General features: G+C 71.7%; 49 protein-coding genes (1 of these 49 cut by a window edge). 33 read left to right on the top strand and 16 right to left on the bottom strand.

The genetic code is table 11. The features are described from left to right. On the bottom strand, nucleotides 1-723 hold the 5' portion of the coding sequence (locus IPJ17_21265; protein ID QQR73962.1) for a PAS domain-containing protein. 1,092 nt of this gene lie to the left of the window's left edge; the window shows 723 of its 1,815 coding nt (coding positions 1-723); its start codon is at nucleotides 721-723; its stop codon lies beyond the left edge, outside the window. Between the two features lie 171 nt (nucleotides 724-894). Beyond that, nucleotides 895-2,565, bottom strand: coding sequence for a Ppx/GppA family phosphatase (locus IPJ17_21260; GenBank protein QQR73961.1), 1,671 nt, complete (start codon nucleotides 2,563-2,565; stop codon nucleotides 895-897). Between the two features lie 126 nt (nucleotides 2,566-2,691). Here IPJ17_21260 and IPJ17_21255 point away from each other — a divergent pair, with 126 nt between their 5' ends. The 4 genes from IPJ17_21255 to ppk1 all read left to right on the top strand — a co-directional run bounded on the left by IPJ17_21255 (nucleotide 2,692) and on the right by ppk1 (nucleotide 7,386). Continuing rightward, nucleotides 2,692-3,252 carry an RNA polymerase sigma factor gene (locus IPJ17_21255; protein ID QQR73960.1) on the top strand — a complete coding sequence of 187 codons (561 nt, stop codon included), beginning with the start codon at nucleotides 2,692-2,694 and terminating at the stop codon, nucleotides 3,250-3,252. After that, nucleotides 3,249-3,899 (top strand): zf-HC2 domain-containing protein, encoded by a 651-nt coding sequence (locus IPJ17_21250; GenBank protein ID QQR73959.1) that lies wholly within the window; start codon nucleotides 3,249-3,251, stop codon nucleotides 3,897-3,899. Before IPJ17_21255 ends, IPJ17_21250 begins: the two co-directional genes overlap by 4 nt. Nucleotides 3,900-3,929: 30 nt before the next feature. Further along, nucleotides 3,930-5,153, top strand: a complete 1,224-nt coding sequence (locus IPJ17_21245) for a hypothetical protein (GenBank protein ID QQR73958.1) — start codon at nucleotides 3,930-3,932, stop codon at nucleotides 5,151-5,153. A 76-nt stretch (nucleotides 5,154-5,229) separates the two neighbouring features. Next, the gene (gene ppk1, locus IPJ17_21240) at nucleotides 5,230-7,386 is read left to right on the top strand and encodes a polyphosphate kinase 1 (protein QQR73957.1); all 2,157 of its coding nucleotides are present in this window, start codon (nucleotides 5,230-5,232) and stop codon (nucleotides 7,384-7,386) included. Between the two features lie 114 nt (nucleotides 7,387-7,500). Here the strand turns inward: ppk1 and IPJ17_21235 are convergent, their stop codons facing one another. Beyond that, nucleotides 7,501-8,514: a CHAD domain-containing protein gene (locus IPJ17_21235; GenBank protein QQR73956.1), complete on the bottom strand. Its 1,014-nt coding sequence runs from the start codon at nucleotides 8,512-8,514 to the stop codon at nucleotides 7,501-7,503. A gap of 4 nt (nucleotides 8,515-8,518) precedes the next feature. Beyond that, nucleotides 8,519-9,046, bottom strand: coding sequence for a histidine phosphatase family protein (locus IPJ17_21230; protein QQR73955.1), 528 nt, complete (start codon nucleotides 9,044-9,046; stop codon nucleotides 8,519-8,521). Nucleotides 9,047-9,165: 119 nt separating this feature from the next. Between IPJ17_21230 and IPJ17_21225 the strand changes: the two genes are divergently transcribed. Further along, on the top strand, nucleotides 9,166-11,166 hold the full coding sequence (locus IPJ17_21225; protein QQR73954.1) for a CSLREA domain-containing protein: 2,001 nt from the start codon (nucleotides 9,166-9,168) through the stop codon (nucleotides 11,164-11,166). Nucleotides 11,167-11,179: 13 nt separating this feature from the next. Here the strand turns inward: IPJ17_21225 and IPJ17_21220 are convergent, their stop codons facing one another. Together IPJ17_21220 and IPJ17_21215 are read right to left on the bottom strand one after the other, a co-directional pair. Beyond that, nucleotides 11,180-11,872: a response regulator gene (locus IPJ17_21220; GenBank protein ID QQR73953.1), complete on the bottom strand. Its 693-nt coding sequence runs from the start codon at nucleotides 11,870-11,872 to the stop codon at nucleotides 11,180-11,182. A gap of 245 nt (nucleotides 11,873-12,117) precedes the next feature. Beyond that, on the bottom strand, nucleotides 12,118-13,647 hold the full coding sequence (locus IPJ17_21215; GenBank protein ID QQR73952.1) for a PLP-dependent aminotransferase family protein: 1,530 nt from the start codon (nucleotides 13,645-13,647) through the stop codon (nucleotides 12,118-12,120). Nucleotides 13,648-13,792: 145 nt separating this feature from the next. On the opposite strand from IPJ17_21215, the gene IPJ17_21210 reads away from it, so the two are divergent. Together IPJ17_21210 and IPJ17_21205 are read left to right on the top strand one after the other, a co-directional pair. Beyond that, complete coding sequence (locus tag IPJ17_21210) at nucleotides 13,793-14,248, top strand: hypothetical protein (protein ID QQR76245.1); 456 nt, start codon at nucleotides 13,793-13,795, stop codon at nucleotides 14,246-14,248. Beyond that, nucleotides 14,248-15,192 carry a DMT family transporter gene (locus IPJ17_21205; GenBank protein QQR73951.1) on the top strand — a complete coding sequence of 315 codons (945 nt, stop codon included), beginning with the start codon at nucleotides 14,248-14,250 and terminating at the stop codon, nucleotides 15,190-15,192. The genes IPJ17_21210 and IPJ17_21205 overlap by 1 nt, the downstream gene beginning before the upstream one ends. 42 nt (nucleotides 15,193-15,234) lie before the next feature. On the opposite strand, the gene IPJ17_21200 is transcribed toward IPJ17_21205, so the two are convergent. Continuing rightward, on the bottom strand, nucleotides 15,235-16,446 hold the full coding sequence (locus IPJ17_21200; protein ID QQR73950.1) for a M20/M25/M40 family metallo-hydrolase: 1,212 nt from the start codon (nucleotides 16,444-16,446) through the stop codon (nucleotides 15,235-15,237). A gap of 190 nt (nucleotides 16,447-16,636) precedes the next feature. On the opposite strand from IPJ17_21200, the gene deoC reads away from it, so the two are divergent. From deoC to IPJ17_21145, 11 genes are all read left to right on the top strand, one after another. Then, complete coding sequence (gene deoC, locus IPJ17_21195; protein ID QQR73949.1) at nucleotides 16,637-17,929, top strand: deoxyribose-phosphate aldolase; 1,293 nt, start codon at nucleotides 16,637-16,639, stop codon at nucleotides 17,927-17,929. A 1-nt stretch (nucleotide 17,930) separates the two neighbouring features. After that, nucleotides 17,931-18,560 (top strand): hypothetical protein, encoded by a 630-nt coding sequence (locus IPJ17_21190; GenBank protein ID QQR73948.1) that lies wholly within the window; start codon nucleotides 17,931-17,933, stop codon nucleotides 18,558-18,560. Between the two features lie 56 nt (nucleotides 18,561-18,616). Further along, on the top strand, nucleotides 18,617-18,913 hold the full coding sequence (locus IPJ17_21185; GenBank protein ID QQR73947.1) for a BMC domain-containing protein: 297 nt from the start codon (nucleotides 18,617-18,619) through the stop codon (nucleotides 18,911-18,913). An 8-nt stretch (nucleotides 18,914-18,921) separates the two neighbouring features. Continuing rightward, nucleotides 18,922-19,209, top strand: a complete 288-nt coding sequence (locus tag IPJ17_21180; GenBank protein QQR73946.1) for a EutN/CcmL family microcompartment protein — start codon at nucleotides 18,922-18,924, stop codon at nucleotides 19,207-19,209. Nucleotides 19,210-19,221: 12 nt separating this feature from the next. Next, entirely contained in the window at nucleotides 19,222-20,691 is a 1,470-nt protein-coding gene (locus tag IPJ17_21175) for an aldehyde dehydrogenase EutE (protein QQR73945.1), read from the top strand. Next, the gene (locus IPJ17_21170; GenBank protein ID QQR73944.1) at nucleotides 20,688-21,305 is read left to right on the top strand and encodes a BMC domain-containing protein; all 618 of its coding nucleotides are present in this window, start codon (nucleotides 20,688-20,690) and stop codon (nucleotides 21,303-21,305) included. Before IPJ17_21175 ends, IPJ17_21170 begins: the two co-directional genes overlap by 4 nt. A 14-nt stretch (nucleotides 21,306-21,319) precedes the next feature. Further along, nucleotides 21,320-21,616 (top strand): EutN/CcmL family microcompartment protein, encoded by a 297-nt coding sequence (locus IPJ17_21165; GenBank protein ID QQR73943.1) that lies wholly within the window; start codon nucleotides 21,320-21,322, stop codon nucleotides 21,614-21,616. Next, the gene (locus tag IPJ17_21160; protein QQR73942.1) at nucleotides 21,613-21,882 is read left to right on the top strand and encodes a EutN/CcmL family microcompartment protein; all 270 of its coding nucleotides are present in this window, start codon (nucleotides 21,613-21,615) and stop codon (nucleotides 21,880-21,882) included. Before IPJ17_21165 ends, IPJ17_21160 begins: the two co-directional genes overlap by 4 nt. 56 nt (nucleotides 21,883-21,938) lie before the next feature. Next, the gene (locus IPJ17_21155) at nucleotides 21,939-24,233 is read left to right on the top strand and encodes a serine/threonine protein kinase (protein ID QQR73941.1); all 2,295 of its coding nucleotides are present in this window, start codon (nucleotides 21,939-21,941) and stop codon (nucleotides 24,231-24,233) included. Next, nucleotides 24,230-24,895 (top strand): helix-turn-helix transcriptional regulator, encoded by a 666-nt coding sequence (locus IPJ17_21150; GenBank protein QQR73940.1) that lies wholly within the window; start codon nucleotides 24,230-24,232, stop codon nucleotides 24,893-24,895. The genes IPJ17_21155 and IPJ17_21150 overlap by 4 nt, the downstream gene beginning before the upstream one ends. Nucleotides 24,896-24,984: 89 nt before the next feature. Beyond that, on the top strand, nucleotides 24,985-26,094 hold the full coding sequence (locus IPJ17_21145; GenBank protein QQR73939.1) for an ABC transporter substrate-binding protein: 1,110 nt from the start codon (nucleotides 24,985-24,987) through the stop codon (nucleotides 26,092-26,094). 81 nt (nucleotides 26,095-26,175) lie between these two features. Here the strand turns inward: IPJ17_21145 and IPJ17_21140 are convergent, their stop codons facing one another. From IPJ17_21140 to IPJ17_21120, 5 genes are all read right to left on the bottom strand, one after another. Continuing rightward, a complete protein-coding gene (locus IPJ17_21140; protein ID QQR73938.1) occupies nucleotides 26,176-26,619 on the bottom strand; it encodes a hypothetical protein in 444 nt (147 codons plus the stop codon). A gap of 60 nt (nucleotides 26,620-26,679) precedes the next feature. Then, a complete protein-coding gene (locus IPJ17_21135; GenBank protein ID QQR73937.1) occupies nucleotides 26,680-27,702 on the bottom strand; it encodes an SMI1/KNR4 family protein in 1,023 nt (340 codons plus the stop codon). A gap of 12 nt (nucleotides 27,703-27,714) precedes the next feature. After that, a complete protein-coding gene (locus IPJ17_21130) occupies nucleotides 27,715-27,912 on the bottom strand; it encodes a hypothetical protein (protein QQR73936.1) in 198 nt (65 codons plus the stop codon). A 96-nt stretch (nucleotides 27,913-28,008) separates the two neighbouring features. Further along, nucleotides 28,009-29,028, bottom strand: a complete 1,020-nt coding sequence (locus IPJ17_21125) for a DUF1311 domain-containing protein (protein ID QQR73935.1) — start codon at nucleotides 29,026-29,028, stop codon at nucleotides 28,009-28,011. Nucleotides 29,029-29,111: 83 nt separating this feature from the next. Next, a complete protein-coding gene (locus tag IPJ17_21120) occupies nucleotides 29,112-29,957 on the bottom strand; it encodes a hypothetical protein (GenBank protein ID QQR73934.1) in 846 nt (281 codons plus the stop codon). A gap of 335 nt (nucleotides 29,958-30,292) precedes the next feature. Between IPJ17_21120 and asnB the strand changes: the two genes are divergently transcribed. From asnB to IPJ17_21090, 6 genes are all read left to right on the top strand, one after another. Beyond that, the gene (asnB, locus tag IPJ17_21115; GenBank protein ID QQR73933.1) at nucleotides 30,293-31,957 is read left to right on the top strand and encodes an asparagine synthase B; all 1,665 of its coding nucleotides are present in this window, start codon (nucleotides 30,293-30,295) and stop codon (nucleotides 31,955-31,957) included. Between the two features lie 150 nt (nucleotides 31,958-32,107). Next, nucleotides 32,108-32,740, top strand: a complete 633-nt coding sequence (locus IPJ17_21110; GenBank protein QQR73932.1) for a class I SAM-dependent methyltransferase — start codon at nucleotides 32,108-32,110, stop codon at nucleotides 32,738-32,740. 109 nt (nucleotides 32,741-32,849) lie between these two features. After that, nucleotides 32,850-34,217, top strand: coding sequence for a DUF1446 domain-containing protein (locus tag IPJ17_21105; protein ID QQR73931.1), 1,368 nt, complete (start codon nucleotides 32,850-32,852; stop codon nucleotides 34,215-34,217). 18 nt (nucleotides 34,218-34,235) lie between these two features. Beyond that, on the top strand, nucleotides 34,236-34,565 hold the full coding sequence (locus IPJ17_21100; GenBank protein QQR73930.1) for a hypothetical protein: 330 nt from the start codon (nucleotides 34,236-34,238) through the stop codon (nucleotides 34,563-34,565). Continuing rightward, a complete protein-coding gene (locus IPJ17_21095; protein ID QQR73929.1) occupies nucleotides 34,562-35,362 on the top strand; it encodes an enoyl-CoA hydratase/isomerase family protein in 801 nt (266 codons plus the stop codon). Before IPJ17_21100 ends, IPJ17_21095 begins: the two co-directional genes overlap by 4 nt. Continuing rightward, the gene (locus IPJ17_21090) at nucleotides 35,359-36,051 is read left to right on the top strand and encodes an HAD hydrolase-like protein (protein ID QQR73928.1); all 693 of its coding nucleotides are present in this window, start codon (nucleotides 35,359-35,361) and stop codon (nucleotides 36,049-36,051) included. The genes IPJ17_21095 and IPJ17_21090 overlap by 4 nt, the downstream gene beginning before the upstream one ends. A gap of 38 nt (nucleotides 36,052-36,089) precedes the next feature. Here IPJ17_21090 and IPJ17_21085 read toward each other — a convergent pair whose 3' ends face one another. Further along, entirely contained in the window at nucleotides 36,090-36,485 is a 396-nt protein-coding gene (locus tag IPJ17_21085; protein ID QQR73927.1) for a rhodanese-like domain-containing protein, read from the bottom strand. 260 nt (nucleotides 36,486-36,745) lie between these two features. Then, on the bottom strand, nucleotides 36,746-37,606 hold the full coding sequence (locus IPJ17_21080; protein ID QQR73926.1) for an alpha/beta fold hydrolase: 861 nt from the start codon (nucleotides 37,604-37,606) through the stop codon (nucleotides 36,746-36,748). Between the two features lie 109 nt (nucleotides 37,607-37,715). Between IPJ17_21080 and IPJ17_21075 the strand changes: the two genes are divergently transcribed. Both IPJ17_21075 and IPJ17_21070 read left to right on the top strand, forming a co-directional pair. Continuing rightward, nucleotides 37,716-38,726, top strand: a complete 1,011-nt coding sequence (locus IPJ17_21075; protein ID QQR73925.1) for a folate-binding protein YgfZ — start codon at nucleotides 37,716-37,718, stop codon at nucleotides 38,724-38,726. Nucleotides 38,727-38,771: 45 nt separating this feature from the next. Beyond that, nucleotides 38,772-39,965, top strand: a complete 1,194-nt coding sequence (locus IPJ17_21070; protein QQR73924.1) for a diguanylate cyclase — start codon at nucleotides 38,772-38,774, stop codon at nucleotides 39,963-39,965. 16 nt (nucleotides 39,966-39,981) lie between these two features. On the opposite strand, the gene IPJ17_21065 is transcribed toward IPJ17_21070, so the two are convergent. Next, nucleotides 39,982-40,362: an iron-sulfur cluster assembly accessory protein gene (locus IPJ17_21065; protein QQR73923.1), complete on the bottom strand. Its 381-nt coding sequence runs from the start codon at nucleotides 40,360-40,362 to the stop codon at nucleotides 39,982-39,984. Nucleotides 40,363-40,484: 122 nt separating this feature from the next. Here IPJ17_21065 and IPJ17_21060 point away from each other — a divergent pair, with 122 nt between their 5' ends. The 3 genes from IPJ17_21060 (at nucleotide 40,485) to IPJ17_21050 (ending at nucleotide 49,731) form a co-directional block, all read left to right on the top strand. Next, the gene (locus IPJ17_21060) at nucleotides 40,485-41,234 is read left to right on the top strand and encodes an HAD family phosphatase (GenBank protein QQR73922.1); all 750 of its coding nucleotides are present in this window, start codon (nucleotides 40,485-40,487) and stop codon (nucleotides 41,232-41,234) included. A gap of 69 nt (nucleotides 41,235-41,303) precedes the next feature. Beyond that, entirely contained in the window at nucleotides 41,304-41,525 is a 222-nt protein-coding gene (locus IPJ17_21055) for a 4Fe-4S binding protein (protein QQR73921.1), read from the top strand. A gap of 235 nt (nucleotides 41,526-41,760) precedes the next feature. Then, on the top strand, nucleotides 41,761-49,731 hold the full coding sequence (locus tag IPJ17_21050) for a hypothetical protein (protein ID QQR73920.1): 7,971 nt from the start codon (nucleotides 41,761-41,763) through the stop codon (nucleotides 49,729-49,731). A gap of 447 nt (nucleotides 49,732-50,178) precedes the next feature. Here the strand turns inward: IPJ17_21050 and IPJ17_21045 are convergent, their stop codons facing one another. After that, entirely contained in the window at nucleotides 50,179-50,532 is a 354-nt protein-coding gene (locus IPJ17_21045; protein ID QQR73919.1) for a DUF2203 domain-containing protein, read from the bottom strand. Between the two features lie 287 nt (nucleotides 50,533-50,819). Between IPJ17_21045 and thrB the strand changes: the two genes are divergently transcribed. The 4 genes from thrB to IPJ17_21025 all read left to right on the top strand — a co-directional run bounded on the left by thrB (nucleotide 50,820) and on the right by IPJ17_21025 (nucleotide 56,612). Further along, on the top strand, nucleotides 50,820-53,267 hold the full coding sequence (thrB, locus tag IPJ17_21040) for a homoserine kinase (protein ID QQR73918.1): 2,448 nt from the start codon (nucleotides 50,820-50,822) through the stop codon (nucleotides 53,265-53,267). A gap of 3 nt (nucleotides 53,268-53,270) precedes the next feature. After that, nucleotides 53,271-54,569: a threonine synthase gene (gene thrC, locus IPJ17_21035; protein QQR73917.1), complete on the top strand. Its 1,299-nt coding sequence runs from the start codon at nucleotides 53,271-53,273 to the stop codon at nucleotides 54,567-54,569. A 4-nt stretch (nucleotides 54,570-54,573) separates the two neighbouring features. After that, complete coding sequence (gene asd, locus IPJ17_21030) at nucleotides 54,574-55,638, top strand: aspartate-semialdehyde dehydrogenase (protein QQR73916.1); 1,065 nt, start codon at nucleotides 54,574-54,576, stop codon at nucleotides 55,636-55,638. 410 nt (nucleotides 55,639-56,048) lie between these two features. Continuing rightward, nucleotides 56,049-56,612, top strand: a complete 564-nt coding sequence (locus IPJ17_21025; protein ID QQR73915.1) for a thymidine kinase — start codon at nucleotides 56,049-56,051, stop codon at nucleotides 56,610-56,612. Nucleotides 56,613-56,617: the final 5 nt, after the last annotated feature.

Raw genomic sequence — 56,617 nt, 5'->3', positions numbered from 1 at the left:
GAGCTCCGTCTCGCTCGGGATGTCGAAGCGCGTGTCGTACTCCCCGTCGCCGATCTCGCGCGCCGCGGCGATGAGGTCGGCAAGCGGCACGAAGAGGCGCCGGTCGAGCCACCAGGAGATGGCGGCCATCGCCAGGAGCGCGGCGAACGCGGCGAGTGCCAGCACGCCGAGGAAGCGTCGTTCGAGGCGGGCGAGCGCGGCGATCGGTTGGGACAGACGGACGATCCACTGGCGGCCATCGGGAGCGGCGACCAGGCGGGCGACGTAGACGAAGTCGATGCCGATCGTCGCGCTGTGGCGAACCGCGGTCCCTTCGCCGCGCGCGAGCGCTCCGGCGATCTCCGGGCGGTGGAGGTGGTTCTCCATGTGGGAGACCTCGTCGAGGCTGCGGTCGCTGTCGGCGAGCACCTTGCCGTCGAGGGCGACGACGGTCAGCCGCATCGACGTGCCGGCGGCGAGACGCCCGACCTGCCGCTGGAGCGCTTCGTAGGGGCCGGCGGGCGGGACCTCGATCGCCGGGGCGATCATCCGCACGGCGTCGAGCAGCTCCTGGGTCGAGGCCGAGGTGAAGAGCCCCGGGAGCGCGGCGAGCAACAGGCCGGTCACGGTCGCGAGCGCTGCCAGCGCCGGCCAGAGGAGCGCCAGCCGGAGCTTCGGCGAGAAGCGCAGACGGCGGTTCCGCGGCGTGGCGATCGGGGCGGGCGGGGCGGTTTCGGCGGTCACCGTGCGCCTCCACAGGGGTGGCGGAAAAGGTTGTGGAAATCTCGTCGCCATCCGGCGGCAGAGCCCGGCAGGATGGGCTTTGCCAGCGGAATGACCAAGAAGCTGTGCAAGTGTGGCAAGTCTTTTGTTTTCAATCTTTCGTGTGACGCCAAGCGAGTGAGCGGGAAGCCGTCAGTTGGTGAGCGCCGGCTTTTCCACAAGGGGGCCCCCGGCGAAGCCCAAACGCTTGTCCGGCAGGGACTTGTGCTCCTGCGGCTGGACCGGGTCGGCCGCCGCCTGGCGAACGACCAGCCGCCGGTCGAAGGTCTCGGCGAAGAGGACCCCACGGTCACGTGCGGTCTCGACCTCGATCGCCACGTCGTAGCCGGAGATCGCCTCGATCCGCACCTTCCGGCGAGTGATCGCCACCCGGAGGTCGTCGACCCGGCCGGCATGTGTCCGGTCGAGGGCGTCGGCAACCCGCAACAAGGCGGTGAGTCGGACGACGGCGCGCCGCTGCCAGGGACGCAGGGCCCCGAACGCCGGGTGCTTGAGGCGCGGTCGGGCGCCCCGGTGGTAGCGGGCCACCTGGGCGATCACCTCGATCTCCCGCTCGTCGAAGCCGTCGAGGCCGGCGGTCTCGATCAGGTACTGGCTGTGCTTGTGGTGACCGCGGTAGTGGATCGAATGGCCGATGTCGTGAAGGCGTGCGGCGTGTTCGAGCCACTCGCGCTCGCGGCGGCCGAGACCGTGCAGCGACGCGGTGAGGTCGAACAGGCGCAGAGCGAGAGTTGCGGTCTTCTCGCCGTGCGCCGCCACGGGGCCCCCGACGCGTTCGAGCAGCGAATGTACCTGACGCCGTCGCACGTCGCCGCGCGCGCTGGCAGCCGCCGGCGCACCGAGCTCGTCGAGCACCAGTCCGTCGCGCAAGGCCCGGTCGCAGATGGTCAGCCGCTCGGCACCGGCGCGGCGGGCGATGGCAGCGAGAAGCACGGCTCCGGGGAGCAGCGAGGCGGCACGCCCTTCGCCGACCGGCGGCAGCGCGGCGATCTGGCGGCGTGACAGCGATCGCAACCGCGCGACGATCTGCTCGAGGTCACGGCGCCGCAGCTCGCGCGAGCCGGTCGCCGGTCCGCGCGGGTCGCGGCCGGCGAACCAGGCGGCGAGATCGGCGCAACAGTTGGCGGTTCCCGAGGTCGCCACGAGCCGTCCGAGCCCGTCGGGGAGCGGCAGCTCGGCGAGCTCGCGGTCGATCCGTCGCCGCAAGCGCGTGAGCTCGCCGGCGGTCGGTGGGTCGGAGGCCAGCCGGTGGCCGCAGCGCAGCGAGCCGAGCGGCAGGCTGCGGGCGGCGACGATGCGATCCTCGACGGCGACGATCCACTCGGTGCTGCCGCCGCCGATGTCGACGATGGCGTGGGTTCCGTGGGCGAGGTCGATCGCCTCGCGGACGGCGCGCCAGATCAGTCGCGCCTCCTCTTCGCCGGAGAGCAACCGGACGTCGAGCCCGGCGAGCGCCCGGACCTGCTCGAGGAACTCCTCGCCGTTGGCGGCCTCGCGCACGGCGCTGGTGGCGACGGCGACGAACCGCTCCACCCCCTTGAGGCGGGCGAGCGTCGTCATCCGCAGCAGCGTGTCGAGCCCCTGGCGCAGGGCGCGCTCGGAGATCTTCCCTGCCGGCCCCAGCGCACTCTCGCCCAGCCGGACCATCTCGCGCTCGCGGTCGAGGGTGCGGTGGCCGCCGCGGCCGTCCGCCTCGACGATCACCATGTGGATCGAGTTCGACCCGATGTCGATGGCCGCCAGGCGAGCCGGCGCCGCCGCGGTGTGGGAGGCGGGTTCGCTTCCGGAGGTGCCTTTGCGCATGCCGGGTCAGGATAACCCGTGCCGCGGCGCCGCGGCGGGCCGTCGGCGAATCGTCGCCGGACCGTCACGCGGCCGTTTCCGCCGCCCGGCTGTAACGCCGCCCCCGCTCTGGGGTTGAATAGGGTGATGACGGTCCCGTCACCCGCCTCACCCACCCCCTCCGCCGAGTCTTCCTGGCGCGCCGCCTGGGAGCGCCACGGGGCGAGCCTCCTCGATTTCCTGCGCCGTCGGACCCGGCGGCGGGAGGATGCCGAGGACCTCCTCCAGGAGGCCTTTGCCAAAGCGATCCGCGCCCGACCCGAGGGCCTGCCGGACGACGCCTTGCGGCCCTACCTCTTCGCCACCGCCCAACACCTGCTCGCCGATCGACGCGAGCGCCAGGGGGAGGTGCTCTTCTCCGAGGTGGCCGCACCGGGCCACGAGCTCGATCCGATCGATGCGCGGATCGTCTCGCCGGAGGATCGCGCGGCCAGCGGACAGCTTCGTTCGCGCCTGCGCGAGACGCTGGGTCAGCTTCCCCCGGCGCATCGCACGGCCTACGAGCTGGCGGTCCTCGGCAGGCTCCCGTACGAAGAGGTCCGCCGGCGCACCGGGTGGAGCGCCGAGGCGGTCCGGGTCAACGTCCACCGGGCGCGGCGTCGCGTCTTGTCCGAGCTCGCCGCCGAGCTGGAAGGAGCTGTGTCATGACCCCCGAGTGTTCACGGTTCGAGGAGCTGCTCTCGGCTCACCTGGACGGCGAGGTCGAGCCGGAGTCGGCGGTCGCGGCGCTCGAGCACGCGCTGCGCTGCCCGTCCTGCCGGGCCTTCTACGAAGGGTCTCGCCGCATCGAGCGGGAGCTCGCCGCGGCGGCGGATCCCGCCGAGGTGCTGCCGGCCGAGGCGCTGTGGCACGGCGTGCGCCGGCGCAGCGGCTGGGATGCGGGCACGGGCGGCGCTGCCTTCGGTCGGATCCGCCGGGGATGGATCTTCGCCATCGCCGCGGGTCTGGCCTCGGTCGTCGGGCTGTCGCTCTGGCTGTCGCTCGGTCGCGGTGCGACGGTGCCGCGGAGCGAGGAGACGGCGGCTCGTGCGCTGCGCGAGACGGGGGCCGGAGCGGCCACGGTCGCCTCGGCGGCGAACGAGGAGCCGGGAGCGCGACGCACCGGGGTGCGGATGACCGACGAGCGGTTCGTCGCCATCACCCGGGAGCTGTTGAGCTCCGACCCGCGCTACCTGCGGGCGATGGAGGGCGTCTTGCGCGAAGTCGCGCCGTCGGGTGACCGCGGCGGGAGCGGGGAAGACCTGCCGGTGCGCGGTGAGCGGGTCGGGCTGCTGCCGTTGCGCGGCCCGGTCTGAAGGACTTTCGGGAAGGAAGGAGTCGAAACGATGCGCTACCAGACGACGATGCTCGGCGGGCTGCTCGCCGGGATGATGCTCTCGGCCGCCGCCGGTGGGGCGCGTGCCGACGATGCGGCGACGCAGGGATACCTCTACGGAACGGTCGAGACCCAGGGCGGGAAGAGCTACACCGGGGTCTTGCGTTGGGGCACCGAGGAGGCCTTCTGGGACGACCTCTACAACGCGTCGAAGGTCGATCGGCCGGAGGTGCCGGGGGAGGCACGCCGCGAAGGCCGCGGCAAGCGGATCGAGGTTTTCGGCGTGCCGATCTGGGTCTCGTCGGAGGCGAGTGGCGGGCGGCAGTTCGTGATGCGCTTCGGCGACCTCGCCGAGTTGCGGGTGCGCGATGGCGACCTCGAGGCGGTCCTGCGCGGCGGGCGGACGATGCGGCTCAATGACGGATCCAACGACCAGAGCGCCGACATCCACATCCAGGACGCGACGCTCGGCGAGGTGACGGTCCCCTGGAGCAAGGTGGCGACGGTGCGCTTCGCCGCCACGCCGGCGGGCGTCGGACCGCTCCCGGCGCGGCTCTACGGCCGCGTGAAGACGAAGGCCGGAGTCTTCGAGGGCTTCATCCAGTGGGACAGCGAGGAGTGCCTGGCGAGCGACAAGCTCGACGGCGACACCGAGGACGGCCGGATCTCGATCGAGATGGGGCGCCTGCGGGCGATCGAGAAGCACGACGACGACGGCTCCTGGGTGGAGCTCAAGGACGGCAGGAAGCTGCTTCTCGAGGGGACGAACGACGTGGACTCCTCCCTGCGCGGCGTGTTGGTCGAGACCGAGAGATCGGGCCGCATCGAGATCTCCTGGGAGGCGTTCGAGCGCATCGACTTCATCGATGGCAAGGGGAGCGGCCGCGGCTACGAGAGCTACGAGAAGACACGGCCGCTCGCCGGCAGGGTGACCTCGAAGCAAGGTGAAACGCTCTCCGGCGAGCTGGTCTTCGACCTCGACGAGAGCTACGCCTGCGAGCTGCTCAACGGCAACCTCGACGGCGTCGAGTATTCGATCCCGTTCGCCCGCGTCAAGACGATCGTTCCGCGCCCCAAGGGGCGCGCCGCGGTGACACTGGTCGACGGCAGCGAGCTGGTCTTGGGCGAGGCGACCGACGTCGACGACGACAACGCGGGGATCATGGTGCACGCTGCCGGCAAGGAGGTCCTCCTCTCCTGGGACGAGGTGGCGCGGATCGACTTCGATCGCTGAGCGACCTGCTGGTCGGCGTGACGGACACGCCCGTCACGCCGCTGTCACGGCCCGGCGCTAGGATCTCGGGTACCGCATGTCGCCGCCGAGTGCTCCTCCCCGCCGCTCCAGAAGACCGCCCGCCGGACGACCGGCGGGCGCCTCGCGTTTCGCCAATCGCGAGCTTTCGTGGCTCGACTTCAATCATCGCGTGCTCGCCGAGGCGGCCGACCCGGAGAATCTCCTGCTCGAGCGCCTGAAGTTCCTCGCCATCTACGAAAGCAACCTCGACGAGTTCGTGATGAAGCGCGTCGGCGGCTTGCAGCAGCAGGTGGCGAGCCAGGTGCGCAAGCTCTCGCCCGACGGGATGAGCCCCGGTCGTCAACTCGAGGAGATCCGCCGCGCCAGCCTCCCGGGGCTCGCCGCGTCGCGCCGGCTGCTGCGCGACGAGCTGCTGCCCGCCCTGGCGCGCGAAGGGGTGCACGTCGCCCTCGACTGGGACGACGTCGCGGCGGCGGATCGCGACTGGCTCGAGTCGTTCTTCGACCGCCAGCTCTTTCCCCTGCTGACGCCGCTCGGCGTCGACACGGCGCATCCGTTCCCGCACATTTCGAACCTCTCGCTGTCGCTCGCCGTCGCCCTGCGGCGCCCGGGGGAATCGGCGCTGCGCTTCGCGCGCGTCAAGGTCCCTGCCAGCCTGCCGCGCTGGACGGCGATCGACGGCTCGACGCGGTTCGTCGCCCTCGAGGCGATCATCGCGCGACACCTCGACCGGCTCTTCGCCGGCATGGAGATCGTCGAGGCGTATCCCTTCCGGGTCACCCGCAACGTCGCCGTCCAGCCGAACGAAGAGGCTGCGGCCGATCTCCTCGAGGCGATCCAGGAGGAATTGCAGGAGCGCCGCTTCGCGCCGGTGGTGCGCCTCGAGGTCGTCCCCGAGATGCCGGACTGGATGCGCCGTCTGCTCGAGGACGAGCTCGAGATCGACGACCGCGACCGGGTCGAGGTGGAGGGCCCGCTCGCCCTGCGCGATCTCTTCGCGCTCGCCGCACTGCCGTTGCCGGCGCATCGCGAAGCGGCCTGGTCGCCGGTGACGCCTCCCCGTCTCGCGGCGGCGAGCCGCGAGCGGGGCGATGCGGACCGTGCGCCCGGTCTCTTCGGCGAGATCGCCCGCGGCGACCTGCTCGTGCACCATCCCTACGACTCGTTCGCCACCTCGGTCCTGCGCTTCGTCGAAGAGGCGGCGGTCGATCCCCGCGTGCTGGCGATCAAGCAGACGCTCTACCGCACCTCGCGCGACTCGCCGGTGGTCAAGGCGCTCGTCGAGGCCGCCGAGCGCGGCAAGCAGGTGGCGGTGATCGTCGAGCTCAAGGCCCGCTTCGACGAGGCACGCAACATCGAGTGGGCCGAGGCGCTCGAAGAGGCCGGAGCGCACGTGGCCTACGGCGTGGTCGGCTACAAGACGCACGCCAAGGTCTCGCTCGCCGTGCGGCAGGAAGACCAGGGGCTGCGCGTCTACAGCCACATCGCCACCGGCAACTACAACACCGACACCGCCGAGCTCTACACCGATCTCGGCCTCTTCACCTGTGACGAGGCGATCGGTGCCGACCTCGTGCGTCTCTTCAACGTGCTCACCGGCTTCGTCGACCGGCCGGAGTTCGGGCCGCTGTGGGTGGCGCCGTTCAACATGCGGGAGCGTTCGCTCGCCCTCATCGCGCGCGAGATCGAGCACCGCCGCCACGGCGCGGGGGCGCGCATCGTCGCCAAGATGAATCAGCTCGAAGACCCGGAGATCATCGAAGCCCTCTATGCCGCCTCGGCTGCGGGCGTCGAAGTCGACCTGATCGTCCGCGGGCTCTGCCGCTTGCGGGCCGGCGTGCCCGGCCTCTCCGAGCGGATTCGCGTGATCTCGATCCTCGGCCGCTTTCTCGAGCACGCGCGGATCTTCGCCTTCGCCAACGCCGGCAACCCGGAGTACTTCCTCGGCTCGGCCGACTGGATGTCGCGCAACCTCGACCACCGCCTCGAGTCGATGGTGCCGGTCACCGCACCGGAGCTCCAGGTCGAGCTCCAGGCGATCCTCGACCTCCAGCTCGCCGACAACCGCAAGGCCTGGGACCTCCTCCCGGACGGCCGCTACCTCCAGCGCCGCCCCGCACCGGGCGAGCCGCTGCGGATCAGCCAACGAGAGCTGATGGCGCGTGCCGTGGAGCGGAACGCGTGCCCCGGGCCGTCGAGCTCGCCCCGCTGAGAGCACAGCTCACGTCCGCGTCGGGGCGGCGGCGCGTTCGGTTCCGTGACGGATGGTCGTCGTAGCGAACCGGGCGAGAAGGTCGCGTGATCGCCGCTCGCGAGCTCGTTCGGATCAGGCGGCGGGGTCGAGGGATGCGACGAGCGTCTCGATCTCGGCGAGGAGAGTTCGTGCGTTATCCCCGTGCAACCAACCCGCGTCGAGGCGGGCGAAGAGGGCGGTGCGGTGGGTGGCGAGGCGAGTGGCGAGGGTGAGGAGGCCGGTGCGTGCGGTGCGGCGGCGGGCGGTGGCGAGCTCGCGCGTGGCGCCGGCGAGGGCGAGGTCGTGGAGGCGGCGTGCCTGTTCGGCGGCGGCTTCGGCGGTGGCCTGACCGATCGCCTCGGCGAGCAGGTGGGCGTCGTTGAGCTCGCCGAGGAGATCCTGCAGGGCGCGAAGCTCCTGGAGCGCCGGGCGTGCGGTCGGGAGGAGAGCGGGCGTCAGCGGCTCGAGCAGGTAACGCAGGCGTTTGGCCTCGAGTCGCGCGGCGTGCGCCTCCTTCTCGTCGGCGAGCGAGTCGACGCGGGCGAGGTCCTCGGCCAGCACGGCGGCGTGCCGGGCGAGCGCCGGCGCGAGCACCGAGCGGAAGGGTTGGGGGCGTGCGTCCTCGCTGTCGAGCTCGATCTCGACCCGATAGTGCGCCAGGCGGTCGCGCAGCCGGTCGGCCAGCGACGCGAAGCCGTCGAGGAGCTCCTCGCGCACGACGGCGTAGGCCTCCTGTTGGCGCCTCTCGATGCGGGCGGCGAGCCAGTCGTACCCCGCGCGCTCGTGCGGTCGCAGGGTCGGGCGCTCGCGGGCGAGCCAGGCGAGCTGGACCTCGGCGTCGCGGCCCGGGTTGGTGGCGGCCGCCAGGGCGCGGAGGCGCGCGAGCGGCTTCTTCGACACGCTCTCGGCGAGCGGTTCGCGGTAGGCCCGCAGGCAACTGCGCAGGCGGCGGACGGCGACGCGGAAGTCGTGCAGCGCCTCGGGATCGAGTGCCGTGGGATCGGCCAGCCGCACGGCGGCGCTCTCCGCGCGGGCGAGAAGAGCGAGCGCGATCCGTCGCACCGCTTCGCCGGCGGGCCGATCCAGCAGGTCGGCCGGGAGCTCCATCGGTCTATCTCGCCAGACGCCGGGCCTGTCGCGGCTCGAGCAGCCAGAGAAGGCGCGCCGTGCCGGGGGCGGGGGGGCCGGTGAGCTCGAGCAGACAGGCTCCCCCCTTGCGCAGGTCGAAGAGCGACCGCGGCTCGCCGGTGAGCAGCCAACCGGCGAGGAGCGAGAGCTGCGGCTCCTGGCCGACGAGCGCGATCGCCACGGCGCTCTCGGCGTCGACCGCGGTCGCGAGCCATCCGCCGAGCGCCGCCGGGCTGGTCACGGCGGCAGCGCCGGGGGCGAGCTCGTCGCGCACGTCGGGGGCGAGCTTGCCGTAGGCGGCGCCGAGCAGCGTTGCCGTTTCGACGGCGCGCCGCAACGGGCCGACGAGGATGCGGTCGAGCGCGGCGACCTCGCGCTGCAGGCCGGCGGCGACCTTGCGGAAGCGCGCACGTCCGGTGTCGGTGAGCGGGCGGTCGCCCTCGGGGCGCCCGCGCAGCGCCCAGGCGGCGCGCTCGACCGCGATCGCATGACGAACCAGGAGGAGTCGCATCGCTCCGAGCATGGTAGCAAAGCCCCTTGTCCGCTGGGGCGTGACGGGGCCCCTTGTGTTCTGTCGATGCGTGTCTACAATGGCGGTACGACCCTGCGGCCCGTTCCAGGAGACCGGCGATGCGAACGTTCGGCTGGCTCACCGCTTTCGGACTCGCCGTCGCCTCGTCGGTTTCGGGGAGCACGATCCAGGTCACCACCCTCGTCGACGAGAACAACGGCTGCGCCTCTGGCGCCGGCTGCTCGCTACGCGAAGCACTGGCGAGCGCGGGCAACGGCGACACCGTCGCCATCGGCCTCGGCGGCACGATGACCCTCACGCTCGGCGAGCTCGCCCCGGCGAGCGATGTCGTGATCCAGGGGCCGGGAGCGGCGACGCTCACCCTGAGCGGCAACGTCGTCGGGCGTGTCGTTTCGGTGGCCGCGGGGCGCAGCGTCGAGCTGCGGGCGCTCACCCTGCGCAGTGGGCGCGCGCCGGCCGTCGGTGATCCGCACGGGGGGTGCGTGAAGAACGCCGGGGTGCTGACCCTCGCCGACGTGGTGCTCGAAGACTGTCAGGCGCGCTCGATGCCCGCCGACGTGCTCGCCGCCGGGGGCGACGGTGGCGCGATCTACAACGCCAGCGGAGCGACACTCGTCGTTCAGCGCTCGGCCGTGCGGCTCTCCCGCGCCGGAGCGGGCGGGGGCAATCCGACGAGCCCGCCGGCCGGAGGGCGCGGTGGCGGTCTGTTCAACGCCGGGAGCGCGACCGTCTCCGACAGCACGATCGAATCCAACCTCGGCGGCGGGGGCGGATCGCCGACCGGTGCCGGCGGCGACGGCGGAGGCGTCCACAGCCTCGGAAGCCTCCTGGTCGAGCGCAGCACGGTCTCGGGGAACGCCAGCGGTGACGGAGCGCAGTTCTGCATCCCGTCGTGCTCGAACGGGCGGGACGGCAAGGGTGGCGGGATCTGGGCGAGTGGTGCGGCGACGCTGAACAACGTCACGGTCAGCGGCAACACGATCGGCTCGACGGCGGCCGGCCTCTCGAACACCGGCGGCGGGCTCCTGCTCGCTCCCGGCTCCGGCGTCGTCGACCGGCTGCGCAACGTGACGGTGAGCGCCAACACCGCGAGCGGCGCGGGCGGCGGGCTGGCGCGCGAAGGCGCGGGGACGATCCGTCTGCGTGCCACGATCCTCGGCGGCAACGCCGCGGGCACGAACGACAAGGACTGCACCGGCGGCAGCGCGGCGCTCGTCTCCGAGGGCTGGAACCTCGTCCGGGTCAACAGCGGCTGCACGAGTGTCTTCGGCGCGCTCGATCAGGTCGGGACGCTGGCGACGCCGCTCGACCCGGGCCTCGGCGCGCTCGCCGCGAACGGTGGGCCGACGGCGACCCACGCCCTGCTCTCGACCAGTCCGGCGCTCGATGCCGGAAGCGTGGCGGGCTGCGTGGCCTGGGATCCGCAGGCCGGAAGCGACGTGGCGCTCACCGTCGACCAGCGCGGCGAAGGCCGGCCGCGTGACGGCGACGGGGACCTCGAACCGATCTGCGACCTCGGAGCGTACGAGGCGCCCGATCTTCCGGTCGTCACCTACCTCCTGCAGGTGTCACCTCTCGGCCTGGGCACGGGAAGCGTCCAGAGCGCTCCGGCGGGGATCGACTGTCCAGGCGACTGCCAGCAGGTCTACCTCGAGGGGAGCGGGGTGACGCTCGACGCCGTGGCCGATCCCGGTTCCTTCTTCGGCGGTTGGTCGGGGGATTGCCTCGGCAGCGCGGGGTGCGTCGTCCAGATGAGCGCCGACCGCACGGTCGGGGCGACGTTCGGGCGGCTCTTCGCGGTCACCGTGTCGAAAAGCGGGGCGGGGAGCGGGTCGGTGGCGAGCGCCCCGCCGGGCATCGCCTGCGGCGCGGACTGCTCGGAGCTCTACGCGGAAGGAACGGCCGTCGAGCTCTCGGCGGCGGCCGAACCGCCGTCGGTCTTCGTCGGCTGGAGCGGCGACTGCGACGGTCGGCTCGCCTGTTCGCTGGTGGTCGACGGGGCGCGCAGCGCGACGGCGCGTTTCGAGCCGAGCGCGGTCGCCGCGGACGGCTTCGAGTCCGGCGACCTCTCCGGCTGGTCGGCTTCGGCGGGTGACTGAGGGGGCGCCCCGGTCAGGGCTTCAGGCGATAGCCGACGCCGATGACCGTCTCGATCCGGTCGGCCTCGGCGCCGAGCTTGCGCCGCAGGCGCCGGACGTGGGTGTCGACGGTGCGGCTGTCGACCTCCTCGCTGTAGCCCCAGACGTCGGCGAGCAGGCGACTGCGCGTCTGAATGCGGCCGACGCGCTCCATCAGCGTCTGCAGCAGCCGGAATTCGGTGGCCGTGAGGGCGACGTCCTTGCCGCGGATCTCCAGGCGGTGCGCACCGGTATCGAGCCGCAGGGTGCCGACCTCGACCGCTTCCGCCGCCTCCCCGGTCGAGCCGGCAGTCGAATGGCGCCGCAACACGGCGCGGACGCGCAGGACGACCTCGCGCGGGCTGAACGGCTTGGGGATGTAGTCGTCGGCGCCGAGCTCGAGGCCGACGATGCGGTCGATCTCCTCGCCCCGGGCAGTGAGCATGACGATCGGCAACTTCGCCGTCGCCGGGTCGCGCTTGAGCATCCGCGTCAGCTCGAGGCCGTCGAGGCCCGGCAGCATCAGGTCGAGAAGCAGGAGGTCCGGCGGCTGTCGGCGCACCGCGGCGAGCGCACCGTCTCCCGTCCCTTCGAGCTCGACGGCGAACCCGGCGCGCTCCAGGTTGTAGCGCAGGACTTCGGCGATGTCGGGCTCGTCCTCGACGACCAGAAGGCGCGTCTTCCGCACGGCCGGGACGCTAGCACGCCGATCCACAGGCGCGGCGGAAAAGGCTGTGGAAAACGGGTCGTCGAAGGGTCTCAACCCCGCCCCGGCAGGGGGTTGCGCGCAGATTGACCAATTTCTTGTGCAATCCGCGCAAGCTATTGATTATAAATAAGTTATTCCTATCTCTTTGTGCTACAGCGACTTGCAACGGGGTTTCAGCGCCGTCCTTTTCCACAGCGCGCTGCGACAGGCCGGTGACAGCGACGCTAACTCCTTGTGACGGGGGGCTTTAGACTCCCGGACTGGCTTCCCCGGCGATCACCGCCCAGGCGATCGAGCACCCGGGCGAGCTCGCGAACCCCTCGGCGGAGCTCGGGAACCTCCACGGCAGCAAAGCCGAGCTGAAGCCCTTCGGGGAGTCCGGCGGAGCGAGTGAAGCGAGAGAGCGGGATGACCTCGACACCCCTTGCGGCGGCGGCACGCTCGACCTCCTCGGCCCGCAGGCCGGGAGCGAGCCAACCGACCGTCTGCAGCCCGGCCTCGATCGGCGAGATCTTGAGCCGGCCGGCGAGGTGCTCGCGACCGGCGTCGAGCAGCGCCGAGAGCCGTCCGGAGTAGATCTCGCGCATCCGGCGCAGGTGGCGCCCGAAGTGCCCCTCGGTGAGGAAATCGGTGAGGATCGCCTGGTCGAGCAGCGGTGCATGACGGCTCACCACGGACTTGACGGTGGAGAAGGGCTCGACGAGCGCCGGCGGGACGACGAGGTAGCCGAGGCGAAGCGACGGGAAGAGCACCTTGCTGAACGAGCCGGCGAAGCAGACGACGCCGTGCCGATCCAGCCCCTGAAGGGCCGGCAGCGGGCGCGCAGCGTAGCGGAACTCGGAATCGTAGTCGTCCTCGAAGAGGATCGCCCCGCTCTGTCGTGCCCAGTCGAGCAGCTCGAGGCGACGGGCGAGGGACAGGGCGATGCCGAGCGGGTACTGGTGCGCCGGGGTGAGGTAGGCGAGGCGAACACCACGCCAGCGTGCCGCGTCGACGACCACCCCGTCGGCGTCGACCGGCGTATCCACGATCTTCGCGCCGTGTGCGGTGAAGACCCGCCGGGCACCCGGGTAGCCCGGCTCTTCGAGCGCGACCCGATCGCCCGGCTCGATGAGGATGCGCGACGCCAGGTCGAGCGCCTCCTGGGAGCCGGAGAGGATGAGCACCTGTTCCGCTTCGCAGGAGACGCCGCGCGACGAGCGCAGGTAGTCGGCCACCGCCTCGCGGAGCGGCCGGTAGCCGGCGGGATCACAGCCGACCAGGAGATCCGGGTCGAGGCGGCGGAGGCGCCGTCCGGTGACCTGCGCCCAGAGGCCTGTCGGAAAGCGATCGAGCGCTGGCTCGTTGGCGCGAAAGGCGCAGAGCGGGCGCGGCTGATTGCCCCGCAGGAGCGAAGACTGCCGGGCGAAGCGTGAGAGGCGGCGGGGTGGGTGCACCTCCTCGGCGGACCGGCGAGGGTTGGCCCGCGGCGCCCGCAGCAGATCGTCGGGCAGGACCTCGCTCACCCGCGTTCCGGAGCCGACGGTGGCGACGACGTAGCCTTCGGCAGCCAACTGCTCGAAGGCGCTCACCACCGTGCCGCGCGCCAGGCGATAGTGCGCTGCGAGGTCGCGGCTCGCCGGGAGCCGCTGCCCGGGCCGGAGCTGCCCCGCGAGGATGCGGTGGCGCAGGGCGTCGACGAGCCAGTGCACCGCACCGGCTCGCGTCGGGCGCGGGGGGAGCGCGAGGGGGAGCGTGCTGATCCGTTTCGCCATGAATGGACTAGTCGGAATCTAGAAAATGGATCTTCTGATTGTACCGGTGAGCGGTCATTCTCGCACCATGAAAACGACCTCTCGGAAGCATCGGCAGTTCCTCCAGCCGCCGGGCCATGCCGCCCGCGGCGCCTGGTTCGACGGAATCGACCGACTGGCTGCACCCTTTGCCCGCGTCGCGCTCGCGGCGGCATTCCTCTCCGGCATCGCCAGCCGCTTCGGCTGGTGGGGCAAGGGCGTCGGCTACGGCAACTACGCCCGCTTCGTGGCGGCAACCGCCGAGGTGAACGCCTTCATGCCCGCTTGGACGATCCCCTTCCTTGCCGCTGCCGCAACCGCCGCCGAGCTGGCGCTGGGGCTCTTCCTCCTCGCGGCCGTCTGGCCGCGAGCGACGGCCTTGGCGAGCGCCGGGCTTCTGCTCCTGTTCGGCACCGCGATGGCGATCTCGGCCGGTCTGAAGTCGCCGCTCGACTATTCGGTCTTATCGGCGGCCGGGGCGGCGCTGCTGCTCGCACGCTGCTCGCCGGCGGCTCTGCCGGCCCCGGTGACGAAAACGTCGTTGCCTCGCTCGGACGCCGCCCCGGTCGTGGAGGCCGAGTGATGGGCCGCCGTGAGCTCGCCGCGCTCCTGGCGCTCGCCGCGCTCTGGGGAGCCTCGTTCCTCTTCATCCGCGTCGCCGCGCCGGCACTCGGTCCCTTTCCGCTCATGGAAGGTCGTGTGGTGTTGGCCGCCGGGCTTCTCTGGGGCTTGGCGAAGGTGCGCGGCGTCCAGGTCGTGCTCCGGCCGTACTGGGGCAGGCTCCTGTTGCTCGGGTTGGTGCATGCAGCCGCACCCTTTGCGTTGATCGCCGCCGCCGAAGTGAGGCTCACGGCGTCGATGGCTGCTCTCCTCCTCTCGGTCCAGCCGCTCTTGACCGCGCTCGTCGCCGCCCGCTACGGCGAGCGGCTGACGTCGGCGCGGGTCGCGGGGCTGCTCCTGGGGCTCGTCGGCGTCGCACTGCTCGTCGGCTGGTCGCCGGTCGGGCTCGATCGCGCGACGCTCGCCAGCTCGGCAGCGGTGCTGCTGGCCGCGCTCTGTTATGCGAGCGGGTCCGTCTACTCGCGTCGACGCCTCGCCGGGGCTCCCGTCTTGACGCTCGCGCTCGGCCAGCAGCTTGCTGCGGCGGCCTGGCTCGCTTTGCCCGCCCTGGCGACCCTGCCGCGGCATGCCGTCGCCCCGTCGGCGGTCGCCGCACTGGTCGGGCTCGCGGTCCTTTCGACGGCCGTGGCCTATCAGCTCTTCTTCTGGCTGATCGCCCGTGTCGGGCCGATCGGCGCCTCGACCGTGACCTACCTCATCCCGCTCTTCGGGCTTGCCTGGGGAGCGCTCCTGCTGCACGAGCCGGTCAGCCGCGGCATGGTCCTCGGACTCGCCTGCATCCTCGGCAGCCTCGGGCTCGCGGGGCGCCGACTGCGGCCGTCCGGCCCGTTGCCGTCTGAGCCGAGCGCGGTCGCCGTCGTGGTTCGTACCCGGTCGCCTGTCCCGGCGTCCGCCGACGGGAGTTGAGACGTCGCCAGGCTCTTCGACCCTCGTATTGGACGCCGCCCGCTAGGGTCCGAGCTCGTCGGCGAGCAGATCGGCGAGGAGCTCGACCCGCCGGGAAAACGAGGCGAGGTCGAGGAACTCGTCGCGTGTGTGCATGCCGCCGCCGACGGGACCGAGGCCGTCGAGAACCGGGAGGGCGACCCCGGCCGGAAGGAAGTTCGGGAACGAAATACCGCCGCGGTCGTCTTCGAGCTCGAGGTTCCAACCGCGGGCGGCGGCGAGCGCGACGGCACGCTCGGCGGCGGCGAGACGCAGGGCGGTCAGCTCGAGCGGCGGGATCGGCTCGCCGATGTCGATCGCGCAACGCACCTCGCGGGAGCGACCGATCTCGTCGGCGAGCCGAGCGAGCTCGGCGGTGACTTCCTCGCCGTCGCTCTCGGAGAAAAAGCGCGCCTCGCCGTCGATTCGGGCGCGATCGGGCACCACGTTGACCTGGCGCGGGGTGCCGAGGAGAGATGCAAGCGCCGCCGGCGCGTCGACTGCGGCGGCCTCGCCGGCGACCAAGCGCGCCGGGTTGACCGTCGGACCACGACTGGGAGCGGTGAGGGCGGTGGCCCGCGTCACCCACTCCGCGGCTGCGGCGAGCGCCGAGCGGCCGGAGGGGAAGTCGACCCCGGCATGTGCTGCGCGACCGTCGATCCCGAGGTGGAAGTGAACGACCCCGCGCCGGCCGACGACCAGCGTCTCGCCCTCGTCGTCGCGACGCGCCCCGGGCTCGAGCACCCAGAGCGCACGAGCGTTCCCGCCGAAGCGCGCCAGTGTCCGTCGCGTCACGGCTCCGCCGACCTCTTCGTCCGGCGTCGCGACGAGGCCCCAGTCGGCAGGCCAGGCGCCGGTCACCGTTCCCTCGGCCCGCAGCAGCGCGAGCGCGCCCCAGAACGCCGCGAGGCCGCCCTTCATGTCGATCGCGCCGGTGCCGACGAGCCGATCCGCTTCACGCCGCGGTCGGATGGCCGGAAGGACGGTGTCGAGGTGACCGGCGACGAGCAGGGCCCCCGCGCACTCCGGCGACCCGGCGAGCAGCAGCGGCAACGCGTCGGCTCCGGTGAGCTCGATCCGCGATGGCAGTCCGACCTCGTCGAAGGCCCGGGCGAGCCGCTCGGCCATCCGCCCGAGCCCTTGTCGGTCGCCGCTCGGCGAGGAGATGGCGCAGAGCTCCTCGAGGAGGGCGAGCGCCTCCGTGCCGATCCGCTCCCGGGGTGAGGCCTCGTTCATCGGCAGCCGCGGCAGCGCGTGGCGCGAGACACCTGGGGTCGAACGGTGGAGCGGCTCATCGTCTTCGAATCCTCTCCCGCGATGGTACTGCACGGGCGGGGAGCTCTCGCCGGCCACAGCCCGCCCGCGGCCGGGTGCTATGATTCGACCCCTTGAGATTCAACAACTAACGTGAGGGAGAGGGCTGGCGTTGCGGATCGCGATCGGGGCTGATCACGGCGGATACGAGCTGAAGCAGGCGCTGCTCGAGCACCTTGCCGTGAAGGGCCATCAGGTCGACGACTGCGGCACGGCCGGAACGGCGGCGGTCGACTATCCCGTCTTCGCCGAGGCGGTGGCCCGACGTGTCGCCTCGGGGACCTGCGAGGTCGGCATCGTCGTCGACGGCGCGGGGATCGGATCGGCGATGGCGGCCAACAAGGTGCCGGGCGTCCTCGCCGCCGCGTGCTACAGCGAGGGGCTGGCGCGCAACTCGCGCGAGCACAACGACGCCAACGTCCTCTCGCTCGGCGCCGGGCAGCTCTCGGTCGAGCAGGCGCGCGGCATCGCCGACGTCTTCCTGTCCACCTCCTGCACCGCCGAGCGGCATCGCCGGCGGGTGGAGCTGATTCGTGCAATCGAGAGGCAATCGATGAAAGGGACCTCCTCTGCCGCCGACAGCGTCGAGCTCTCGGCCGAGCAGATCCAGCAGATCGCCGACCGTGTGCGGCAGATCCTCGAGCAGCGCGGCTCCGGCGCCGCGCCGCCGCCGGTGGCGGCCGAGAAGCTCGCCGGGATGATCGACCACACCCTCCTGAAGCCCGAGGCCACCCAGGCCGACATCGAGGTGCTCTGTGCCGAGGCCCGGCAGCACGGCTTCTGGTCGGTCTGCGTCAACCCGACCTACGTCAAGCAGGCGCGGACGCTCCTGCGCGGCAGCGCGGTGAAAGTCTGCGCCGTGGTCGGCTTCCCGCTCGGCGCCGCAGCGCCGGAGATCAAGGCGCTCGAAGCGCGCAAGGCGATCCGCGAAGGGGCCGCCGAGATCGACATGGTGATCAACATCGGCGCGCTCAAGGGCAAGGAGGACGCCCTCGTGCTGCGCGACATCCGCGCCGTGGTCGAAGCGTGCAAGGACGGCCGGGCGCTCTCCAAGGTCATCTTCGAGAACGCGCTGCTCACCGACGAGGAGAAGGTCAAGGCCTGCGATCTGGCGATGAAGGCCGGCGCCGACTTCGTCAAGACCTCCACCGGCTTCGCCTCGAGCGGCGCGACCGCCGAGGACGTGGCGCTGATGGCCCGCCAGGTGGCGCCGAAGCGGCTCGGCGTGAAGGCGGCCGGCGGGATTCGTACCTACGACGACGCGGTGCGGATGATCCAGGCGGGTGCGACGCGGATCGGCGCCAGCGCCAGTGTGAAGATCGTCGACGAGGCGCGGCGCCGCGCCGCCGGCGGAGCCCCGAGCGCTCCGGCGGCGGCCGCTCCGGCCGGTAAGGGAGGCTATTGAGATGGCCACGCTCCGCTGCTACGTCTTCCTCGACAGCCTGCAACCGCAGCACGCCTCGTTCCTCGGCACGGTGGCGCAGGGCTTCCTGCCGGTCCCCGGACAGGCATCGCTCTTCGTCGAGATCGCGCCGGGCATGGACATCATGCGGGTCACCGACGTGGCCCTCAAGGCGACCGACGTCAAGCCCGGCATGCTGATCATCGAGCGGCTCTACGGCATGCTCGAGCTGCACTCCGACTCCCAGGCCGACGTGCGGGCCGCGGGAGCGGCCATTCTCGAAGAGCTCGGCCTGCAGGAGGACGATCGCATCAAGCCGGAGATCGCCTCGAGTCAGGTGATCCGCAACATCACGCCGTACCACACGCAATTGATCAACCGCACGCGGCACGGCGACCTCATCCTGCCGGGCCAGTCGCTCTACGTGCTCGAAGTGGCGCCGGCCGGCTATGCCGCGCTCGCTGCCAACGAGGCGGAGAAGGCGGCCAACATCAACATCCTCGAGGTACGAGCGTTCGGCAGCTTCGGACGGGTGTATCTTGGCGGCGAAGAGCGTGACATCGACGTGGCCTACCGCGCAGCCGAGGCGGCGATCGCCTCGGTGACCGGACGCAGCGGGGCCAACGAACGCTAACGGACCAGAGTCCCGGGCGGCGCGAGCTCCCGGGCGTTGCCCAACGGAGACGGAACATGACGGAAGCCCTTGGCATGATCGAGTGCCGGTCGTTCCCGGCGGTGGTGGAGGCGGCCGACGCCGCGGTGAAGGCGGCCAAGGTCGAGCTGGTCAAGTACGAGAAGACCGGCGGCGGCTACGTGTCGATCGTCGTGCGCGGTGACGTCGCGGCGGTCAAGGCGGCGATCGACGCCGGACAGGCGGCTGCCGGCCGGGTCGGCGAGGTGGTCACGGTCCACGTCATCGCGCGCCCGCACGTCAACGTCGACGCGGTGATGCCGCTCGGCCGCGGGGAGCAGGGCAAGGCCGAGTAAGGGGCGCCATGCAACTGTGCAAAGTGGTCGGGACGGTCGTCGCCACCCGCAAGGAGCCGACGCTCGAGGGGCTGAAGCTGATGCTGGTGCGCCCGGTCGACCCCGAAGGGCGCGAGGGCGGCTCCTTCCTCGTCGCCGCCGACGCGGTGGGCGCGGGTCCCGGCGAGCTGGTGCTCACCGCCGCCGGCAGCTCGGCACGCCAGACCCACGCGACGCAGAACCGCCCGGTCGATGCCGTCATCATGGCGATCGTCGACAGCTGGGAGGTCGGCGGCCAGACGAAGTACAAGAAGTAGAGGCCGGCGACGATGGCGCGTCTTTCCGAGCGGGACCTCGAGGCGATCGCGCAGCGGATCGCGGCGGATATCTCTGCCTCGGGAGGCGCGGTGGCGTCGGCCACCGGACGTCCGGCCGCGTCCGCGGCCGGAAGCGATGGCGGGCCGGCTGATCCTGCGGCGGGGGCCTTCGCCACGGTGGACGAGGCGGTGCGGGCGGCGCGCGCGGCGCAGCCGCGGCTCGTGGCGTTGCCCCTCACGGTGCGGGCGCGCATCCTCGCCGCCATCCGCGCCACCATGCTCGAGCACGCCGCCGAGCTGGCGAAGATGGCGCACGAGGAGACCGGCCTCGGCCGCGCCGAAGACAAGATCCTCAAGAACCGCCTGGTCGCCGAGAAGACGCCAGGGCTCGAGGATCTCGCGCCGCAGGCGGTGACCGGCGACCACGGTCTCACCCTGCTCGAGCCGGCGCCGTTCGGGGTCATCGGCGCCATCACGCCGTCGACCAATCCGACCTCGACGATCATCTGCAACGCCATCGGCATGCTCGCCGCGGGCAACAGCGTGGTCTTCTGCGTTCACCCGCTGGCCCGCAACTGCTCGATCGCCACCGTGGCGCTGATCAACCGTGCGGTGGCGGCGGCCGGCGGTCCGGCCTGCACGGTCACCTGCCTTGCCAACCCGACGATCCAGGCGGCCCAGGAGGTGATGACCCATCCGGGAATCCGCCTGGTCGTCGTCACCGGCGGCGGTGCCGTGGTCAAGGCGGCGATGGCGAGCGGCAAGCGGGCGATCTGCGCCGGCCCGGGCAATCCCCCGGTGGTGGTCGACGAGACGGCGCATCTCGACAAGGCGGCACGCGACATCGTCGCCGGCGCTTCGACCGACAACAACATCATCTGCGTCGACGAGAAAGAGGTCTTCGTCGTGGCGAGCGTCGCCGACCGGCTGCTCGCGGCGATGGAGGGCGCGGGCGCCGTGCGGCTCGACGCGACGCGCCTGCGCCAGATCGAGAACCTCGTCTTCGCCAAGCACCCGGGGCCGCGCGGTCGCGGCGCGATGAACCACGACCTGATCGGCAAGGACGTCGCGGTCATTCTCGGCCGCATCGGCATGAGCGTGCCGCGCGAGACCCGCCTCGCCGTCGTCGAGGTCGACGCCGACCACCCGCTCCTGTGGAGCGAGCAGATGATTCCGATCCTGCCGGTCTGCCGCGTTCCCGACGCCGACCGCGCCATCGACCTGGCGATCGAGGTCGAAGGCGGCAACCGCCACACGGCGGTCATGCACTCGACCCACCTCGACCGCCTGAGCCGCATGGCGAAGGCGTGCGACTGCTCGATCTTCGTCAAGAACGGCCGCTCGCAGGCGGGGCTCGGCCTCGACGGCGAGGGCACCTGTTCGTTCACCATCGCCAGCCCCACCGGGGAGGGGCTCACCGGACCGCGGCAGTTCTCGCGTTGGCGCCGCTGCGTCCTGGTCGACCACTTCAGGATCACATGATGAAGAAGCACCCGGCCCTCGCCATCATCGAATTCAGCGACATCCCGGTGGGGGTCCATGCCACCGACGCGATGCTCAAGAAGTCGCCGATCGCCTTCGTCAAGTGCGGCACGATCAGTCGCGGCCGCTACCTGACGATGGTGGGCGGCACGACCGCGGCGGTCGAGGAGGCGCTCGCCGAAGGCGTCGAACAGGGCGGGGCGAGCGTGCTCGACCGGATCCTTCTCGCCGACGTCCACCCGCGCGTCTACGCGGCGATCGTCGGTGCCCGCCAGGCCGGAGGCAGCGGGGCGCTGGCGATTCTCGAGACCGACACCGTCGCCTCGAACGTGCGGGCCGCCGAGGTGGCGCTGAAAGCCACCGAGGTCGACCTCGTCGAGATCCGCCTCGCCGACACCGGCCTGTCGGGCAAGGGGCTCAGCCTCTACCAGGGCGACCTCTACCAGATCGAGGAGGCGATGAGCGTCTCCCGGCGCTTCCTCGACGAGGCGGGCGTGCCGGCGCGCCATCGCACCATCGCCGCGCCGCACGAGGCGCTGCTCAAGCAGATCGGCTCGAGCACCGGGTTCGCCACGCAGGTGCTGCTCGAGCTCGAAGGCGAGCAGGCGTCGTAGACGAGGGCGGATCGATGCTCCTCGGTCGCGTCATCGGCAGCGTCGTCCCGGCGGTGGTCTACGAAGGGCTCACCGGCGTGGCGATGCTCCTCGTCCAGCCGCTCGACCAGCAGGGCGAGCCGCGAGGCGAGCCGCTGGTCGCCGCCGATGCGACGCGCATGGCGGGGCCGGGCGAGCTCGTCTACTACGAAGGCGGACGCGAGGCGGCGATGGCGCTCGATCCCTGGTTCGTGCCGATCGACCACGCCATCCTCGGCATCGTCGACACCCATCACGTCGAAGGCGGGGCGGGCGGCGGAGGGGCGCGATGATCCTCGGCCGGGTCGTCGGCAACGTCACCTCGACGATCAACCACCCCTGGTGTGACGGGCGAAAGCTGATGATCGTCGAGCGGGAGGCGCCCGACGGCTCGCCGCTCCCCGGCTACCTGATCGCCGTCGACACCGTCGGCGCCGGTCCAGGCGAGCGCGTCCTCGTCCTCGACGAAGGCAACGGCGCCCGCCAAGTCGTCGGTTCGAAAGACGCCCCGGTCCGCTCGGTCATCGTCGGCATCGTCGACGCCGCCGACGTCGGCTGACGGGCCTGCCGCCCACCTCCTGGGCGAATTCGGATTCCCCGTGTAGAGTTTTGCCCATGCTCGCCGAAGGGCAGGTCGTCGGGCCGATCCGACTGATCGGCCGGCTGGGCGTTGGCGGCATGGGGGAGGTCTGGGAGGGGCTCGACGAGCGCCTCGGGCGGCGCGTGGCGGTCAAGGCGATCCGCCGCTCCGCCGACGAAGACCCCCTGGCGCGGGCGCGCTTCGCCCGCGAGGCGCGCATCCTCTCGAGCCTCGAGCACCCGCACGTCTGCCGCCTCTACGAGTACCTGCACACGGATGCCCTCGATCTGCTGGTGCTCGAGCTGGTGCACGGTCGGCCGCTCGGGTGGGCGATCGCCGAGGGGCTGACGGCGGCACAGAAGCTCGGTGTGGCGCTCGGCGTGGGGCGGGCCCTCCTGGCGGCTCACGCCCTGAGCGTCGTCCACCGCGACCTCAAGCCCGAGAACGTGATGCTGGCCGAGGACGGCACGGTCAAGGTGCTCGACTTCGGCATCGCGCGGCGGAGCGTCGACCTCGGCGAGTCGCCGAGCGGGGTCGAGGGGGAGGACGCGGCCGACGGCCTGACCCTCGCCGGCCGGATCGCCGGCACTCCCCGCTACATGAGCCCCGAGCAGGCACGCGGCGAGCCGGCGACCGCGGCGAGCGACATGTTCTGCTTCGGTCTCCTGCTCTTCGAGCTCTACACCTCGCGTTCGGCCTACGGCGACGGTCCCCTCACCGAAGTGCTGGCTCGTGCGCAGTGGGGCGACGTCCCGGCCCCGGTCGGGATCGACCGCGCCATCGCCGCGCTGATCGCCGACCTGACTCGCCTCGAGCCGTCGGGTCGGCCGACGGCACAGCAGGCGCTCGAGCGCCTGGGTGCGATCGAAAAGCGTCCGCTGCGCCGACTGAAGGCCGCGGCGGCGATCGTCGTCGCGACGAGCCTGATCGCCGGCATGGCCCTCTCGCTCGTCGGCTTGGCGCGAGCGCGGCGCGAGGCGGTGACGGCCCAGGCGACCACCGACTTCCTCGTCCGGCTCTTCCAGGCCTCCGATCCGCAGGAGGCGCCGACGCCGGAGATCCGCGCTCGCGAGGTGCTCGCCCGCGGTGTCGCCCGTCTGCGCGACGAGCTCAAGGACCAACCGGCGATCCGCGCGCGACTGCTCGCCGTGCTCGGGGGCATCCACGGCAACCTGGGGCTCTACCGCGAGGCCGAAGATCTGCTCGAGGAGGCGTTGACGGTCGAGGAGCGCCTCGTCGGCCCCGACGACCCGAGCCTGCTGCCGTTGCTCGGCAGCCAGGGCAACGCCCTTTCCGGGCTGGGGGAGCTCGACCGCGCCGAGACGACGCTGCGTCGGGCGGTCGAGCTGGCGCACCGCGCCGAGCTCCCGGCGGAGGAGGCGACCGCGCTCAACCGACTCGCGGCCTTGCTCGTCGGGCAGCGCCGCCTCGACGAGGCGGAGCCGTTGGCGCTCCGGGCGGTCGCCTTGCGCGAGGCCTCGGTCGGCCCCGACGACCCGCTGACCGCCGAAACGTCGGTGAACCTCGCGCTCGTCGAGATCGATCGCGGACACCCCGAGCTCGCCGAACCACGGCTCGCCCGCGCCCTGGCCACGCTCGAAGAGCACCGCGGCCCCGACCATCCGTCGGTGGCCGCCGTCGTCAACAACCTGGCGACGGCCCGCAACGCGCTCGCTCGCTTCGCCGAGGCGGAAGCGCTCTACCGGCGCGCCCTCGACTCGGGCGTGCGCCGCCTCGGCGCGGAGCATCCCGAGGTGGCGGTCATGCGCAACGATCTCGCCGTCTCCCTCGTCGCGCAGGATCGCTTCGCCGAAGCGGAGGTCGAGTACCGCCGTGCCCTCGCGACGGCCGAGCGAGCGCTCGGCGCCACGCACCCGATGACCGCCATCTTCGCCGCCAATCTCGGCGAGGCGCTCGATCTCCAGGGCCGGGCCGTCGAGGCCGAGCCGATCCTGCGCCATGCGCTCACGACGCTGCGAGCGGTCTTCGGCGCCGACCATCCGGCGGTGGCCGAGGTGCTCCGCGTCCTCGGCAGGAGCTGTGCATCGCTCGGGCGGCGCGACGAAGCGGAACGGATGCTGCGCGACGCCGTGCGCATCCGCGAGGCCACGGGCGACGCCGCACATCCCGACTTCGGCCGGCTGCTCGCCGAGCTCGGAGCGTTCTACCTCGACGCCGGGAGAGTCGGCGAGGCCTCGGTCCTCCTCGCTCGCGCCGAGGCCGTCCTCGGCCAGAGTGCGCTTCCGGAAGGGCATCCGGCCCGTCGGGCGCTCGCGGCGGCGCGGTCGAAACTGCCGGCAGGGAGCGGTGCGGAGACGGTGCGGCGATGACCGCCTGGATCGCCGCCCTCGGAGTCGGGCTGGCCCTCGGGGCGCTCGCTGCGAGTGTCTATTTCGAGCGCCGGGAGCGCCAGCACCTGGCGCTGCTCACCGCGCGACTCGACCGGATGGAGGCGCGCTGGCTCGAGAAGGGGCGCCCGGCGGCCGAGGAGGACGAACCCTCGGTCGACGCGGCCGAGCCGGAGTCGGCGGAGGGGAGCGGGGCCGAAGGGGGGCGCGGAGAGACCGACCCGGAGACCCTGGCCCCGACCTCCGACGTGCTCGCCGGGCTCACCAGCCACGTGCAGCAGCTGCTCGATGCCGGAAGCGGCGGCGTCGAGTTGCTCGGCGATCGCGCGATCCTGGCGATCTATCGCCGTCTCGACACGCCACTCTCGCCCTCCGGGCTGGCTGCGGCGCTCTATGTCTCGTTGCGCACCCTCGAGCGGGGGTTGGTGGTGGCCCTCGACTGCACGCCGGGTCAGCTCATCGCCACCGTCCGGATGCGCGAGGCGCGCCGCCTGCTGGGCGAGGGGCGGCGCGTCTCCGAGGTGGCCGACCGGCTCGGTTTCGCCAACCCGTTCCATTTCTCGCGGCGCTACAAGCGCTTCTACGGCATGGCGCCGTCGGAGGCCCGCCGGGCCGTGCCGCAGCGGCTGTCCCGTCCGGGGTAGGTCGGCCGGGTGCCCCGCGGGAGGTCGGATTCCGGTACGATCCGTCTCGAGAGCGGGGGAAGCCCCTTTCCCGCCGCGGGAGCGAACTCATGAGAATGCGAATCCTCGGTTGCCTGGCGGTGGCCGCCCTGGCCCTGACGGGCTGCAGCAAGAACCTGGTCGGAGTGGTCGTTCCGGACACCGGCGACGCGTCGGCCTACGGAAACTCGATGCTGTCGGGCGCCCGCCTGGCGTTCGACACGGCGATCAAGGACGGCAATACGCCGAGCGGCTTCAAGGTCGTCTACATCGACTCCGGCTCCGACCCGAAGAAGGCGGCCGCCGAGGCCAAGCGGCTCTACGATGCCGGCGCGCTGATGGTCATCGGCGGCGCCACCTCGGCGGAGGCCAAGGCGATGATCCCGGTGGCCGAGGCCGCCAAGGGCGTGCTCCTCTCGCCGTCGGCGAGCGAGCCCGGCCTCGCTGCTTCGAGCAACCACTTCTTCCGCGTCTTCCCGTCCGACGAGTTCGAAGCGAAGCTCGCGGCGCGCTTCCTGGTGACCGACCGCAAGGCCGGCAAGATCCTCGTGCTCAAGGAGGACACCCTGTACACGCAGGGCCTGCTGCCGGTCTTCGACAAGGAGGTCGCGACGCTCGGCGGCAAGATCGTCGGCGAGCTCAAGATCGACACGGCCGACTTCGAGACGAAGCTCGGCGAGGCGATCACGCGTGATCAGCCGGATGCGCTCTTCATCGCCGGCTACTCCGAGGGCATCCTCGAGAGCCTGATCACGGTGCGCAACGTCGGCTACACCGGCGTCAAGTGCTCGACCTCGGCGATCGAAGCGCGTGTCACGGTCAGCCGCGGCGGCGACAACGTCGAGGGCGTCTACTTCCCGATGGTCAAGGTCGACCTCTCGTCGTCGCAGGAGCCGATCAAGAGCTTCGTCACCCGTTTCAAGGAGAACAACTTCGACCGCATGCCGGACCTCTACGCCGCGCATGGCTACGACGCCGCGCTGGTGGCGTTGCAGGTGCTGCGCGGGGACGCGGTGAAGAGCTCCGACGAGCTGATGCAGCGGCTGCTCTCGATGGCCCCGTTGCAGGGCGTGACCGGGCCGGTCTCCTTCGACGCCCACGGCGACAGCGCCCACCGGCCGCGGATGCACCAGATCGTCGGTGGCAAGGCGGTCGAGGTGCAGACGCCGGCCAACGGCTAGCGGATCGGACCCCGTCGACGAGCCGGGCCCCTTCCAGGTGCCCGGCTCGCCGCTCCGCCGCCCGTTCTCGCGCCGAAGACCTCAGCGAGCCCAGGAGACGAGCAGGTCGAGCGCGCCGATGATCACCTCGGCGAGCGGCCGGCCCTGCGCCTCGCCGAGCGGCAGGAAGCTCTCGAACCGCACTTCGAAGTTGTGGACCAGGGCGAACCGGACGGAAGGCTCCGGTTGCGGGCGGTAGCTGCAGAGCAGGGTCGCCGACACCGCGCGACGGCTCATCAGCTGCACGGCGAGCTTGATCTCGTGAGCGGACTTGACGTCGACCTGGGCCTGATGGCCCCGGCGCAGGAGCTCGGCCATCAGCTCGCGCAGCGCCGGCATCAGGTGGTCGCGCCGCACGTCCTCGAAGTGCTGCCGCGCCTCGGTATGCACGAGCTCTTTACGAAAGCGCCGGACGCGTTCGTTCTCCCGCTCGATCTCGACCTGGTCGAGCAGGCGCTTGAGCTCACGATGAAATCGAGTGTCCACGGCCACCACGCCCCCGGAGAGGCATTCTCTCCCGGGTCGTTCCCCTCCTCAAGCGCGGCGCTATGGCGACACGAAGTCGACCAGGAACTCGCCGTCCGGCCCGAAGTTGTAGTCGAGCAGCAGACGAGGCCGTGTCGCGTCCGTCGCGAGGATCAGCTCGCCCGTCGCTTCGCGAAGATCGACCTCGTGCTCGGCGACCAGCAGCCTCCCCGCCTGACGGGCGATCGCCTCCTCGAATGCCTGACAGGTCAGGCGGTCGGCGGCGAGCTCACCCATGGCGCGCGCGAGCCGGCCTTCGTGGAAGAAGACCGTGGCGTAGCTGTTGCCGCAGGTGCCGTTCGGTGGAGCGAGGAAGAGCTGGGCGCCCACGCCGTCACCCTCCTCGAAGAAGAGGATCACGCTGCGCTGCAGCCGGTCGTGCACGGCCGGAGTCAGCCATGCCGGGGTCCCGCTTTCGCCGTAGCTCCAGCGCTGCAGGATCGTCCGTTCGGCATTCTCCAGGTTCTCCGGCGACGGCACCGAGTGGTCGCCGAGGGCGACCGGCCCGACCGTTGCCAGCATCTCGCGGTACCCTGACGGCAGCGCGAAGCCGAGCCGTTTCTCGGCGGCCTCGAGCGCGGACTTCGGTACCGGTTTGCCGAGCGCGAGGCGCGGGATGCCGCCATAGGCGGCGGCGAGCGCTCGCTCGGCTTCGACGGCGCGCCGCCAGCGTTCGGCGACAGGGAGCTGGCGGTCGAGCAGCGGCCGCGTGATCGAGGCGCCGTCGCGCAGGCGGAACGTGCGCTCGCCCGACACGCTGCGGACGGAGATCTTGTCGGTCTTCGGATTCCAGTTGCGGGCGGTGTAGCGACCGCGCACGGTCAGCGACGTGGCGCCTTGCGGCAGATCGAACGAGCAGGTGGCGGGCAACGAGTTGACGTCCTGGGGCGCCCGCCCGGAACAGCGGCCGACCTCGCGGTCGCCGACCAGAAAGGTGAAGTGGTTCTCGGCCTCCGGCATCCAGTAGATGTCGATCTCGATCCCGCTCGCGAGGGCCGGCAGGGCCAGTGCGAGGGTGACGGCCAGCTTCGACGGCAGCTTCATCGTCTCTCCTCCTCAGCAGCCACAACGCTGCGCCGGCGCGGATGCGAACAGGGTGCGGTGGGCCAGCAGCTCTTCGAAGCTCCGGCAGGCAAGCTGGTCGGCGCCGAGACGGTCCATCGCTTCGGCGAGGTCGTCCTCGTGAAAGAAGAGCGTCGCGAATCGTTCGCCACAGGAGCGGTTCGGCGGAGCGAGGAAGAGCTGGGCGCTCATGCCGTCGCCGATCTCGAGCCAGAGCAGGACGGTGCGCTTCAGGCGGTCGAGCGCCGTCGTCGGGGCGGGAGACCGAAGGTCGCCGGCGAGGCCGGCTCAGGGCTTGGGCATTCCGGCGAGGAGATCGGTGGCCCGCGTGCCGGTGAGCGTCGTCGCGAGCTCCCGCTCGAGGTCGTCGGGTGGCGCAGCGCCCTGCCAGCGGTGGCGGTAGAGCACCTGCCAGCGGTCGCGCAGGGCGATCCAGGCGCGCTGCGCCTCGCGCAACTGCGGCCGGCCGGCCTCGGGCTCGCTTGCCGGGTCGATTGCTGCCATCACCTTCTTGTAGGCCTCGTTGAGCGCGCGATCGACGCGAGCGAGATCGGCAGCCGAAGCCGGGGCGACGCGGTGCGCGAGCGAGCGCTCGAGCGCGGTGAGGAGCTTGGTGAAGACCTCCTGCTGGGCGCCGAGTGCCTCCCCCGAGTAGATCGAACCGCCCCAGGAGTCGCTGGCCGCCCAGGCCCCTTCCTCCTCACTGAACGCCTGAGCCGCCGTACGCCAAGCGGTGAGCGCCGTGCGCGCCTCTCCTTCGAGCGACGCCGAGAGCGTCGTCAGCCGCTCTTCCCAGCCGGCCGCGGCCTGGTCGTAGTCGAGCTTGGCGCAGAAGAGCATGCCGGTGCCGCTGGTCACCGCGGCGCAGTAGTCGAGGTCGGCCGGCGGCTTCGTCGTGCGCATCGCGGCGAGCTGTTCGAGCATCCCGGCGAGCTCGAAGGGCGCCATTTCGTCTCCGGCGCGGCAGAGGAACCAAGTGGCCGTGTCGAAGTCGCGCGGGACGCCCCAGCCGTTGGCGAAGAGGATGGCCAGCTCGCGGTTGCAGTCGCCGGTGGCGAGACAGCACCGGCGCGCGCCGTCGACCTCCCGGCGGTCCTCGACGGCGTAGAGAAGGGCCTGACAGTCGCTGGCGCTCTTGCCGGCGAACCGGGTGCGGTCGGCCGCGGTGGCGGTCGCCAGCGCTCCCGGGCGGAAGCCGGCGAGCGCCGTGCACGCGACCGGGTCGGTGTCGTCTGCAGCCTCGAGGGCGGTGGCGGCGGGGCTCGCCAGCACGGTGGCGGAGAGAAGAAGAACGGAGCGGACTCGCATCGGTGGCGGAAGTCTAACCGGATCGCCGCGGCACGCTCGCTGTCGCGCCGATCCGGTCGGACGATCGCGCCGTGCGGGCAAGCTCAGTTCGTCAGCCGGACGACGAAGTTGTCGAGGACGCCCACGCCTTCGAACCCCACGTAGCGCGGGTCGGCGATGGTGAGCGGGAAGGGGCCGATGAACTGACCGTTGCCCGTGGCGCTGACGGTGTGGGCGATCGGGTCGTAGGCGAGCACCAGGGGATTGAACCCGGCGCCGACGATCGTCCCCTCGCCGAGCACGGGGCCGGCGAGGCCGTTGGTGCGCAGCTGGAAGGGGTAGTCGAAGCTGGTGGCGTCGACGGGCGGATAGACGACGAGCCAGACGCTTGCCGACGTCTCGAGGTTGCTCGCCAGCAGGTTCGAGCTCGTCAGGCCGACTGCCAGGTAGCCGCCCGGGATCGAGGCAGGATAGCCGTCGATCGAAACCTCGTACGGAGCGGCCGGAGCGCGAAACGGCACGAGAGCGGTCGGGTGGGACGTCGTCGGCCACTCGGAGACGACGCAGCCGTTGCCGTAGGCGACCTGCAGCGCCGACGGCATCTCGTTCGGATCGTCGGAGCAGGCGGCGAAGCGCCAGGCCTGGGCGCCGTCCGGCGTCAGCCACGAGACGCTCTTCGAGCCCAGGTACTCGAGCCAGAAGCTGTTGATGTTCTGGTGGGCGAAGACCGACCGGGCCTCGCCCTTGCCGCCGGCCGGACGAAGCAGGGAGGCGAAGCCGAACGATTCGCGCAGGAGCACGCCGGGTGCCGGCGGGGTCGTCGGGAGAATGCCGCCGACGGGGGGCGTCGTCGTTCCGCCTCCCTTGGCGGCAACGGGGCCGGACGTGCCGAGGGCGAGAGCGAGCGCGGCGAGGCCGAGGACGGGAAGGCGCAGGCGGTACAGGGTCATGTTCTCTCCAGGGAAGGGTCGCATACGCCGGTGGAGACAGTGCCGGCGGCCGGAGTGGAACAGTCGACCCCTGCGGACCGCAGAGTTGCATCTGCGGTCGATCGGTGTAGACTCCCCGGCCCATGAGGCAGAGCACGACGAGCGGTTGGATTTCGGCGAGCCTTTCCGGCTCCGCGTCGTCAGGTTCTTGCGTCAATTCGAACAACGTCAATATCAACGGCCCCGCCCGGTGCGGACCGTGAGCTGAGCGCCTCGCAGCAGGAGCGCCACCCGACGGCCCGCACACCAGTGCGGGCCGTTTCGTTTTTCAGGCAGCAGCGAGAGGAGAGAAGACGATGTGCTCGATCCTGGGACTCTTCGACGTGGTCACCGATCCAGCCGCGGCACGGCGCTTGGCGCTGTCGCTCTCGGCGCGGCAGCGGCACCGCGGGCCCGACTGGAGCGGCGTGTGGGCCGACGACCGTGCCGTGCTTGCCCACGAGCGGTTGGCGATCGTCGACCCGGAGAGCGGTGCGCAGCCGTTGCTCTCCGCCGACGGCCTGCTCGCGCTCGCCGTCAACGGGGAGATCTACAACCACCGTGAGCTGCGCGCCGGTCTCACCCTGCCGTACGACTTCCAGACGGCGAGCGACTGCGAGGTCATCAACGCCCTCTGGCGCCAGGAGGGACCGGAGCTGCTCGCCCGGCTGAACGGCATCTTCGCCTTCGCCCTCTGGGACCGTGCGGCGCAGCGCGCCTTCGTGGCGCGCGATCCGCTCGGCGTCTGCCCGCTCTACTGGGGGCGCGACGAGCACGGACAGCTGCTCGTCGCCTCGGAGATGAAGGCGCTCGTCGGTGTCTGCAAGAGCCTCGAGGAGTTCCCCGCCGGCTCCTACTACGACAGCGCGACGGGCGAAACAGTGCGCTACTACCGGCCGGCGTGGCGGGATCGCGCGACGACCGTCGGCGTGGAAGCGGATCTCGGCACCCTGCGCGCCGCCCTCGAGGCCGCCGTGCACCGCCAGTTGATGACCGACGTGCCCTACGGCGTGCTGCTTTCGGGCGGGCTCGACTCGTCGCTGGTCGCCGCCTGTGCGGCCCGCTACGCGGCGCGGCGCGTCGAGGACGGTGACGCCAGCGAGGCCTGGTGGCCGCGGCTCCACTCGTTCGCCATCGGACTGCCGGGATCTCCCGATCTCGCCGCCGCTCGCGTCGCCGCCACCGCCCTCGGCACGGTTCATCACGAGCTGCGCTACACCGTGCAGGAGGGGCTCGACGCGCTTGCGGACGTCGTGCGCCACGTCGAGACCTACGACGTCACCTCGATCCGCGCCTCGACGCCGATGTACCTCATGGCGCGCAAGATCCGCTCGATGGGCGTGAAGATGGTGCTCTCCGGCGAAGGCTCCGACGAGATCTTCGGCGGCTACCTCTACTTCCACAAGGCACCGTCGCCCGAGGCGTTCCACGAAGAGACGGTGCGCAAGCTCGATCTGCTGCACGGCTACGACCTGCGCCGCGCCAACAAGTCGATGGCGGCCTGGGGCGTCGAAGCGCGCGTGCCGTTCCTCGATCGCGAGTTCCTCGACGTGGCGATGGGATTCGACGCCACCCACAAGATGGCCCGCGAGGGGAGGATGGAGAAGCACGTCCTGCGCGCCGCCTTCGACGGGGCGCTGCCGGCGGAGATCCTCTGGCGGCAGAAGGAGCAGTTCTCCGACGGCGTCGGCTATTCGTGGATCGACTCGCTCAAGGCGCACGCCGAGCACGAGGTCTCCGACGCCGACCTCGCCCGGGCCCGCTGGCGCTTTCCCTGGAATTCGCCGACCACGAAGGAGGGCTATCTTTACCGCCGCCTCTTCGACGAGCTCTTTCCGGGCGAAGACGCCGCCCGCACCGTTCCGGGCGGCCCGAGCATCGCCTGCTCCACCCCGGCGGCCATCGAATGGGACGCCGCCTTCGCCGCTCGCGCCGACCCCTCGGGCCGCGCGGTGGCGGGGGTGCACCAGGCGGCGGTGTGAGGCGCCCACGAGCCCTGGAGAGGCCGCGAGAATGCCCTCTTGGAGCGTTCGGCGCGCCCCTTCCAGGTGGACCATCGCAACAGCGGCGACGCGTGGGCGCTCGGTGGTGCGGCATCGTCCGAGGGCGGCCGGAGTGCTAGCGTCTAGGTCATGGTTCAACGGCCGTGGCAGAGGTGGGACGACCCCGGAGTGGTGGAAGCGATCGACGACTATTGGGCTCGTTCGGTTTCGGAGTCGACCCACCGGCAGCGGGTCGCTGAGCTCTCCCGCTCGTTTCTGCCGGTATCCGGAGGTTCGCTGCTCGAGGTCGGTTGCGGCAGCGGCCGGATCCGCGAGCACCTGATCGCGACCGGACTGTCGTCCGCGAGCTACGTGGGCGTCGACCTGGCTGTTCGCATGCTCGCCCTGGCCCGTCGGCGATCACCGGAGGCCCGGCTAGCACGCGCCGACGGGTTCGCTCTTCCGTTCCGTGACGGGCAGTTCGATCTCGTCGTCGCTTTCGAGGTGGTCGGGCACCTCCCCGAGTTTGCTCCGCTCGTCCGCGAGATGCTCCGAGTCTCGCGCGGGAGGGTCCTGTGGACGGTCTGGACGGCGAGCGGGGACGAGGTGCTTTGCGGACACGAGCGGGTGCTCGATGCCGAGTTCCTCTTTCGCAAGTACCCGCACACGGCGGTGCTGGCCGAAATCGAGCGAGCGGTGCCGGGGATGGCGCGGTCGGCCGAGCCGATCGACCTCGCTCCGAACTGCCGGGCCTATCTGCTCCGGGTTCCGCCGAGCCGCTGAGCCGAAGGCTTGGTGATTCTCGCCGATCGTGGAGGGCGAGTGAGGAGGTCACCGGCGGCGTGAGCATCCGGAGAGGGGGAGGCCCTGCGGAATGCTAGGCTCGCGAGCCATGCGCACCGTGCGGATCGCCAACGGGCAGGGGTTCTGGGGGGACAGCGTCGACGCGCCGCTGTTGCTTCTCGAAGGGGGGCCGATCGACTACCTCGGCATGGACTACCTCGCCGAGGTGACGCTGTCGATCATGATGCGGCAGAAGTTGAAGAACCCCCAGGCGGGGTATGCAACCGACTTCATCGATTTCGTCCGCCGCGCCCTGCCGATGCTCGTCGAGAAGGGTGTGCGAGTCGTGACGAACGCCGGCGGTCTCAACCCGCGTGCCTGCCGGGAGAAGGTCTTCGAGGTGGCGCGGAGCCTCGGCATCTCGGGGCTCCGGGTGGGTACCGTCGAGGGAGACGACCTGCTGGCGCGCCTGCCGTCGCTGCTCGCCTCGGGGCACGCGATGAAGAACATGGACTCCGGCGCCCCGCTCGCCGAGGTGGTCGACCGCGTCACCTCGGCCAACGCCTATCTCGGCGCGCGCCCGGTCGCCGAGGCGCTCGCCGGCGGCGCGCAGATCGTCCTCTGCGGGCGGATCACCGACACGGCACTCGCCTTGGGGCCGCTGATCCACGAGTTCGGCTGGGCCGAAGACGACTGGGACCGTCTGGCGGCCGGCACCATTTGCGGGCACATCCTCGAATGTGGCGCGCAGTCGACGGGCGGCAATTTCACCCGCTTCTGGGAGGTCCCGGACCTCTGGAACGTCGGCTACCCGATCGCCGAGGTGGCCGAGGACGGCAGCTTCGTCGTCACCAAGCACCCGGGGACCGGCGGCCTGGTCACGGTCGACACCGTCTCCGAGCAGCTGCTCTACGAGATGGGCGACCCGGCAAGCTACATCACGCCGGACGTGGTGGCCGACTTCTCGACCATCCGGCTCGCGCAGCAGGGACACGACCGCGTCGCCGTCTCGGGGATCGAGGGGCGGCCGCGCACGCCGTTCCTCAAGGTCTCGGCCTCCTACCTCGACGGCTACAAGGCGACGAGCCAGCTCACGGTGAGCGGTCCGCGCGCGGTGGAGAAGGCGCAACTCGCCGCCGAGATCGTCTGGAAGCGGCTCGAGCGCGCCGGAGTGACCTTCGCCGAGCCCGATCGGAAGGTCGAGCTGCTCGGCGTCTCGGCCTGTCTGCCGGGGATCCTCCCCGCGCCGTCCGATCCGCCCGAAGTGGTGCTGCGCCTCGCCGTCGCCGACCGCGAGCGCGGGAAGGTCGAGCGCTTCGGCAAGGAGATTGCCCCGCTGGTCACCGCCGGTCCGCCGGGCGTGACCGGCTTCGCCGGCGGCCGGCCGAAGCCGCAGGAGGTGGTCGCCTACTGGCCGGCGCTGCTCGCCCGCGACGAGGTCGAGCGGCACCTCGTCGTGTCGGTCGAGGCGATCTGACGACAGGAGATGCCGACCATGCGTGTCCCGCTCTCGCGAATCGCCCACGCCCGCTCGGGTGACAAGGGCGACGGCAGCAACGTCGGCCTGATCGCCGCCACGCCCGCACTCTACGAAGTGATTCGGCGCGAAGTGACCGCCGACCGCGTGAAGGCGCACTTCGCCGAGGTCTGTCACGGAGCGGTCGAGCGGTTCGAGGTGCCGAACCTTCTGGCGCTCAACTTCATCCTGCACGACTCGCTCGGCGGCGGCGGCACGGCGAGCCTCGCCACCGACGCCCAGGGCAAGACGCACGGCCAGGGGCTCCTGCAGATGACGATCGACGTGCCGGAGGAGCAGCTCGAGTGAGCGCGCCGCTGCGCGAGGAGCGCGATGGCGATCTGCTCTGGGTGACGCTTGCCGACCCGAAGCGCGCCAATGCCCTGTCCCCGGCCCTGGCCGAAGCCCTGACGGAGGTCTACTCGCGGCCACTGCGCGAGCAGGGAGTTCGCGCCGTCGTGCTGCGCGGCGAGGGCCGACACTTTTCGGCGGGGGCGGACCTCGAGCACCTCGCCCGGCTCGCTGACGCCGGCGAGGCGGAGAACCGCGCCGATTCGCGGCGGCTGATGCGACTCTTCCAGTCGGTGCTGCGCCAGGAGGCGCTGACCGTGGCGCTGGTGCAGGGTTCGTGCGTGGCCGGGGGCTGCGGCCTCGCCACGGCCCACGATTTCGTGATCGCTGCCGCCGACGCACGGTTCATGTACAGCGAGGTGCGGATCGGCTTCGTCGCGGCGTTGGTCGCGACCTTCCTGCCGCTGCGGGTGAAGGGCTCGGACCTCCGCGAGCTGCTGCTCGACCCCGAGTTCGTCGACGCCGGACGAGCCCGGGAAATCGGCCTGGTGAATCGGGTGGTTCCCGCCGACGAGCTCGAGAGCGCCGGCCGTGAGCTCGCCGGCGGAATCCTGACCCGGGCCTCCTCCGAGTCGATCGCGCGCACCAAGCGATTGCTCCTCGATGTCGTCGGCTTGCGCGTCGAGGACGCCCTCGCCCACGCCGCCGAAGTCAACGCCACGGCGCGGGCCACCGACGACTGCCGGCGCGGCATCGCCACCTTCCTCGCCGAGAAGCGCACTCCCGACTGGCGGCAGGTTCGAGGCGGTTCGTGAAGCTCGTCCTCTTCGACATCGACGGGACGCTGGTCGACTGCGGTGGGCAGAGCAAGCCGCTCTTCGCCTCGGCGATGCGTGCCGTCTTCGGCACGGCCGGGGCGGTCGAGAGCTACGATTTCTCGGGGCGCACCGATCCGCGGATCGTCTTCGATCTGGCGACGGGTGCGGGCATTCCACCGGAGGTCGCGCTCGCCGGGCTGCCGCACGTGCGCGATCTCTACCTCGAAGGTCTCGACGACGCGCTACGGCCGGAGCGGATGCGTCTCCTGCCCGGTGTCGTGCCGTTGCTCGAACGGCTCGCGGCGCGCGACGAGATCGCGCTCGGTCTGCTCACCGGCAACTGGGAGCGTGGGGCGCGAATCAAGCTCGCCAAGTACGAGCTGAACCGGTTCTTTCCCTTCGGTGCGTTCGGCGACGACCAGATCGACCGGCGCGACCTGCCGCCGGTGGCGCTGTGGCGCGCCGCGGCCGGGCGAGCGCACGGCTACCGGCCGGAGGAGGCGCTGATCGTCGGCGATGCGGTGCTCGACGTCGTCTGCGCCCGCGCCCACGGTCTGCCGGTTCTCGCCGTGTCGACCGGGCGGACGCCTGCCGCGGCGCTCGTCGAGGCGGGCGCCGACTGGGTCGTCGCGTCGCTCGCCGAGGCCGAGACGATCGCGGCGCTCCCCTTCGCGCCGGCCGCCTGAGCGGCGGCCGATCGACTCGTTCGAATCGCTGCGGGGCCTCAGGCGACCGGGCGGCCCGATTCGACGGGCAGCCGCAGGCCGTTCCAGTCCGCCATGCCGCCGGTCAGCTCGACGACACGCCGCACGCCGTGAGCGCGCAGGGCGAGCGCCGCCCGCCGGCGATCGAGATCCTCCGAGCCGTGGCCGACGACGAAGACCTCGGTCGCCGTGTCGATGCCACCGGGCAACCGGTCGGCGATCGCCGCCGGCGAGGCCGACAGCGCTCCGGGGACATGTCCGCGCGCGAACTCCGCTGCCGCCCGCACGTCGACGACAGCGAACGGTGGGTGGACCTTGGTGATCCGGCGGGCGAGCTCGGCGGCGTGGGTCTGGAAGAGCTGAACCCCGAAGTGGGTGTCGACCGGGGGGATGGCGGGTTCGGAGTGAATCTGCACGGTGACCTCCTGCGTGTCCCGGCTATGGTAACCCGGCGCGGTCCCGGAAGCGGCGACGACTCCCCGGCGCCAGCGCCTTCCTTCCGCTCGCAGCGGTCTCGATCCCGCCTCGCGCTGGCGATGAGTGCCTGTCCCCATCCTCCGTCGTCACCCCAAGCGAAAGCGAGGGATCTGGGGGTCGGGCGGCGCGAGGTCCCCGGGGCTTCTACGCGTCGCTCCCGTCCCGGTCCTTTTCGTCGGTAGCGACGGTGGATCGTGACCTACGGCGCGAGGTGTCGGCGCAGGAAGCGCTGCGTGAGGTTCATCGCCGCGACGAGGTGAGGCGTCGGACCGGCGAACGGGTGACGCGCGCCGAACGTGTGGCTGCCCTCGGCGATCGGATGGAGCTCGAGCGGCGCGCTCTCGGGTGAGACGGTGCGCGCGAGCGCCTGGCCTTCGGCGAAGCGGACCGACTCGTCGGCGGTCCCGTGGAGCAGGAGCCAGGGCGCCCGGCGGCGAAGCGCCGCCGCGTGGAGGTCAAGCTCGGGGGCGTGACCTTCGACGTCGTCGAGCAGCCCGAGGCCGAGGGCGAGTCGCTGCCCGGTTCGGGCGTTGGTGACCGGGAGCTCACCCTCGCTCCGCCAGCGCTCCTTTTCGACGGCCGTCCAACGATCGCAGTGGCCGATGGCGTTCCAGGTGACCAGGGCGCGGAGCGGTTCCCGCCAAGGGGTTGCCGCAGCGGTCAGCAACGCGATCGCACCGCCGCGGCTGTGGCCGAGGAGCGCCAGCCGGTCGAGGTCGAGGGCGCCGGGTGCGACCTCGCCGAGTCGGTCGAGGAGCAGGCGGAGCTCGGCGACCTCGGCGCGATAGCTGTCCTCCCGGAAATCCTCGGGACGGGTGACGCGGTCGTCGTCGAGCCCCATGCCCGAGCCGGTGAAGTTGAAACGCACGGCGGCGAAGCCGCGCGCGGCGAGCAACTCGGCGAGCGGCGGGAAGAAGCCCCAGCGGGCGAAGCCCTTGAAGCCGTGGCAGAGGACGACGACCGGCGACGGGCCCCCACCACGTGCGCGGGCCGGCAGGTCGAGCAGGCCGACCAGGGTGCGGCCGCCGGGAAGCTCGAGCGCGAAACGACGTTCGTCCATCGCCACGATCCTAGCCCGCCTCGCTCGCCCCGCCCTTCTGCGGCGCCGCCTCGCGACGAAACGCGGTGAGGAATCGGGCAGGGCCCGTTCGGTTGCTAGACTGCCCGGCATGAACCTGCCGTCCGACCGTCGACCCGACCACGAGTCCGCCGACGACGCGCTGCGAAGCGGTGCGGCGATCGGCGAGCGCGACGCCCGGGCCCTGCTCGAGGTCACGGGAGCCGACCGAGCTCGCTTTCTTCATGGCTACCTGACGTGCGACGTCCAAGGCCTCGCGGCCGGTCGCGTCGCGTACGGCTTCTTCACCTCGCGCGAAGGGCGGGTGCTCGCCGACGCGTGGGTCGGTGCGCTCGGTGACGCCCTGGTGGTGTCGCTGCCCGCCGAGCGGGCGTCGGCGATCGAGCAGCACCTCGCCCGTTTCATCCTGGCCGATCGCGTGACGCTGCGCCTGCGCGCCGACCTGTCGTCGCTTCACGCCGCGGGACCGGAGGCGGGTCGGCGGCTCGCCGAGTCGGGCCTGCCGGCACCGGAGGCGGCGGGGCTCGAGACGCTGACGCGCGCCGAGGCGAGCTGGATCGTCCTGCGGCGCGATCTCGGTTCGATTTCCGGCTTCGAGCTCTGGCTACCGGTCGAGGAGCGCGATCGTGTCATCGCAGCGCTCGCGGCCGCGGGAGCTCGATCCGTCGCCACCGAGTGCTTCGAGGTCGCGCGTGTCGAGGAGGGTGTGCCGCGCTTCGGCGTCGACTTCGACGACCGGAGCTTCCCGCAGGAGACCGGCCTCGAAGCGGCGGCGGTGAGCTACACGAAGGGCTGCTACCTCGGTCAGGAGGTGGTGGCGCGGATCCACTACCGCGGCGGGGTGCAGCGCGAGCTTCGCGCTCTGCGCTTCCTCGACGCTCTGCCGGCGGTCGGCATCGCGATTCTCCACGAGGGGCGCGAGGCCGGGGAGGTGACGTCGGCGGTTCACTCGCCGGCGCGTGGGGCCATCGGACTGGCGATGCTCCACCGGCGTGTCGGCACTCCCGAAGCTCCCCTCGCGCTGGCCGACGGCGGACGCGCGGCGCTCCTCGGAACCTCCTCGGACGCCGGGTCGGCGCCCGGTGGTCCGCCGCGGAGCTGACGGCGGCCGGGTCGATCTCCTGGCGAACGCCGTGTCGTGACCTCCATGGCGGACCTTTCCGAGCTCTTCGACGCCTTCGCGGCCGGTGTCTACCTGCTGTTCGGGTTGGTCCACGCCGATCTCTGGCAGCGTCGTCGCGAGCGACTCGGGCATCTCTGGCTGGCGGGTGCCTGCGGCGGCGCGTTGATGGTGGACCTGACCGGCATGGCGCTGCGACGGGCCCCGCCGTCACCGCCGTCGCTCCTCTCGGCGCTCAACCTGCTCGGTGTCGGCCTGGCAACCCTCTGCCTCGTCGAGCTCGCCGTGAGCCTCGGGTCGCGGCGGGCGGGACGAGCGATTCGTGCCCTGCAGGCCGGAATGGTCGTCCTGAGTCCCGCGGCCGGCGCGACGCTCGAGCCGTTCCTCCTCGTCCCGTCCCTGCTCGGTTGCGGCGTGCTGGTGGTCTTCGCCATGGCGCGGGCCTTCGCCGCCGCACGCGACGGGCGGCGCGGTGCGAGCACGGTGGCGCGCGGCTTTGTCTTTCTTTCGCTCTGCCTGCTCGCCGATCTGGCGATGCAGCTCGGCTGGCTGCCGCTGCGCGGCGGGCTGCCGGCGATCGGTTTCATCGTGCTCTTCCTCGCCTCGGCCAAGGCCCTGGCCGATCGGCAGGATCACGAGCATCGCGAGCTCGTCGCGTTGCGCGGCGAGCTCGAACGCCGGGTGGAGGAGCGCACCCTGGCGCTGCAGGAAGCCAATGCCCGCCTGGCGGTGGCCTCCCGCACCGATGCATTGACCGGCCTGCCGAACCGCCGCGGCTTCGTCGAGGCGAGCGAGGCGGAGCTCGAGCGATTCCGCCGTTCGGGGCGCCCGTTCACCATCGTGCTCGCCGACGTCGACCACTTCAAGGCGGTCAACGACCGGTTCGGTCACGCGACGGGCGACGAGGCCCTGCGGGCGGTGGCGTCGGCGATCCGCGCCAATCTGCGGGCGCAGGACGTGGTGGCGCGCTGGGGGGGCGAGGAGTTCATCCTCCTCCTGCCGGAGACGGCCGAGGCGGGGGGCGTGCGTGCTGCCGAGTTCGTCCGCGAGCAGGTCGCGGCGAGCCGGATCGCACTCGCCGACGAGTCGCTCCAGATGAAGCTCTCGCTCGGCGTCTCGGAGCATCGCGCCGAGCGAACCCTCGACGCGACACTCGCGGCGGCCGACCGGGCGCTCTATCGGGCCAAGGAGAGCGGTCGCAACCGGGTGCTCGCCGGCTGAGCCGGCGAACCGGCGCTCAGACGGTGAACGACGAGCCGCAGCCGCAGGTGCCGGTGGCGCGCGGGTTGTTGAACTTGAACCCCGCCCCCTGCATGCCGAGCACGTAGTCGATCGTCACCCCTTCGAGGTAGCGGGCGGAGACCGGGTCGATGAACACCGTGAGCCCCTCGTACTTCTGCAGCAGGTCGGTCTCGCGCGGCTCGTTCTCGAAGTCGAGCGCGTACTGGAATCCGCTGCAGCCGCCTCCCATGACGGCGACGCGGAGGCCGAAGCCCTCGTCGATCCCCTCCTGCTGGCGGGTGATCTTGACCATCTCGAGCGCCTTCGGGGTCAGGGTGAGAACCGGCTCGTCCGCGACAGCGGGAGCGGCGGGGGAGGTCGGCTGGACGTCGGGCATGGGGCTCTCCTTCGGGGATCAGAACCGGGCGAGCCGCCGGTTTCTTCCCTGGGGGCGGGACGATAGCCGCCGGCGTCCCCGCGGTCAACCGGGTCCGGCGCTCGGCTAGGATCGGCGACACGATGCGCGGGATCCTCTTCGACTTCAACGGCGTCCTGGTCGACGACGAGCCGCTCCACTGCCGTTTCCTGCGGGAGACGCTGGCCGAGGAGGGGATCGAGCTCACCGAGCACGACTACTACGAGACCTACCTGGGATTCGACGATCGCGGTTGCTTTTCGACGGCACTCGCCGGTGCGGGCCGAGCGGTCACCCCGCAGGCGATCCACCACCTGACCGAAGAGAAGGCGTCCCGCTACGCGGCGCATGTCGAGCGCCACGGTCTGCCGTTCTTCGCTGGCGCGCTCGATCTGCTCGACGGGGCGGTGGCCTCCGGACTTGCGGTGGGTGTCGTCAGCGGGGCGCTGCGGCGCGAGATCGAGCTCGCACTCCGACACGTCGGACGCCTCGGCCTGCTGCGCTGCCTCGTCGCGGCGGAGGATGTCGCCGAGGGCAAGCCGAATCCGGAGGGCTACCGGCAGGGTTTCGATCGCCTGGCGGCGACGCTGCCGGCCCGAGCCGTTCCCCTGGCGCCGCACGAGGTGGTGGCGATCGAGGACAGTCCGGCAGGCCTCGCCTCGGCGCGCGGCGCCGGCCTGCGAACGCTCGGCGTCGCCCACACCTATCGCTCGAGCGAACTTTCGCTGGCGGAGGCGAGGGTCGAATCCCTGGTGGGGGTGAGCCCTGCGTGGCTGGAGGCGCATTTCGCTGCCCCATCGGGTGGCCCGACGGCCAGCCCTCCGGGCGGCGCAGGTCCGTTGCCGCGTCGCTAGACTGCCGCCGAATCGGAAGTCGCCGCGGGCGCGCGAATGCGTCCGTCCAGACTCCAGGGAGACGACACCATGCTCTTCGACGCCAACTCGGTGCCTGCCGACAAGCAGTGCCCGCGGATCGACTACGACACCTGCATCAACGACAACGCCTGTGTCGAAGCGTGCCCGGAAAAGATCATCGTCACCAACGACGACGGTCAGCTCGAGCTCGACTCCTACGACAAGTGCCCGACGGGTTGCCGCGAGTGCATCAATATCTGCCCGGTCGAGGCGTTGACCTGGCCCAGCTGAGGTCGCGCGACCGGTTCGTTCCGGATCCGAAACGGGAGGCCCGTCGCGCCGCGCGCGGCGGGCCATTTCCTTTTTCGGCCCGGGTTCGGCCGCGCGTCGGCAGGCGAGCTTCCGTTCGCCGACAATTGTGGGCCGTTTCCTCATTCTCCCGGGCCAGGCTCCGGCAGGAAGCCCGGCCCGGCCAGCCGGGAAGATGGATTGTCTGCAGTTCTTCGTTTCCTTTCAGGGGGGTTCCATGAGCGTTCGTTCGCGCAGTTGGGTCGTGGGTTTCGTCGCGTCGTCTCTCCTCCTGTTCGCGTCGGCGGCGGGCGCGCAGCCTCTGGCCAAGGCGGCGATCCAGGTCGATCCGGGAAACACCAAGCAGGTCGGGGCGACCTTCGCCTATCGCCTGACCTACAACTGCAGCAGCACCTCGGGCCCCTGCCTCAACGCCGAGGTCGTCGATCTCCTGCCGCCCGAAGTGCAGGAGGTCTCGACCGTTCCAGCCAGCCCCACGGGAGACGTCGCGTCGATCACCGTGACGCCGAACTTCGGCGGCAGCGGGCGCACTCGCGTGCGGTTCGTCCTCATCACCCCGCTGCCGGCGGGCAACTCCGGTGACCTGATCATCAACGTGCGCTTCCCCAACGGCTCGACGCCGAACGGCACCGTGGCGACCAACACCGCCGACGGCATCAACCTCGGCGCGACGCCCGGGACCTTCACCACGCCTCCGGTCAGCGTGACCGCTGTGGCCTCGGTGCAGGTGACCCTGACGAAGACCCTGCAGACCTCGCCGGCCAACCTCGACCTGCCGGAGAGCTACCGGCTGCGCATCTCCGTTCCGAACAGCAACGGCGCCCTGAACCTGACCTCGATCGGGCCGGTGGTCGACACGCTGCCTGTCGGCACCGTCTTCAACGGCGCGACGCCGCCGGCCGACTGCCAGCCGGGCTGTGTCGGCACGACGCCGGCCACCGTCACCTGGACCGCCCCCTGCACCGTGCCGCTGCAACCGAATCAGAACTGCGACATCACGGTGAACGTCACCTTCCCCAGCGCGACGTTCCCGAGCGGCACGAACGTCACCAACAGCTTCGTCACCGACGCCACGCCGCTCGGGCAGCCGTCGCAGCCGTTCGGGCCCGGCACGGTGACCCACCCGGTCACCACCTTCGTCCCCGCGCCGGGAGCCGGCTTCACGAAGAACATGGCGAGCGGCACGCCGAACCCGCCGACGCTCAACCAGACGTTCAGCTACGACCTGAACCCCAGCAACAGCGGCAACGTGCCGCTCGACAACCTGGTGATCGTCGACACGCTGCCGGTCGAGCTCGCCGTGGCGAGCGTCAGCACCGGCGCCTACACCGGTCTCACCGATTTCTCCGCTGGCGTCGGCGTGCGGGTGAGCTACGAGAAGAACACCGCACCCGGCGTGTTCACCCTCTGGGGGAGCTCGCCGAACACGACGACGAACACCACGCTCACCGCGCCGCCGCCGGGGCTGGGTGTCGGTGAGTACCTGACGCGGATCCGCTGGGAGTACGGCCAGGCGGCGGCTGGAATGAGCGCTTCGACGCGACCGGTGATCACCGGCACGATCGTCAACCCGGATCAGGCCGGCGGGCCGGTGGCCTTCGGCGACACGATCCAGAACTGCGCCGATCTCACGGCGGTCTACACCGCCGGACCGACGAACGTCGCCCGCAACGCCTGTCGCAACTTCGTCCTCTCCGGTCCGTTCGTGCAGCTCAACCCGGCCAAGGAGAACCTCTCCGGCAGCGGGCCGTTCAACCCCGGGCAGACCGTCTCGTGGCGCCTGCGCGTGCGCAGCGCGGCGCAGTCGAGCGATCCGGTGGCGCTCGAGAGCCTGGTGGCAACCGACCTGCTGCCGGTGAATCTGAGCTTCGCGAGCTGGACGTTCGACGCCCAGGGCACCGGGCTGCCGACGCCGCAGACCTTCGACCAGATTCCGAACTTCGCCGGCACCGGGCGCACGCTCCTGCGCTGGCGCTGGAACGCTGGGAGCGGCAGTCTCGGCGTCAACCAGCAGGTGTGGATCAACATCGCGACGACGATCCGCAATGGAACGCCGTTCGGCAGCCTTTCGAACACCTTCACGCTCGACTCCGACGCCCCGACCCTCGTGCAGCGCTGCTCGGGCAGCTCGGTCGCCGACACGCTCGACTACGACGGCGACGCCAACACCGCCGAGACGCTGTGCAGCGCGACGGGAACGATCACCGTCGCCGGCGTCGCCCAACTGATCTCCGCCAAGACGATCCAGGGTACCTGCGACGGCGGCACGGTGTCGACGTCGAACGGGACGCTCACCGGCGGGGCGATCGAGTACACCCTGCGGGTGCAGAACGTCGGCACGGTGCCGATGCAGAGCTTCGTGCTGGTCGACATCCTGCCGTTCGTCGGCGACACCGGGGTGCGCGACACCAATCCGCGCGGCTCGCAATGGACGCCGCTGCTCGCCGCGCCGATCACCCCGCCGGCGGGGACGGCGATCTACTACTCGACCTCCGGCAATCCGTGCCGCGGCGAGGTCGGCGGCCCGACCTCGAGCTGCGACCCGCCGGGTTGGACGACCGTCGCGCCCGATCCGATCACCAGCGTGCGCTCGTTCAAGGTCGAGTTCGGCAGCCGGGTCGTCAACCCGTTCGATTTCGTCAGCTTCGACTTTTCGATGGTCACGCCCGGCAACCTCTCGCCGGCGCAGACGGCGTACAACTCGTTCGCCTATCAAGCCGAGCGCAGCGACGGTCTCGGCTCGCTCGCCGCCGAGCCGCAGAAGGTCGGCATCGCCCTCGGCAGCTGCACCGCCGCGGCGCTCGGCGACTTCGTCTGGGCCGACGCCAACAACGACGGCGTGCAGAACGAGACGCTGACCGGTCTGAACGGCGTGCCGGTCGGCCTCTTCCAGCTCGGTCCAGACGGTCTGCCGTCGACCTTCGATGACCTGCCGATCGCCACTTCCGTCACCGGCAACGGACCCGGTGGCGCCCCCGGCTGGTACCGATTCCCCGGACTGGCGTCGGGCACCTACTTCGTCTGCGTGACGCCGCCGCCGACCTTCGTGCCGTCGCCGCGCGATCAGGGGAGCGACGACACCCTCGACTCCGACGGCCTGCCGGCCACCAGCTGCTCGCCGCCGACCGTCCTCGACCCGAACGAGGACGACCCGACGATCGACTTCGGCCTCTTCCCGACGCACCTCGCGGCGCTCGGCAACTACGTCTGGTTCGACCGCAACAGCGACGGGCTGCAGAACGAGTCGCCGTTCGACGGGGCGAACGGCGTGACGGTGCGGCTCTGGGTCGACGACGGTGACGCGACGCCCGAGCCCGGCAGCGGCGACGCACTCGCCGGGGCCACGGTGACCGCCGACGACACCTACGGCCGGCCCGGCTACTACCTGTTCGACGGGCTGATTCCTGGCATCCGCTACTACGTGCAGTTCGTCCGCCCGGCCGCGGCCACTGCGTTCACCAGCCAGAACGCCGGCAGTGACGATGCGATCGACTCCGACGCGCTCCCGGCCACCGGCGTGACGCCGATGGTGATCCTCGCTGCCGACGAGGTGAACCGGACGCTCGACGCCGGCCTGGTCACCGCCTCCGGCACGCTCGCGCTCGGCGACCAGTTCTGGATCGAGAGCGACAACGACGGTCTCTTCGAGCCGGAGAACGGCGAGCTCGGCGTCGACGACGTGCGGGTCGACCTCTACCGCGACGTCGACGGCAACGGCCTGCCGAGCCTCGACGAATACAGCGGCGCCACGGTCACCGCCACCTCGGGGGGCTTCGCCGGACGCTATCGCTTCTCGAACCTCGCGCCGGGCAACTACCTCGTGGTCGTCTCGCCGCAGGCCTTCGCCGGTGGCGAGCCGCTCTTCGACCACGTCACGGCGGACGGCAACGATCCGGCGCCCGATCCCGACAGCGACGTCAACGGCGACGACAACGGCGCCAACGCCGGCGCCCTGGTCGCCAGCCAGCCGGTGACCCTCACGACCGCCGGCGAGCCGACCTCCGAGGACGGCGACAACAACACGAACCTGACGGTGGACTTCGGCTTCGTGTCGCTGCTCGTCCCTGCTCCGCCGGTGGTCGAGGAGTACGACTACGGTGACGCTCCCGACGTCGTCTCCGGCACGGCGTCCGGCGACTACCGCACCACGGTGCTGGACGGCGGCGCGGCCCACCGCGTCAACGGACTGAACTACCTCGGCTCCTGCGTCGACGCCGACAGCGGCTTCGGCCAGAACGTGGCGGCGAGCGACGACGACGCGAGCGGCTTCGGCCTGCAGGTCGGCACTTGCGTCGGCGGCGACGACGAGGACGGCGTGAGCTTCACCGGTCCGTTCGAGCCGCTCGCCACGGCCACGTTTTCGGTGACCTCCGGGGCGCTGGGAGGCTGCACGCTCGACGCCTGGGTGGACTGGAACCGGAATGGCAGCTTCAGCGACGCGGGCGAGCAGATCGCCACCGCGCTCGCCGTGCCGGCGGGCCCGCCGACGGTGTTGAGCCCGGTGGTCCCGGCGTCGGCCGTGCCGGGCCGCGCTTATGCGCGCTTCCGTTGCTCCCTGTCCGGTGGGCTCGCTCCCACCGGTCAGGACGACACCGGCGGCGAGGTCGAGGACTACTACGTCGGCATCGTCGGCAACGACCTCGGCGACGCCCCGGCGAGCTACGGCACCCAGGGCGCGGGCGCGGCGAGCCACAAGATCGACCCGCTCACCCAGCGTTTCCTCGGTCTGTGCGTCGACACCGAGCCCGACGGCGCACCGAACGCGGGCGCCCTCGGTGACGATGCCGCTGCCGGCACCAGCCGGGTCGGCAGCTGCTTCGACGACGAGGACGGCGTGCTCTTCGCCGGGCCGCTGGTGGCCTGCCGTTCGACCGCGATCACCGTCTCGACGCCGAGCGCCGGCGGTCTGCTCGACGCCTGGGTCGACTTCACCCTCGACGGCGACTTCAACGATGCCGGCGAGCATGTCTTCACCAATCAGTCGCTCGCCGCCGGAGCCAACGCGCTCTCGCTCGCCGTGCCCTGCACGGCGGTGCCCGGATCGACCTACGCCCGCTTCCGCCTGTCGACGGCAGGGGGTCTCGCGCCGACCGGCGCCGCCGCGGACGGCGAGGTGGAGGACTACGCTCTCGGCCTCCTGGGCGTCGACCTCGGCGACGCGCCGAACAGCTACGCGACGACGCTCGCGAGCAGCGGGCCGAGCCATGCGGTGGTCGCCGGCTTCTCGCTCGGCGCCACCGTCGACAGCGAGGCGGACGGTCAGCCCTCGATCGGCGCCACCGGCGACGGAGCGGACGAGGACGGGATCGCGCTGCCGCCGGGCGGCGCCTTCGTTGCCTGCACGACGGCGCCGATCAATGTCACGCTGACGAACACGGCGGCGGTCGCGACGCCGCGCCTCGACGCCTGGATCGACTTCGACGGTGACGGCGCCTTCAACGATCCGCGCGATCGCGTGGCGACGGGCTTCGCCCTCGCCTCGGGCGCCAACCTGCTGAACGTGGCGGTGCCGTGCAACGTGCCGTCGGTTCCGACCTACGCGCGCTTCCGCCTGAGCTCGGGCGGCATCGCGACGCCCGGCGGTCCGGCGGCGAGCGGAGAGATCGAGGATTACGCGGTGGGCGTCTTCGGCCTCGACTACGGCGATCTCCCGGATCCGACCTTCCCGACGCTTCTCGCGACCAACGGGGCGCGCCACCGCGTGTTGCCGAGCGCTAATCCGACGCTCGGCGCGTCGGTCGACATCGAGAGCGATGGCCAACCCTCGGCCGATGCCAGCGGCGACGGCGCCGACGAGAACGGCGTGAGCTTCCCGGCGCCGTTCGTGCCGGGGGCGACGACGACCCTGTCGCTGACCACCAGCATGGCCGGCTGCACGCTCAACGCCTGGATCGACTGGAGCCGCGACGGCGACTTCGGCGATCCTGGCGAGCAGGTGGCGGCGAACGTCGCGCTGCCGCTCGGCGGACCGACCTCGCTGCCGGTCGCGGTTCCCGGCGGTGTGGTGCCCGGTCCGACCTTCGCGCGCTTCCGCTGCTCTTCGCAGGGTGGGTTGGCGGTCACCGGCGAGGCGCCGGACGGTGAGGTCGAGGACTACCTCGTCCAGACGCTCGGCACCGACCTCGGCGACGCGCCGGCGAGCTACGGCACGGCGGGCGCCGGCGCCGCGGCACATCGCATCGACCCGGCAGCGGCGACCCTTTGGCTCGGCAGCTGTGTCGACACCGAGGGCGATGGCCAGCCGAACGGCACTGCCGACGGCGACGACCTCGCCGCCGGCTCGCGCGTCTTCGGCGCGGCGTGCGCCGACGACGAAGACGGTGTCAGCTTCACGAGCGCGCTCGCGGCGTGCCAAACGGCGCAGCTCACCGTCACCGCCTCGGGCGTCGGCGTGCTCGACGCCTGGATCGACTTCAATCGAGACGGCGATTTCGGCGACGCGGGCGAGAAGGTCTTCTCCGCCCAGGCGCTCGTCGCCGGGGCGAACAACCTCTCGCTCACGGTACCCTGTGCCGCGGTCGAGGGGCCGTCGTACGCGCGGTTCCGCTTCTCCGACGCCGCGCATGCGAGCCCGCTGCCGACCGGCCTCACCCTGAACGGCGAGGTCGAGGACTACGCGCTGCCGATCGGCAACGTCGACTTCGGCGACGCCCCCGACACCTACACGACGACGCTCGGCTCCGGCGGCCCGAATCACCGGATCGTCGCGGGCTTCTCGCTCGGGGCGACGGTCGATGCCGAGGCGCAGGGTCAGCCCTCCGTCGGAGCGGCCGGCGACGGCGCCGACGAGGACGGCGTCACCCTGCCGGCGACGCCGCTCGTCGCCTGTTCGGCGGTCAACGTCGGCGTCAGCCTGACGAACACCGCTGCGGTCGCGACACCGCGACTCGACGCCTGGATCGACTTCGACGGCGACGGTGCGTTCAACGAACCGCGCGATCGGATCGCCACCTCGCTCGCGCTGGTCACCGGGAGCAACACCGTGCCGGTCAGCGTGCCGTGCGATGCCCGCTCGGCGGCGACCTACGCGCGCTTCCGGCTGAGCTCGACGGGTGTCTCCGGGCCGGGCGGCCAGGCGGCCGACGGCGAAGTCGAGGACTGGGCGCTCGTCGCGGCCGGTCTCGACCTCGGCGATGCGGTCGATCCGACCTATCCGACGCTGCTGGCGTCGAACGGTGCGCGGCACGCCGTCCTGCCGGCCGGCAATCCGGTGCTCGGCGCCAGCGTCGACACCGAAGCGGAAGGCCAACCGAACGCCGGTGCGAGCGGGGACGATTCGACGGGTGCGATCGACGACGAGGACGGCGTGCTCTTCCCGCAGCAGCTCATTCCGGGAACCTCCGGGACGGTGCGGGTGACGGTGGGTGCGACCGGTGGCCGCGTCTCGGCGTGGATCGACTTCAACCGCGATGGCGACTGGGGGGATCCAGGCGAGCAGGTCGCGGCCGACGAGATCTTCTCGTCCCTGCAGACGCGCGATGTCGCCTTCGCGGTGCCGGTGGGCAGCCCGCAGGGGCTTGCACCCTCGCGCTTCCGCATCAGCACGCAGGCGGGGCTCGGCGTGAACGGGGCGGCACCCGACGGCGAGATCGAGGATCACCTCGCCGACGTCGGCGTCGAGCAGCCGGATCTCGGCGTCGCCAAGCGGGTGGTGTCGGTCGATCGTGAGAACGGGACGGTCTCGCTCGTCACCTTCGAGCTGCGCCTCGCCAACTTCGGCAACGTGCCGCTCTCCGACGTCCAGGTGACCGAGGATCTCGCCGCGACCTTTGCTGCGGCCGGCACCTTCGAGGTGGTGTCGCTCGAGAGTCCGCAGCTCGTCGTCAATCCGGCCTTCGACGGCGTGGGCGACACCGCGCTGCTCGCCGCCGGCAATGCGCTCGCGGTCGGCAGTGGCGGCACGATCACGCTGGTCGTGCGCGTCGACCCGGACGGCGAGGCGGGGCCCTACTGCAACCAGGTCGAGGCGCGCGGCTCGAGCCCGGCGAGCGTCGTCGTGCTCGATCTCTCGGTCGATGGGGCGAACCCCGACCCGAACGCCAACGGAGATCCGGGGGACGACGACGCGCCAAGCTGCTTCGACGTGCCGGTGAGCGTGATCGAGATCCCGACGCTCGACCCGCGCGGCTTGGCGGCGCTCGTCGCGCTCCTCGCGGCGGCGGCGATCAAGCTGCTGCGACGAGGGTGACCCGCGAGCCGGCGTTCCGCCGCCGCGGGTCCTGTCCGGTCGGCGTCCCGTCTCCGTGCTGCGCGCGGGGACGGGAGCCCTCCGCCCGGCCACCCGCGGCCCCCCGCCCGACGATGAGCCGCTGAGAGCGAGAAGGGGGGGACAGGCACCGATTCTTCGTTTGGTCGCGAAGGTGTCAGTCCAGTTTTCGCCCATCACCAGGGGTGGGGGCAGGGTCGGCGATGTCTTCTCCGGAGCGGGTGGCGCGTCTCCGGAGGGGCCCATCGACAACCGGGGGTCGGGCGGGGAGCCCGTCGATGGGACGGCCGGAAGAGCGACGGGTCCCGCGGAGGAGAAGGCATCGCCGACCCGGGCGGACGAGCCTCCCGCCGTGGATCCCGTCCGGCTGGATTCCTGTCTCCCGGCTCGGCGGGGCGATCGGCCGTGGAGTGCGAGGGTCGTTCCGGTCTAGTTGACCGGGACGCGCCCGGCGAAGCCCTCGTCGTAGCCGTGGAAGTGTCCGACGGTCTGCTCGGGGTAGCGCCAGCAGTAGTAGCCGTCGCCGCTGTCCCAGTCGACCAGCCAGAGCCCCTTGACCTCGCAACCGAGAGCGGTCACTTCGGCCGTCCAGGCGGCGACGATGTTCTCGTAGGCCTCCTGGATCTCGCCCTCGCGGCTCTCGGCCTCGTCGCGGCTCTGCATGCGATTGATCAGGGCTTCGACCTGGCGCACGGCGGCGTCGGTCAGGTCGCGCACGATGGGAAAGAGCAGCAGTGCCTCGTCATAGGAGAAGGTGCGTCTGCCGCGTGGCCGGGTGCTCATCGCGCCGATGGTAGCAGGCTGGCCGCGGAGGTTCGGGTTGACAGGAGGGGCGGATGCGGCTAGGTTGCCGCGCCATGCGGACCTTCCCGACCCGGCCAGTCGCGATCCCGTCGTCGTGCGCGACGGCGATCGCCGTGTCGGCTGCCCTTGCCGGGGAGGCGTTCGGCGGCGGCACGTCGACTACCATGGGGGAGCCGGGAGCCGCCTGACGCGCTGTGCATCGCGACGGACCCGGCCCCGCTCCTCGATACCAGGACGCGGGGCCTTTCGCTTTTCAGGGGAATGCGATGGCTGTCGAGCAACGAGAAGACGGGTCGGGAGCGGAACGGCGCTCCGCCGGCGCGACGCTGCGGGTGATGAAGTTCGGCGGGACCTCGGTGGCGGGCGCCGATCGCCTGCGACGGATCGCCGACCTGGCGGCCGCCGCACTCGTCGAGGAGCGGGCCCTGGTGGTGGTCTCGGCGGTTTCTGGGGTCACGAATCTGCTGCTCGAGGCCTGTGACCGCGCGGTGGAGGGCGAGGAGGAGACGGCTCTCGCGCGCTATCGGGAGACGCACGCGACGATCGCCGCGGGGCTCGCCGACGAGCTCGATGCCCCGGCCCGCGCCGCGCTGGCCGAGCGCCTCGCCGGCCTCGAGCGCGAGCTGGCGCGCGCGCTCGCCGGCATCTCCCTGCTCGCCGACTGCTCGCCGCGCGTGCGCGCCCAGGTGGCGGCGCTCGGTGAGCGCGCCACGGTCGAGCTGCTCGCCGCGCTCCTCGAAGGGCGGGGTCTCGCACCGGCCAGGCTCGATCCACGACAGCTCCTGCCGTGCGACGGCGATCCGCTCGAGGCGGTGCCCCGTCTCGACGAAGCCCGCCAGCGCTTCGCACCCTGGGCCGCCGGGGCGGACGGCGCTCCGCCGCTCGCCGTGGCCCCCGGGTTCTTCGGTGGGGATGCCAAGGGCGACGCCATGCTGCTCGGGCGCGGCGGCTCGGACTACTCGGCCGCGCTCTTCGCCCAGGCACTCGGCGCGCGTCTGCTGGAGATCTGGACCGACGTCGCCGGCATCTTCACCGCCGATCCACGGATGGTCCCGGCGGCGCGCGCGGTGGCCGAGGTGAGCTTCGAGGAGGCGATGGAGCTTGCGCACTTCGGTGCCAAGGTGCTCCATCCGAAGAGCGTCGCACCGGCGCGCTCGGCCGGCATCCCGGTGCGCATCTGCGACACCTTCCACCCCGAGCGGCCGGGTACGCTGGTGCGCCCGGGTGGCAGCGCCGGGGAGCGGGTCGCCTGCGGGATCTCGTTGCTCGGTGGGGTGGCGCTGCTGTCGATCGCCGGACCCGGGATGAAGGGCGTTCCCGGCGTCGCCGCCCGGGCCTTCGGTGCGCTCGCCGAGCGCGGGCTCTCGGTGATGCTGATCACGCAGGGATCGAGCGAGTGCGTGATCAGCCTCGGCTTGCGCGACGCGGAGGCGGAGCGCGCCGTCGCGGCGCTCGCCGAGGCGTTCTCGGCGGAGATCGCCACCGGGCGCGTCGAGGAGATCGACGCGGCAAGCGGCCTGGCGATCCTCTCGCTGGTCGGGGACGGGATGCGCCATCGCACCGGGGTCGCCGGCGGGCTCTTCGGCGCGCTCGGCGAGGCGCAGGTGAACGTGGCGGCGATCGCCCAGGGGGGGAGCGAGCGATCGATCTGCGTGGTGATCGACGAGAAGGACGGCGAGCGCGCGATGCGGGCTGTCCACGCGCGGTTCTTCGAGGCGCCGTCCCGACCGACGGGAAGAGGTGAACCGCCTCTTCCCGGCAGCAATTCGGGGATGGTCGCCGCCTTCGCCCCGGCCTCGATCGGCAATCTCGCCGCGGGCTTCGACGTGCTCGGAGCGGCGATCGAGCCGCTCGACGGCGAGCCCTGGGGCGACCTCGTCGAGGCGAAGTTCGCCGAGCACGACTCGCTCGACTGCCGTGGACCGTTCGCTCATCGGCTACCGCGCGATCCGCGGCAGAACCTGGTCTGGCGGGCGCGCGACGCCGTGGAGCGGGCGCTCGGCGCGCCGCTGCCGCCGCTCGCGCTGACGCTTCACAAGGTTCTGCCGGTGGCAAGCGGCCTCGGTGGCAGTGCCGCCTCGGCAGTCGCCGCGGTGACGGCGATCGACGCGCTGCTCGGTGGGCCGCTCTCCGAGGAGCAGCGCCTGCATGCGGCGGCCGAGGCCGAAGGCGGCGTGGCGGGCGCGGTGCATCTCGACAACGTCGCGCCGATCCTCCTCGGGGGTGTGCGGCTCGTCGCCTTCGGCGAGCGGGTGAGGGAGCTCCCGTGGCCGGAGGAGCTGCGCTTCGTCCTCGTCGTGCCGGAGCTCGAGCTGGCGACGCGGGCGGCGCGAGCGGTCCTGCCGCGCGAGGTGCCGTTGGCGCTCGCCATCGCCCACGCGCAGAACCTCGCGGCGCTGGTACACGCGCTCCACGTCGACGACCGCGAGCTGCTCGCGGCGACGCTGCGCGACCTGCTCGCCGAGCCCTATCGCTCCTCTCTGGTGCCGGGCTTCGCGCCGGCGAAGGCGGCGGCGCTCGCTGCGGGTGCGCTCGGCTGCAGCCTCTCGGGGGCCGGGCCGTCGCTCTTCGCCGTCGCGGGGTCGGCCCAGGCGAGCGCCGTCGGCGAAGCGGCGGCGCAGGCGTGGCGCGAAGCTGGCGTGACCTCTGGCGTCCGTGTCTGCCGCGCGGCACGCGGGGCACGCTGCGTCGCGCCGCCGACGGAGAGGAGCTGAGGCATGTTCTGGACCTCGACCCGCGACTCCCGCCGCCGGACGACCTTCCTCGACGCCGTGGCGACGAACCTGCCCGGAGACGGCGGCCTCTTCGTGCCGCTCGAGCTCGTGGCGTTTCCCGACGTCGAGGCGCTGTTTGCGCTCGACGCGAGGGCACGCAATGAGGAGATCTTCACGCGGCTGCTCGGCGACGAGATGAGTCGCCCCGAGATCGCCGAGCTCGTCGCCTCGGCGTTCGACTTCCCGCTGCCGGTGGTGCGCATCGAGGAGGCGCACGCGGCGCTCGAGCTCTTCCACGGCCCATCGCTTTCGTTCAAGGACTTCGGCGTCCGGTTCCTCGCGCGCGTCCTCGCGCTGCTGGCTCGGCGAAGCGGCGAGGGCGCGGTGCGAACCGTCCTGACGGCGACCAGCGGCGACACCGGAGCCGCCGTGGTGCACGCCTTTCACGGCCTCCCGGGCTTCCGCGTCGCCGTGCTCTATCCGCGCGGGCGCATCGCCGAGCGCCAGGAGCGGCAGATGGCGACGCTCGGCGGCAACGTCCGTGCCTTCGCCGTCGACGGTGCGTTCGACGATTGCCAGCGTCTGGTCAAGGAGGCGTTCGCCGACGCGGCGCTCTCGCGCGAGCTCGGCCTGGTCTCGGCCAACTCGATCAACGTCGCCCGTCTGCTCGCGCAGGTGGTCTACGCCTTCGAAGGCGTCGCCAGCCTGCGACGCGAGGGCGTCGCGTCGCCGCCGGTCGTCTGTGTGCCGTCGGGCAACTTCGGCAATCTCTGTGCGACGCTCGTCGCGCGACGACTGGGGCTGCCGCTCGCCGGGCTGGCCCTCGCGACCAACGACAACACCACCGTGCCGGACTTCCTCGCCAACGGCGACTACCGGCCGCGGCCGAGCGTGGCGACGCTCTCCAACGCCATGGACGTCGGTGCGCCGAACAACTGGGAGCGCGTGGTCTCCCTTGCCGGTGGCGATCTCGCGCGGCTCCGCGCCGAGTTGCGCTGGGGGAGCGTCGACGACGCCGGAACGCTCGCCGAAATCGCCTGGCTCGCCGCGGTCGGCTATGCGGCCGATCCACACGGCGCGGTCGCTTCGGCGGTCCTGCGACAGGTGCTCGCGCCGGGCGAGACCGGGCTCTTCTACGCGACGGCCCACCCGGCGAAGTTCGACGTCACCGCCGACGGCGTGGCGCTGCCGGCCGCGCTCGCCGAAGCGATGGCGCGGCCGCTGCTCGCTGAGCCGCTCGCCCCCGAGGGCGAACGACTGCGCCGTGCCCTGCGCGGCGAATGGAATCGACATCAGGAGTGAGCCGATGAGCAACCGCATCCCCGTCACCGTGCTCGGCGCCACCGGCGTCGTCGGCCAGCGTTTCGTGCGACGCCTGGCGCGCCATCCGTGGTTCGAGATCCGCCACCTCGCCGCGAGCGATCGCAACGCCGGCAAGAGCTACCGCGACGCTTGCGCGTGGCGCCTGCGCGGCGAGCCGTACGCCGGCTTCGGCGACCGGATTCTCGTCGAGGCGGCGGCGGATCGCGCCGCAGCTCCGGTGGTCTTCTCGGCGCTCGACACCGCGCCGGCGCGCGAGATCGAGCCCACGTTCGCCGCTGCCGGTTCGTGGGTCTTCTCGAACGCCTCGGCCTTCCGCATGGAGCCCGACGTGCCGCTGCTCGTGCCGGAGGTCAACCCCGAGCAACTCGTCCTGGTCGATCGGCAGCGACGCGAGCGCGGCTGGCCGGGGGCGATCGTCTGCAACCCGAATTGCACGGCGACAATTCTGGTCTCGGCGCTCGCGCCGCTCCAGGCGGCCTTCGGCATCGAGGCGGTCCACATGGTCTCGATGCAGGCCGCGAGCGGCGCCGGCTACCCCGGCGTGCCGAGCCTCGATCTGCTCGGCAACGTCATTCCCTACATTCGCGGTGAAGAGGAGAAGGTCGAGGAGGAGGTCGCCAAGATGCTCGGTCGAGTCGCCGACGAGGCGGTCGAGCCGCTGCTCGCGCTGATCTCCGCCGCCTGCCACCGCGTGCCGGTGGCCGACGGACACACCGAGGCGGTCTCCGTGCGCCTCGCGGGCGATCCTTCGCTCGTCGCAGTGCGCGACGCGCTGACGAGCTTCCGCGGCGAAGCGCAGCGTCTCTCCCTGCCTTCGGCGCCGCAGCCGCCGCTCGTCGTCCACGAGGCTCCGGACCGCCCGCAGCCGCGGCTCGATCTCGACGAGAACGACGGCATGGCGGTCCACGTCGGACGCCTTCGCCCGTGTCCGCTGCTCGGCCTGAAGATGACGCTCCTCGGTCACAACGCCGAGCGCGGCGCCGCCGGCGCGAGCCTGCTCAACGCCGAGCTGGCGAAGGCCAAGGGATGGCTCGTCGCGGCGGTGTGAGAGGCGGTGGCACGGCGTTGCCCTTTGGTGCAACTTGGGCCGAATTCGGTTGTATTTCGGACTCTTCGGAGTGAGGATACTCGGCGAAAGGCATGCTCGGCATCTCGATGTCGCGTCTGCCGCAGAATCCTCCTTGCGGGGCTTCGACGGATCGGTCCCCCCAGGTCGGTCTTGATCGGAACGGCGAGTCGCGGGCAGTTGTTCGGCGACTAGGTCCCCCCCGGAGTCGTGCGAAGGCTCCCGCTGCCGTACCGGTTGACGGGAAGCCCCGCAAGGAGACCCTCCCTACCAGTCGACCCAAGAGGCTTGGCTCGTTCGGCGAGCCGAGCGGGCGGTGCGCCATGCGCGGGCGCGGCCGCGCTATCCTCGCGCTTCCGGGTTCTCCGGGAACCGAGAGCGATGGAGGCTTCATGCACGCGCGGCACGAGGGGGCGGGGCAGATCGAGGTGATCGCCGGGGGGATGTTCTCCGGCAAGAGCGAGGAGCTGGTGCGGCGGCTGCGGCGGGCGGTGATCGCCCGACAGCGGGTGCAGGTGTTCAAGCCGTCGCTCGACACGCGGGACGAGGCGGACATTCTGGTCACGCGCGACCGGCGCCAGCTCGACGCCCACTCGGTCCCGGACTCGGCGTCGCTGCGCGCGGCCCTCGCTCCCGAGACCCAGGTCGTCGGTGTCGACGAGGTGCAGTTCTTCGACGCCGGGATCGTCACGCTGGCGATGGAGCTCGCCGACCGCGGGCTGCGCGTCATCCTCGCCGGGCTGGATCAGGACTTCGAGCGCCGACCGTTCGGACCGATGCCGGCGCTGCTCGCCGTGGCCGAGCAGGTCGACAAGATGCACGCCGTGTGCGTCGTCTGCGGCGAGCCGGCGCAATACAGCCAGCGCATCGCCGGCGGGCGCGAGCAGGTGCTGGTGGGCGACGTCGAGGCCTACGAGGCGCGCTGCCGGCGCTGCTACGAAACGCCGGATTCTTGAGGGGA

This window comes from Holophagales bacterium, assembly GCA_016699405.1.
Taxonomy (GTDB): Bacteria; Acidobacteriota; Thermoanaerobaculia; order Multivoradales; family JAGPDF01; genus JAAYLR01.
Note: the sequence above shows the minus strand (reverse complement) of the source record. Positions and strands in the feature narration are given on the sequence as shown.

Bases quoted from the DNA above. Each gene is read 5' to 3' on its own strand.
- IPJ17_21205 (QQR73951.1), top strand. From the start codon at position 14,248: ATGGGCCGCCGTGAGCTCGCCGCGCTCCTGGCGCTCGCCGCGCTCTGG.
- IPJ17_21100 (QQR73930.1), top strand. From the start codon at position 34,236: ATGCGTGTCCCGCTCTCGCGAATCGCCCACGCCCGCTCGGGTGACAAG.
- IPJ17_21075 (QQR73925.1), top strand. From the start codon at position 37,716: ATGAACCTGCCGTCCGACCGTCGACCCGACCACGAGTCCGCCGACGAC.
- IPJ17_21110 (QQR73932.1), top strand. From the start codon at position 32,108: ATGGTTCAACGGCCGTGGCAGAGGTGGGACGACCCCGGAGTGGTGGAA.
- ppk1 (QQR73957.1), top strand. From the start codon at position 5,230: ATGTCGCCGCCGAGTGCTCCTCCCCGCCGCTCCAGAAGACCGCCCGCC.
- IPJ17_21050 (QQR73920.1), top strand. From the start codon at position 41,761: ATGAGCGTTCGTTCGCGCAGTTGGGTCGTGGGTTTCGTCGCGTCGTCT.
- IPJ17_21080 (QQR73926.1), bottom strand. From the start codon at position 37,606: ATGGACGAACGTCGTTTCGCGCTCGAGCTTCCCGGCGGCCGCACCCTG.
- IPJ17_21180 (QQR73946.1), top strand. From the start codon at position 18,922: ATGCAACTGTGCAAAGTGGTCGGGACGGTCGTCGCCACCCGCAAGGAG.
- thrB (QQR73918.1), top strand. From the start codon at position 50,820: ATGGCTGTCGAGCAACGAGAAGACGGGTCGGGAGCGGAACGGCGCTCC.
- IPJ17_21135 (QQR73937.1), bottom strand. From the start codon at position 27,702: ATGAAGCTGCCGTCGAAGCTGGCCGTCACCCTCGCACTGGCCCTGCCG.
- IPJ17_21055 (QQR73921.1), top strand. From the start codon at position 41,304: ATGCTCTTCGACGCCAACTCGGTGCCTGCCGACAAGCAGTGCCCGCGG.
- IPJ17_21185 (QQR73947.1), top strand. From the start codon at position 18,617: ATGACGGAAGCCCTTGGCATGATCGAGTGCCGGTCGTTCCCGGCGGTG.
- IPJ17_21105 (QQR73931.1), top strand. From the start codon at position 32,850: ATGCGCACCGTGCGGATCGCCAACGGGCAGGGGTTCTGGGGGGACAGC.
- IPJ17_21190 (QQR73948.1), top strand. From the start codon at position 17,931: ATGGCCACGCTCCGCTGCTACGTCTTCCTCGACAGCCTGCAACCGCAG.
- asd (QQR73916.1), top strand. From the start codon at position 54,574: ATGAGCAACCGCATCCCCGTCACCGTGCTCGGCGCCACCGGCGTCGTC.
- asnB (QQR73933.1), top strand. From the start codon at position 30,293: ATGTGCTCGATCCTGGGACTCTTCGACGTGGTCACCGATCCAGCCGCG.
- IPJ17_21250 (QQR73959.1), top strand. From the start codon at position 3,249: ATGACCCCCGAGTGTTCACGGTTCGAGGAGCTGCTCTCGGCTCACCTG.
- IPJ17_21235 (QQR73956.1), bottom strand. From the start codon at position 8,514: ATGGAGCTCCCGGCCGACCTGCTGGATCGGCCCGCCGGCGAAGCGGTG.
- IPJ17_21070 (QQR73924.1), top strand. From the start codon at position 38,772: ATGGCGGACCTTTCCGAGCTCTTCGACGCCTTCGCGGCCGGTGTCTAC.
- IPJ17_21165 (QQR73943.1), top strand. From the start codon at position 21,320: ATGCTCCTCGGTCGCGTCATCGGCAGCGTCGTCCCGGCGGTGGTCTAC.
- IPJ17_21170 (QQR73944.1), top strand. From the start codon at position 20,688: ATGATGAAGAAGCACCCGGCCCTCGCCATCATCGAATTCAGCGACATC.
- IPJ17_21060 (QQR73922.1), top strand. From the start codon at position 40,485: ATGCGCGGGATCCTCTTCGACTTCAACGGCGTCCTGGTCGACGACGAG.
- IPJ17_21065 (QQR73923.1), bottom strand. From the start codon at position 40,362: ATGCCCGACGTCCAGCCGACCTCCCCCGCCGCTCCCGCTGTCGCGGAC.
- IPJ17_21150 (QQR73940.1), top strand. From the start codon at position 24,230: ATGACCGCCTGGATCGCCGCCCTCGGAGTCGGGCTGGCCCTCGGGGCG.
- IPJ17_21145 (QQR73939.1), top strand. From the start codon at position 24,985: ATGAGAATGCGAATCCTCGGTTGCCTGGCGGTGGCCGCCCTGGCCCTG.
- IPJ17_21245 (QQR73958.1), top strand. From the start codon at position 3,930: ATGCGCTACCAGACGACGATGCTCGGCGGGCTGCTCGCCGGGATGATG.
- IPJ17_21155 (QQR73941.1), top strand. From the start codon at position 21,939: ATGCTCGCCGAAGGGCAGGTCGTCGGGCCGATCCGACTGATCGGCCGG.
- IPJ17_21215 (QQR73952.1), bottom strand. From the start codon at position 13,647: ATGGCGAAACGGATCAGCACGCTCCCCCTCGCGCTCCCCCCGCGCCCG.
- IPJ17_21025 (QQR73915.1), top strand. From the start codon at position 56,049: ATGCACGCGCGGCACGAGGGGGCGGGGCAGATCGAGGTGATCGCCGGG.
- IPJ17_21175 (QQR73945.1), top strand. From the start codon at position 19,222: ATGGCGCGTCTTTCCGAGCGGGACCTCGAGGCGATCGCGCAGCGGATC.
- IPJ17_21260 (QQR73961.1), bottom strand. From the start codon at position 2,565: ATGCGCAAAGGCACCTCCGGAAGCGAACCCGCCTCCCACACCGCGGCG.
- IPJ17_21160 (QQR73942.1), top strand. From the start codon at position 21,613: ATGATCCTCGGCCGGGTCGTCGGCAACGTCACCTCGACGATCAACCAC.
- IPJ17_21130 (QQR73936.1), bottom strand. From the start codon at position 27,912: ATGAGCGCCCAGCTCTTCCTCGCTCCGCCGAACCGCTCCTGTGGCGAA.
- IPJ17_21225 (QQR73954.1), top strand. From the start codon at position 9,166: ATGCGAACGTTCGGCTGGCTCACCGCTTTCGGACTCGCCGTCGCCTCG.
- IPJ17_21120 (QQR73934.1), bottom strand. From the start codon at position 29,957: ATGACCCTGTACCGCCTGCGCCTTCCCGTCCTCGGCCTCGCCGCGCTC.
- IPJ17_21230 (QQR73955.1), bottom strand. From the start codon at position 9,046: ATGCGACTCCTCCTGGTTCGTCATGCGATCGCGGTCGAGCGCGCCGCC.
- IPJ17_21255 (QQR73960.1), top strand. From the start codon at position 2,692: ATGACGGTCCCGTCACCCGCCTCACCCACCCCCTCCGCCGAGTCTTCC.
- IPJ17_21125 (QQR73935.1), bottom strand. From the start codon at position 29,028: ATGCGAGTCCGCTCCGTTCTTCTTCTCTCCGCCACCGTGCTGGCGAGC.
- thrC (QQR73917.1), top strand. From the start codon at position 53,271: ATGTTCTGGACCTCGACCCGCGACTCCCGCCGCCGGACGACCTTCCTC.
- IPJ17_21200 (QQR73950.1), bottom strand. From the start codon at position 16,446: ATGAACGAGGCCTCACCCCGGGAGCGGATCGGCACGGAGGCGCTCGCC.
- IPJ17_21045 (QQR73919.1), bottom strand. From the start codon at position 50,532: ATGAGCACCCGGCCACGCGGCAGACGCACCTTCTCCTATGACGAGGCA.